This window comes from Streptomyces sp. NRRL S-1022 (assembly GCF_000720135.1).
GTDB lineage: Bacteria > Actinomycetota > Actinomycetes > Streptomycetales > Streptomycetaceae > Streptomyces.
This window is the reverse complement of record NZ_JOIU01000005.1, coordinates 110,475-165,924: the sequence shown is the minus strand read 5'-3', so window position 1 is coordinate 165,924 and position 55,450 is coordinate 110,475. Positions and strand designations below refer to the sequence as shown.

Sequence of the window (55,450 nt, the reverse complement as noted above, 5' to 3'; positions counted from 1 at the left end):
AGACCGGATCCCCGGACCGCACCGCCGCGATCGCCTCGCGGGCCACCTCGTCCCGGTCGAGCCAGACGAACTCCGGCAGGCGGATGCTGCGCGTCCCGCCGTGCGCCCCGCCCTCACCGCGCCGGACGAAACCGGGGCAGAGCACTGTGGCGTGGACACCGGACGTGCGTGCCTCGCAGTACAGCGTCTCCGTCATCGACGTCAGGAAGGCCTTGGTCGCGGCATAGGTCGCGCCCTGGGGCTGAGGGAGGAAGCCGGCGATGGACGAGACGTTGAGGATGCCGCCGTGCCGACGGGGAATCATCGCGGACAGCGCCGCGTGGGTCAGCCGCAGCGGTGCCAGCACGTTGAGGTCCACCTTCCCCAGCTCGTACTCCAGCGGCTGGTCCGCCAGCGGCCGGGGTGGCCGGGAGCCCGCACCGGCGTTGTTGACGAGCAGGTCGACCGGACGGTCGGGGTCGGTCAGCCGCTCGGCGACCGCGGCCAGCTCCTCCGGCACGGTGAGGTCGGCCGTCAGCACCTCGACGGACACCTGGTACCGGCCGCGGAGCTCCTCGGCCAGGCTCTCCAGGCGGTCACCGCGTCTCGCGACCACCACCACATCGGCCCCCTCCTCCGCCAGCCGCCGGGCCAGGCTCTGACCGATGCCGCTGGATGCCCCGGTCACCAGGGCGGATGTGTAGGTCACCATCCGGTGCCACCTCGTCTCTCGCCGGGCGCTCGCCAACCGGGCGGAGACGGAGCGCACGCCATTGTTTTGGCGGAGATGCTGGCCAATGGAACTAGCGCACCGCTGGACAACGGTAAGGCGGCGATACCCCCGCGAGTCCCGTCGGCCGCGGTGATCCGGCCCCGCGGGCGGGAGCTGCGTACTTCCGCCGGCCGATCATGGTTTTCGGATGGATCTGGGCCATCGTTCCCACCCGACAACAAGGCGTGAACCTTAACCCAATGGTATCGGATCAGTTCCGATCGACGTGAAACCTTCCGTTCCGTCACCGCCGCGTCCATTGAGCTGCTAGTGCGCTTACCGAGCATCTGTCGGAGCGCGTGAGAGAGAGGGAATCTCCAGTGGTGCAGCTTGTCGGAGTCGCGGTCCTGATCGGCAGCGGCCTAATATCCGGAGTCTTCTTCGCAGTGGCCGTCAGTGTTCTGCCGGCGCTGAACGCGATGACACCCGACCGCTATCTGCAGGCCCATTCTCTGCTGGGCAGGGGGTATCACCCGACCATGCCGCTCTTGGTCAATGCGACCCTGGCGGCAGACATCGTGTTGGCCGTGGTGGCACCGTCCGCGGCCATCCGTTCCCTGCTGATCACATCGATCATCGGAATCGTGGTGGTGGAGGCGGTCTCGCACCTCTGCAACGTGCCCCTGAACAAGGCGGTCAGGGGCACGGACGCCGGTGCGGTCCCGGTCGACTGGCAGGATCCCCGGCCCCGATGGCGTATGTGGCACCGGGTCAGAACCGTTGCGGCGCTCGTGGTCCTGCTGCTCAACAGCCTCGCGATCACGCTCGCCAACTGACGGCGCCCCACCGGGCCGGTGCGGGTCCGACCTCACACATGGGCAACACCCAGCCGAAGGGAACTGGCATGAGACCGTGGTTCTACACCTGGCTGTACAAGCGAGGAGCAGCGTGGGAGCGGGTCGGTGTCAGCCCCGAGCTGCGTGAGCTCGTCGCCGAGGGGCGCATCAAGGCCCCGTCACAGTCCGAACGCCGGCCGCGCGCCGTTGACCTGGGCTGCGGCACCGGATCCAACGCGGTGTTCCTCGCCCAGAACGGCTTCGACGTCGTGGGAGTCGACTTCACCGAGTTCGCCCTGTCACGGGCCCGGGCGCGGGCCCGTGAGGCGGGCGTCGGACAGCACTGCCGGTTCGTCAACGCGGACCTCTCGGCGGCGGAGATCCCGGGTGTCGACGGGCCGTTCGACCTGCTGGTCGACTACGGGACGCTGGACGACACCACCGGTCCCGTGAAGCGCGGCATGGTGAACACCGTGCTGCGGCTCGCGCGCCCCGGGTCGCAGTTCTTCCACTGGTGCTTCGAGGCGGACAAGAAGGATCTGCCCTGGGTGGCTCGCAAGAGGATGTCCAGGCTTCTCCACACGGTCATGACGCCGGGAGAATCGCAGCGCCTTTTCGGCCACGCCTTCGAGATCGAACGGCTCCCCGCTCCGCCCAGGCCCGCGCATGCCGCCTGCTTTCTCATGGTGCGTCGCTGAGAAAACCAGCGGGATCAGGCCAGCGCGCGGTTTGGCGGGCGCCTGCACGAGCTCACGAGTCCGCACCACAACCACACAATCGGAGCCGTCACCAAAAGGCAAAAACCGAAGGTGAAACTGTCTGGAGTCAGCGACTGACAGCTATGCTGTGCCGCACGATCGTGCCAGCATCCACGAGATATCTGACGCCCGAGCTCCATGGACGTGACCGGTCCGGCCGGCGTCATCGGCTGGAACCATGCGTATGCGAGCATTCGAGGCTCAACGGACGGGGGTCTGCATGCGATTCAGCATTCTTGGAAGTATGGAAGTGTACGACGGGGAACAACTGGTCACTCCGACATCGCCGAAATTACGGCATGTTCTGGCGGCCCTGCTTCTCCATGCAAATCGGCCGGTACGGCCCGAGTCGCTGATCGAGGAACTGTGGCTGCACGAACCGCCGGCTACCGCCGCCACCACGCTCCAGACCTACATCTACCGGCTCCGGAAGAAACTCGGCCTGTACGAGGGGATCGGTGAACAGGAGATCCTGGCCACGGTCAACTCCAGCTATCTCATGCGGGCCAAGGCGGAGCAGCTCGACATGACGCTGTTCGAGCAGCTCTCCCGGCTCGGGCAGGACGCGCTCCAGGACGGCAGGCCCGAGCAGGCGTCCTCACTGCTCGACGAGGCGTTGTCCCTGTGGCGCGGGAACATGCTGGAAGGCGTGCCGGTCGGCCCGCTGCTGGAGGCGCACGTGGTGCGCTTCGAGGAGGCCCGGCTGCGCGCACACGAGATGCGGATCGAGGCGGGCCTGCAGCTCGGCCGGCACCATGAACTCATAGCCGAACTCAGGTCCCTGATCTCCAGTCATCCCCTGCACGAGGGGTTCCCCGCCCAGTTGATGCTGGCCCTGTACCGTTCGGACCGCCGGCTGGAGGCGCTGGAGGTCTACCGTTCGCTGCGCCGCCGGCTGGTGACCGAACTGGGACTGGACCCGTCGGGCGAGTTGGTGGCGCTGCACCGGGCCATCCTCAGCGCCGATCCGTCCCTGAACCTCCCCGGCGGGGAGCGGAAGGCCGTCCGGCTGAACAGCGGACCGGCTCAGCTCCCGGTCCGGGAGTTCGACCTGGCCGTGCACAAGGGGCTGGCCGCGCAGCTGGAAGCGGTGCTGCGCACCGCTGCCGACCGGCCCCGGTACTGGGACGTCACACCGCCCGTGGTCTCCCTCCACGGCATGCCCGGCGTGGGCAAGAGCACCTTGGCGCTGCACACGGCGCACGAGTTGCGTCCGCTGTTCCCGGACGGCCAGCTCTACGTCGACCTCCGCGACCGGCACGGCCGGCCGCTGCCTTCCGCCGGGGCCGTCGACGGATTCCTGCACAGGATCGGACTGCAGCCGGATCCGAAGGGCCGGCTGGAGGACCGCGCGGAGCACTTCCGCGCCTGGAGTGCGGACCGCAAGGTGCTGGTCGTCCTGGACAACGCGGTCTGCGCCGAGCAGGTGCTGCCGCTGCTGCCCAGCGGACCGGGGTGCGCGACCATCCTGACCAGCCGGTCGCCCCTGGACGGGCTGGGCGAGGAGATAGCGCTCGAACTCTCGCTGCCGTCCGTCGAGGAGGGCGTCCAGCTGCTCGACTCGCTGCTTCCGGCCGGACAGGTGGCGCAGGACCGGCAGCATGCCGAGGAGGTCGTCCGGCTGTGCGGCCGGCTGCCGGCCGCCATCTGCGCGGCCGCGAGCCAGCTCGGGGCCAAACCCCAGTGGGGGCTGCATGAACTGGCCGGCTGGCTGGCCGATTCGACGGGCCGGCTGAGCACCCTCATGTCCCCGGACGCGAGCCTGCGCAACACCCTGGAGCTCATCTGCCGGACGTTCGGGCAGAGTGGTCAGCGGATCTTCGAGCGGCTGGGGATGCTTCCCGAGACGTTCACCCGCGAGGAGCTCCTGGGCGGTGGCGACGACGTGGACGGCGCGCTGAAGCATCTGGTGGAATCCCGGCTGGTGGAGCGGGTCCTCCGGATGGAGGAGGGCAGTTACCGACCGGCTTACGGCTGTCATGAACTGGTGCGGCTGTATGCGCAGGAACGTCGGCGCGCGGCCGAGCCGCGGCTGGAGGACACCCTGCCGTCCGGGGCGTACCCCGGGCCGGCCGCCAGATCCCCGAAGTGCTTCCCGGCCGCGCAGTGCCGGGTGCCGGCCTGCAGGTGAGGGAGCGATGATGGACCGACACAGTGCCCTGCCTTTCCCGTTCCGGGGCCCGGGCGTGCTGGAGATGGCCGAGGAGTGGGAGCGGCTGCGAAGCTCCTGCCCGGTCGCCCGCGTGGGTTTCGCGACCGGGGACAGCGGCTGGCTGGTCAGCCGGTACGAGGACGTGCGCACGGTGCTGACCGACGCACGCTTCAGCCGTGCGGCCGCCGCGCTCCCCGACGCGCCGCGGATGCGGCCGCTGGCCGCCGACGCGGCGACCATCCTGTCGATGGACCCGCCCGAGCACACCCGGCTGCACAAGCTCGTGGCACGGGCCTTCGGGAAGAAGCAGATCGAGCGGTTACGCCCGTTCGTCGAACGGACCACCCGGGAGCTGCTGGACGCGATGGAGCAGGCCGGGCCGCCGGCCGACCTGGTGGCCGGTCTCGGGCTGCCCCTGCCGGTCGCCGTCATCTGCCAGTTGCTCGGCGTGCCCTTCGCCGACCGCGACCGGTTCTGCCGGTGGGCGGACGTGATGCTCAGCCTCGGCACCCACACCCCGGACCAGGTCCGGGCCGCGCGCTCGGAGCTGGCCGGCTATCTGGGCCGGCTCATCGAGGTCAAGCGCCGGACGGAGGGCGAGGACGATCTGCTGAGCACGCTGATCGGCGCCAGCGAGGCCGGCGACCGGCTGAGCGAGCACGAACTCGTGCTCTTCGGTGTGACCCTGCTGATCGCCGGCTATCACACGACGTCGAGCACCTTCGCCAACGGAGCTCTGCAACTCCTGCGCCGCCCGGACCTGACCGCGAGCATCGCGGGCGACACCGGGCGGGTCCGGGCCACGGTCGAGGAGATCCTGCGGTACAGCACCGCCGGCGTCAACGGCGGCACCATCAGGGTCGCCACCGAGGACGTGGAACTGGGCGGGGTGCTGGTGCGGGCGGGTGAGGCGGTGCTGCCCGCGATCACCTCGGCGAACCGGGACGAGTCGGTTTTCGCGAACGCCGCCGAGTTCGATCCCGGCCGTGACCACAACCCCCACCTGGCCTTCGGGCTCGGGGCGCACTACTGCCTCGGTTCCCAGCTGGCCCGGCTGGAGCTGACGGTGGCCGTCGACGCGCTGCTGCGCCGGTTCCCCGCGATGCGCCTCGCCGTGCCGGAGGAGGAGCTGAGCTCCACCGCGGGTGTCATCCGGAGTCTGACCGCGCTGCCGGTCCTCTGGTGACCGCGCTGCCCTGCGCGGCACCACCAGGAGACGGCCATGGCGACATGACGAGTAAGAGAGGTGCGGATCGTGGCTGACGATCTGGAACGTCGGCGTCCGCCGAAGCCGTTGCGGGTGTCCGACGCGGAACGCGAGCGGGTGGTCGAGCAGTTGAAGGCCGCGGTCGGTGAGGGGCGCATCTCACTGGCCGAGCTCGACCAGCGGCTCTCCCTGGTCTACTCGGCCGACACCCGGCCGGAGGTCGACGCCGTCCTGGCCGACCTGCCGTCCGTGCGTCCGCCGCAGGCGCTGGAGGTCCGCCGGGTCAAGTCGTTCGCGCGGATCGACGGCCGCTGGGAGGTGCCGGAGTTCCTGACCGTCGGCTGCTACGACGCGGTGGTCCGGCTCGACTTCCGCCAGGCGTCCATCGGGCACCCGGCGGTCCGTATCGACCTGTCCGCCGCCAAGAGCATCGTCCGCCTCCAGCTGCCCGCCGGGGCGTCGGTCTCGGTCCACGGACTCGTGGTGCACAAGGGTCTCGTCCGCAACCGGGTGGCCGACCCGGGCGGCTACGCGAGCGGGACCGGGTTCACGATCACCGGTCAGCTGACGAAGGCGCTGCTGTTCCTGCGGTGAGATCCCGGCCGGCGTCCGCCCGGCGGACGGCCCGGGCCACGCACCTGATCGGTGCGCGGCCCGGGCCACGTCTCACCACTCCACGGGGATCTCCACGAAGTTCTGGATCAGCGCGCCCTCGTTCCGCGGCAGCTCGTCCGCGGGAGCGGTGAGCCGCAGCCCGGGAAAGCGGCGCACCACGCCCGCCACGGCCACCTGCAGCTCCATCCTGGCCAGGGCGGCCCCGGCGCAGTAGTGGATGCCGGTGCTGAAGGTCACGTGGTGGTTGTCCCGCCGGGTGATGTCGAAGGTCTCCGGATCGGGGAAGGCGTCGGGGTCCGTGTTGGCCGACTCTATCGAGGGGATGATGCTCGAACCGGCGGGGATGAGGACGCCGCCGACCTCGATGTCCTCCTTGACGTAGCGCAGCATGGACAGCGAGGAGCCCATCACCTGGAGGCGCAGGAGTTCCTCGACGGCCGACGGCACGAGCGAGGGATCGGCCTGCAGCCGGGCCAGGTCCCCGGGCCGGCTGAGCAGGACGACGAGGCTGGAGCCGAGCTGGCCGGCGGTGGTCTCGTACCCGGCGATCAGCAGCAGCATCACCCAGTAGACCAGCTCGTACTCGCTCAGGCCCGACTCGTCGTCGTCCTGGACCGCGATCATCGCGCTGATCAGGTCGTTCCCGGGTGTCTCCCGCTTGGCGGCGACGAGCTGCTGGACGTAGGCGATGAGCTCGCCGCGGGCCCGGCCGATCTCCTCACCGGTGAACCGGCTCACCGACAGGAAGTGGTCCGTCCAGCTGCGGAACCTGTGCTGGTCCTCCAGCGGGACCCCGAGCAGCTCGCAGGTCATCCGGATCGTCAGCGGGAACGCCAGCGCCTCGTTCAGGTCGGCCGGGCGGGGGCCCTGCTCCATCGCGTCGAGGAGTTCGGCCACCACCTTCTCGGTACGCGGCCGCAGTTCCTCCACCCGCCTGGGGGTGAAGGCCTTGGTGATCAGGCGGCGCATCCGGGTGTGTTCCGGGGGGTCCGGGCTGATGTGCGGGTCCTGGAACATGACGTTGTCCTTCGTCATGCGGGCGGTACCCGGCCGGGTCAGGTCGCGGCTGACGCGTTCGTCGGACAGGACCGCCCGCAGGTCCGCGTACCGGGTGATCAACAGGGCCTGGTCGCCGCTCGGGAGCTCCACCGGGACGACCGGCTCCTGCTGGATGCCGCGCAGCTCGGTGGGCTGCTCCAGCGCGGACGGCCGCTTGAACGGGTACGGACACACACCGGTTGTCCGGGGGCTCGTAGTCATGCGTCTCCCTCAGAGATGAGTTCCAACCTGTCCGACCGGCTCGGTGGTGACGCAAGCGGGGAACTCCGCTCCCCACGCGGCCGGTTGTGCCGGTGAGACTCTGGCAGCCGGTGATGGACGATCACTGGACGCCCAGCCGGTGCCCTTCCGACCGGATGCGCCGCACGGCGGCCGGGAGCGCGCCGCGCACGAGGTCGGCGGTGGCGCGGGCGGGCGGGAGCACGGCGACGACGTCGCTGCGTCCGGAGGTGATGGCCGGGTGCCGGCGGGCCAGGCTCAGCAGGCTCTCGCCGGGACCGGCGTCGACCAGCAGGAAGTCGCCGTCGGCGAGGAGCCGGTCGAGCGCGGGGCCGAAGAGCACGGGCTCGGCGATCTGGCGGGCCCAGAAGCCGGGGTCGACGGCCTCCGCCGGTCCCAGCGGGTGCCCCGTCCGCGTCACCAGCAGCCGGACGGCATCCGGCAGGGACATCACACCGGCGACGACGGCCGCGACGGCCTCACCGACGCTGTGGCCCAGCAGGGCTGCGGGCCGGACGCCCCAGCCGCGGACCAGACGTGCGGTCGCGTAACCGAGGGCGAACAGCAGCGGCTGTGCCTGCCCGGCGTCGTCGAGACCGTCCTCGCGCCCGGCCAGGAAGACGGACCGCAGCCGCTGCGCCCGCGGCCCGAGCAGGCCGAAGACCTCCTCCATGGCGGCGGTGAACACCGGCTCGGCGCCGTACAGGTGCCGTCCCATGCCCGGGTGCTGAGCACCCTGGCCCGCGAACAGCAGCGCCACCGGACGCGGGCCGGACCTGGCAGTGGTCTCCATGGACGCCTCCCGTGGCAAGGTCGGGCGCCCTGGGGGCGGACGCCGCACCGAACCATGGGGCGGCCGGGTCTCGGTCCGCTAGCGGGCGGCTGGACAGCCGCTCCCACAGGGGTGCCAGCCGCTCGCCAGCCCGCGTCCAGCGAAGTCGCCGAGTCTGGTGCACCGAGGGCCTGCCCCGTGATCGAACCGGCCGTGACACAACGGCGTGGCGCGGCCGGCCGGATCCCCGGCACGCCCCGCCACCGCACACCGTCCGACTCGGGGAGGACCCGTGTACCAGAACCTGATCGTCGCCCGGATGGATCCGTCGCAGGCGGATTCCGTCGCGGAGATCTTCGCGGAGTCGGACGCTTCCGAACTGCCGCACCTGATCGGGGTGTCCCGGCGTTCGCTGTGGCGCTTCCACGACCTGTACTTCCACCTCGTGGAGGGGGACCAGGACGTCACCCCCAACCTCTACCGGGCCCGCAGCCACCCGCTCTACGAGGACATCCACCTCAGGCTCGCGCGGCACATCCGGCCGTACGACCCGGCGTGGAAGGAGCCGAAGGACGCCATGGCCAGCCCGTTCTACACCTGGGAGAACAAGCGGTGAGTGCTGAAGTGAAGAAGGTCGCCGTCACCGACGTGACACCGAACCTGCGCCGGGGAGGGGACGTCCGCGTCCTGCTCAGCCCGCTGACGGTCGGCGCCACCTCGGGATTCATGGGGACGGTCACCCTGGAGGCGGGCGAGTACGTGTGCGAGCACTACCACCCGTACTCCGAGGAGTTCGTGCACCTGGTCCGCGGGATAGTGAGCCTCACCATCGACGGCACGACGCTGGAGCTGCACCCGGGCGACTCGGCCCTGGTGCCGGTCGGCCTGCGGCACCGTCTGGTGAACACCGGCACCGTCCAGGCGCAGGCCGTCTTCCACCTGGGCCCCCTGGCGCCCAAGCCCGAACTGGGCCATGTGGACACCGAGTTCCTGCCCGGCCACGAGGACGCCGCGGCGCCCCAGGTCGGCGGCCCCGTCGGGGCGGACGCATGAGGGCGATGGATGTCGCGATCACCGGGATCGGCGTCATGGCCCCCGGAGGGCCGGGCCGTGACCCGTTCTGGGACCGCATCGTCTCCGGCGGGACGGCCACCCGCCGGGTCACCCTGTTCGACCCGGCCGGGTTCCGCTGCCAGGTGGCGGCCGAGATCGACTTCGACCCGGCCGCCCACGGGCTGACGCCGCAGGACGGGCGCCGCATGGACCGGGCCGCGCAGTTCGCGGCCGTGGCGATGGACGAGGCGATGGCCGACAGCGGGCTCGACCTCGCCGGCCTGGATCCCGGGCGGGTCGCCGTGACCGTGGGCAACGCGGTCGGCTGCACCACCGGGCTGGAGGAGGAGTACCGGGTCCTCAGCGACGACGGCCGGCAGTGGACCGTGGACCACACCTTCGCCGTCCCCCAGCTCTACAACTACCTGGTGCCCAGCTCGATCGCCGCCGAGGTGGCGTGGCGGGCCGGCGCCGAGGGCCCGGCCTCGGTGGTCTCCTCCGGCTGCACCTCGGGCATCGACGCCCTGGGGTACGCCGCCGGGCTGCTGGCCGAGGGCAGCGCGGACGTCGTGCTGGCCGGATCCGCCGACGCGCCGATCTCACCGATCACCATGGCGTGCTTCGACGCGATCAAGGCCACCTCCACCTACAACGACGACCCCGAAGGCGCCTGCCGGCCCTTCGACCGGGACCGCCGGGGCCTCGTCCTGGGCGAGGGCGCCGCGATGTTCGTGCTGGAGAACGCCGACGACGCCAGGCGCCGGGGTGCCCACGTCTACGCACGCATCCTCGGTTACGCCACCCGCGCCAACGGCTTCCACATGACCGGCCTGCGCGCGGACGGCCGCGAGATGGCGGAGGCGATCACCGTCGCCCTGAACCAGGCCCGGCTGGACCCGGAGGACATCGACTACGTCAACGCCCACGGGTCCGGCACCCGGCAGAACGACCGGCACGAGACGGCGGCGGTCAAGACGAGCCTGGGAAACCGGGCCTTCGAGGTTCCGATGAGCTCCATCAAGTCGATGATCGGCCACTCCCTGGGCGCCATCGGATCCATCGAGGTGGCGGCCTGCGCGCTGGCGATCGAGCACGACGTGGTTCCCCCGACGGCCAATCTCCACGAGCGCGACCCCGAGTGCGACCTGGACTACGTACCCCTGACCGCGCGTGAGCAGAAGATCTCCACGGCGCTCTCGGTGGGCAGCGGGTTCGGCGGGTTCCAGAGCGCGATCGTGATGGCCGCACCCGGCAAGGCGGCGGCATGAACGCGTCGCAGGCACGGCGGAGCGGCGACGGCCGCGCCAAAGCGGTCTTCACCGGGATCGGTGTCGTGGCGCCGAACGGGAACGGCACCGAGGACTGGTGGGCCGCCACCCTGGCCGGCAAGAGCGGCATCGACACGGTCCGCAGCTTCGACGCCCGCTCCTACCCGTCCCAACTCGCCGGTGAGGTCGAAGACTTCGACCCGGGTGAGCGCTTGTCGGCCCGGATCGTCGTGGAGACGTCCCGGATGAGTCACTTCGCCCTGGCCGCCACCGGCATGGCCCTGGACGACGCGGCCGTGGACCTGTCGCAGCTCCCGGAGTACGAGCTCGGGGTGATCACCGCGAACGCCGCCGGCGGCGCCGAGTTCGGCCAGCGCGAGCTGCAGAAGCTGTGGCGCGGCGGCCCCAAGGACGTCAGCCCGTACATGTCCATCGCCTGGTTCTACGCCGCGACCACCGGACAGATCTCCATCGGCCACGGGATGCGCGGGCCGTGCGGTGTGGTGGTCAGCGAGCAGGCGGGCGGCCTGGACGCACTGGGGCAGGCCCGCCGGGTGGTCCGCGACGGCACCCGTCTGGTGGTGACGGGCGGGAGCGACTCGTCCCTGTCGCCGGCCGGGTTCGTCTCGCAGCTGCCCACCGGGAACCTCAGCACGGTGAACGATCCGGCCCGCGCCTACCTGCCGTTCGACACCGGTGCCTCAGGCTTCGTGCCCGGCGAGGGCGGCGCGATCCTGGTACTGGAGAACGCGGACACCGCACGGGCCCGCGGTGTCGACCGTCCCTACGGTGAACTCGCCGGTTACGCGGCCTCGTTCGACCCGCGCCCCGGCTCGGGACGTCCGCCCACGCTGGCCCGCTGCGCGCGTGCCGCCCTCGCCGACGCGCGGATGCGGCCCGAGGACGTCGACGTCGTCTTCGCGGACGGGCACGGCACCGCGGAGAGGGACCGCCAGGAGTCGCGGGCGCTGGCCGAGCTCTTCGGCCCGCGGGGGGTTCCGGTGACGGTGCCCAAGACCATGACCGGCCGGCTCTACGCGGGGGCCGGCGCGCTCGACACCGCGGGTGCCCTGCTGGCGCTGCGCGACCAGGTCGTGCCGCCCACCGTCCACGTCAAGCACCCGGCCGACGCGCACGAGCTGGACCTGGTCACCGATCAGCCGCGCGAGACCGCGCTGCGGAGCGCCATGGTCATCGCACGCGGGCACGGCGGGTTCAACGCCGTCGCCGTCGTGCGCCTGGCCGGCTGAGCGGCCGGCACAGCAGCACCACCACTGTGAAAACGGAGGCATGACACATGAGTGCTCTCACTCTCGACGAACTCAAGACCATGCTCCAGGAGGCGGCGGGCGTCGACGAGTCGGCCGACCTCGACGGCGCCGTGCTGGACACGCAGTTCAGCAGCCTCGGCTACGACTCGCTCGCGATGCTGGAGCTCGCGACCCGGATCCAGAACCAGCTGGGCGTGCCGATCCCGGACGACCACATCGAGTTCATGACCACCCCGCGGGCCGTCCTGGAGTACATCGACAGCCACCTGCCGACGGGAGCGTGACCATGACCGCGCGGACCGAGAACACCGTGGTCATCGACGCCCCCCTGGATCTGGTGTGGGAGATGACCAACGACATCGAGTCCTGGCCGCAGCTGTTCGACGAGTACGCGGCGGCCGAGATCCTGGAGCGCTCGCCGGACGGGACCGTCCGTTTCCGGCTGACCATGCTCCCGGACGAGGACGGCAAGGTCTGGAGCTGGGTCTCGCTGCGCAAGCCGGACCCCGGTACCCGCACCGTCCGGGCCCACCGCGTGGAGACCGGACCGTTCGAGTTCATGAACATCTCCTGGGACTACCAGGAGGCCGAAGGCGGCGTCCGGATGCGCTGGGTGCAGGAGTTCCACGTACGGCCCGAGATGCCGTTCGACGACGCGGCGATGGCAGAACACCTGAACGCGAACACCAAGGTGCAGATGGCCAGGATCAAGAAGCTCGTCGAGGAGGCGGCACTCGGCCGCTCCGGTGAGCCGGGCCGATGAACCAGATCCTGCTGCCCCTGGCCCTGATCGGCAGTGGGATGGGGGCCGGCGGGCTGATGATCGCCTCGCTGGGAGGCGCGCCGCTGTTGCTCAGCCTCCCGGTCGACCGCTACATCCCCGTCCACCAGTTCCTGGTCACCAGGTTCGACCCGTTCATGCCGATCTGCATGATCACGGCGATGCTCGCGGACACCGCCGCGGCGGCGCTGTCCGACGGCCCGGCCCGCGGGCCCGAGGGCGTCGCGGCCGTGCTGCTCCTCGCCGCGATCGTGGTGTCGCTCGTCAAGAACGTCCCGATCAACAAGTGGGTCGGAACGCTGGAGCCGGGTGTCGTACCGCCCGACTGGGAGCGGATCGACCCCCGGGTCCGATGGCGCAACTGGAACGTCGTCCGGACCGCCCTCGTGGTCGCCGCGCTGCTGGCCAACGCCCTCGCAGCGGCACTCGCCCTGTAACCCCACACCTCACGGAGACACCATGAATCCGTCTCTCGACGGGCAGAACGTGCTCGTCACCGGCGGCACCCGCGGCATCGGCCGGGCCATCGTGCTGGCCATGGCCGCTGCCGGCGCCAACGTCCTCACCTGCCACCGCAACGACACCGAGGACGCCCAGAGCCTCGCCCGGGAGCTGAAGGCGCTGCCCGGCGACCACCACCTGGTCAAGGCCGACGTCGGCCGGCCCGAGGACGTCGACCGGCTGCTGGACGAGTGCCGGACCCGCTACGGCACGCTCCACACCATCGTCAACAACGCGGGCGTCATCTCCCACATACCCTTCGCCGAGCTGACGCTGGACGAGTGGCAGCGCGTCATCGGCGCCAACCTCACCGCCCCGTTCCTGATCACCCAGAAGGCGCTCCCGCTGCTCGCGGAGAAGCCCTCGGTCATCAACGTCGGTTCCCGGGTGGCCACCGTCGGACTCGCCCTGCGCGCCCACTACACCGCCGCCAAGGCGGGCCTGATCGGGCTCAGCCGGTCCATGGCGAAGGAGCTCGGTCCCCGGGGCATCCGGGTCAACGTCGTCGCGCCCGGAGTCATCGACACCGAGGAGGCGGCGAGGCTCACGCCGGAGGAGTACGAGGCGCTCCAGCAGCGGTACCGCCACATGACCGCCCTCGGCCGGCTCGGCCTGCCCGCCGAGGTCGCCTCGGTGGTCGTCTTCCTCGCCGACTCCGGGTCGAGCTACCTGACCGGCGAGATCATCCACGTCGACGGAGGAATCTGACATGGCGCACCCCGAGAAGCCCTTCCGGGTCCTGCTGCGGGTGGAGACCCGCCCCGGCATGGCGGCGGACTTCGAACGGACCTGGCGGGAGGTCGGCACCGCGGTGACCTCCGACCCGGCCAACCTCGGCCAGTGGCTGATGCGCTCCACCGAGGAGGAGCACGTCTACTACATCATCAGCGACTGGACCGACGAGCCCGGCTTCCGCGCCTTCGAGCACAGCGAGCAGCACGTCAAGCACCGTGAGCGGCTGCACCCCTTCCGCTCGGGCGGCTCGATGGCCACCATGCGGGCCGTCTACCACCTGCCCAAGGCCGAGACGGCGCAGGCATGAGCGGCGAGGTCCGGGTGATCGTCTACTGCCGGGCGCCCGAAGAGGGGGACGCCCCGCTGGAGGCGGCCTTCCACCACATCAACGAGGACCTGGGCAAGGTGCCCGGTCTGCTGCGCAGCGAGCTGCTGCAGTCGGCCCTCGACGGCGAGAGCGGCTCCTTCGCCGTCCTGAGCTACTGGAAGGACGCCCAGTCGTTCCAGGCCTGGGAGCAGGGGGCGGCGCACCGCAAGCAGACCTCGCCGCTGCGTCGGTACCAGGACCGGGGCGGCAGCCGGCACTACGGGATCTACCAGGTGCGCGCGGCCTTCGCGGCTCCCGGACAGGCCTGACGCCGCTTCGCGACGAGAAAGGAGTCCGGCGATGCCCAGCCTGGTGCGTGCGCTGCTGCTGACCGTGTACGAGGGACTCAAGGCACTGGGCGCGATATACGTCCCCGTCCCTCCGCAGAACCCCGGCGAGCCCGTCCTGACGGAACCCCCGTCGGGCTCACCGGAGCGACTGGTCCCCGGCGGTTCGGTGACCGCGGCCGAGCGCTGGCTGTTCGACGAACTGCGCCGGGAGATGCAGTGGCCGACCTGACGACCCGAGGAGAGAGAAGCTCTGTGATGCACCGTGCCCTCCCGGCCCGGACTGTGCTCGTCACCGGCGCGGCGGGCTTCATCGGCGCCAACTTCGTCCACTACTGGCGCCGGACACATGCCGGCGACACCGTCGTCGCCCTCGACGCGCTGACCTACGCCGGCAACCAGGAGAACCTGGCGGCGGTGCGCGACGACGTGGTGTTCGTCCGGGCGGACATCGCCGACGGCGCCCGGATGACCGAGATCCTGCGCGAGTACCGGGTGCAGGTGGTGGTGAACTTCGCCGCCGAGTCGCACAACAGCCTCGCCGTCCTCGACCCCGGCAGGTTCTTCCGGACCAACGTGCTCGGCACGCAGGCGCTGCTCCACGCGTGCCTGGACGCCGGGGTCGACCGGTTCCACCACGTCTCCACCTGCGAGGTGTACGGGGACCTGGCCCTCGACAGCACGGAGGCCTTCCACGAGGAGACCCCGTACCGGCCCCGCACCCCGTACAACGCCAGCAAGGCCGGGGCCGATCACGCGGTGCGCGCCTACCACGAGACCTTCGGCCTGCCGGTCACCATCACCAACTGCGCCAACAACTACGGGCCTTACCAGTTCCCGGAGAAGGTCGTCCCGCTGTTCGTGACCAACGCGCTGCGCGGCCTGAGCCTGCCGGTCTACGCCTCCCGGCACAACCGGCGGGAGTGGATCCACGTCGAGGACCACTGCCGTGCGATCGACGCGGTGCTCACCGACGGCGAGCCCGGACTGACCTACCACGTCGGCACCGGGGTGGAGGCGAGCGTTCAGCAGATCGCCGACCTGGTCCTCGACGAGCTCGGGCTGCCCGAATCGCTGCAGACCACGGTGGCGGACCGGCCGGGCCACGACCGGCGGTACCTGCTGGACTCCGGCCGGATCAGGCAGACCCTGGGCTGGCAGCCGGCCGTCGCATTCGAGGAGGGGCTGCGGGAGACCATCCGCTGGTACCGCGACAACCCCGGCTGGTGGGCGCCGCTGCTGGAGCGCCGCCCGGTGGCGGAGGAGCGCGCCTGGTCGCCGTCCGGGGCCGGTGCCCGGTGAAGGCCCTGGTCCTGGCCGGTGGTACCGGCTCGCGGCTGCGGCCCATCACCCACACCTCCGCCAAGCAACTCGTACCGATCGGCAACAAGCCGGTGCTGTTCTACGGCCTGGAGGCGATCCGGGACAGCGGCATCCGCGAGGTCGGGATCATCGTCGGCGAGACGGGCGCGGAGGTGCGGCGCGCGGTGGGTGACGGGTCGCGGTTCGGTCTGTCGGTCACCTACATCCCGCAGGAAGCCCCGCTGGGCCTGGCGCACTGCGTGCTGATCGCCCGTGAGTTCCTCGGGGACGACGACTTCCTCATGTACCTCGGCGACAACTTCGTCATCGACGGCATCCGCGGCTTCGTCGCCGAGTTCCTCGCCCGGCGCCCGGACGCGCAGCTGCTGCTGACCAAGGTCGCCAACCCCTCGGAGTTCGGCGTCGCCGAACTGGACGAGGGCGGCCGGGTGGTCAGGGTGGAGGAGAAGCCGAGGGAGCCCAGGAGCGATCTCGCCCTGGTCGGGATCTACATGTTCACCCCGCTCGTCCACCGGATCGTGGCACGACTGCGGCCCAGCGAGCGGGGCGAGCTGGAGATCACGGAAGCGATCCAGAACCTGATCCTCCAGCAGGCGGATGTCAGCTCGCACACCATCTCCGGTTACTGGAAGGACACCGGGCGGGTCGAGGACATGCTGGAGTGCAACCGCATGGTCCTGGAGAACATCGTCCCCCGGATGGACGGCAGCGTGGACGACGAGAGCGAGGTCGTCGGCCGGCTGGACATCGCCGAGGACGCGGTCGTCATCCGGTCCCGGGTGGTGGGCCCGGTGTCCATCGGCCCGGGCACGGTCGTCGCGGACAGCTACGTCGGACCGTTCACCTCGGTCGGGGCCGGCTGCCGGCTGGACCACACCGAGATCGAGTACTCGATCGTGATGGAACGCTCCTCCATCAGCGGGGTGAGCCGGATCCAGAACTCGCTCATCGGCAAGGACGTGGAGGTCTCCCCGGCCGGCCCCGCGCCGCGCGGCCACCAGCTGGTCGTCGGCGATCACAGCCGGGTCCGCCTGAACTATTGAAGGGAGAGAACATGTCGCACCGAGCCGACGCTCTCGCCGGCCGGGCCGGGCGGCCCGACGACACCGAGTTCCTGGCCGACCGGCTGAGCCTTTCCGCCACGGCCTTCGACAACCCCCGTTTCCCGACCGAGGACGTCGTGCCCTGGCTGGAGCGGGCCCGGAAGGAGGGCGGCTTCGCCGTCGACCGGATCCCGTTCGCCGCGCTGGACCAGTGGAGCTTCGACCGTGAGACCGGCAACCTCGGCCACAGCTCCGGGCGGTTCTTCACCGTCGAGGGGCTGCGGGTGACCGGTGGCGGCTGGGCCGCCGGCGGGCTCACCCAACCGATCATCAACCAGCGGGAGAGCGGGATCCTGGGGATCCTGGTCCGCGAGATCGACGGCGTCCTGCACCTGCTCATGCAGGCCAAGATGGAACCCGGCAACACCGGACTGGTCCAGCTGGGCCCGACCGTCCAGGCCACGCGGAGCAACTACACCCGCGTCCACCGCGGCGGGCACACGCGTTACCTGGAGTACTTCGTCGGACCGGACCGCGGCCGGGTACTGGTGGACGCGCTCCAGTCCGAACAGGGCGACAGCTTCCTGTACAAGCGCAACCGCAACATGGTCGTGGAGGTGTTCGAGGACGTCCCGGCGCACGACGGGCACCGCTGGATGACCCTGGGGCAGGTCCACTCCCTGATGGGGATCGACCACCTCGTCAACATGGACGCACGGACCGTGCTGAGCTGCATGCCTCTGGGCGGCCGGCGCGGGGCGCACGAGGAAGCCGCGGCCGGGGAGCGGACCGACTCCTTCCAGAGCGCGCTGACCCGGTCCCTGGACCGCGGCGAGCAGGCCGTCCACAGCGACCTGGAGCTGCTGACCTGGCTCCAGGACCTGCGGACGGAGAGCTCCCAGTCGGCCCGGCTGGTACCGCTGCGCGAGCTGGCCGGGTGGAGCACGGGCGAGGACGCCATCAGCGAGGCGTCGAACAGCTGCGCCCAGGTGATCGCCGTCTCGGTCAGGGCCGGCACCCGGGAGGTGACCCGGTGGACCCAGCCGATGCTGCAGTTCCCGGGGCAGGGCGTGGCGGCCTTCCTGGCCAAGCGGATCGACGGCGTCCTGCACGTCCTCGTGCAGGGCAAGGCGCAGCCGGGGACCCGGGACGCCATCGAGTTCGGGCCGACCGTGCAGTGCGTGTCGCGGGACTGGCGCGCCCTGCCGCCGGGCGAGCGGCCCCCGCTGCTCGACCTGGTTCTCGGCGCCGACGCCGGGCACATCCGGTTCGGCGCGGTGCTCCCGGAGGAGGGCGGCCGCTTCTACCAGCGGGACAACCTGTACACCGTCATCGAGGTCGGCGACGAGTTCCCGGACGCCGAACCCGACACCATGCGGTGGGCGACCCTCGCCCAGCTCAAGGACCTGTTGCGGTGCGGCAACCACGTCAACGTCGAGGCCCGGACCCTGATGACCTGCCTGCAGTCCCTGTGGCAGGGACCGCGGTGACGGCGGGCCGGCCGGCGCCCCGACCGGGGTGCCCGGCCGCACGGCCCCGGTGCGGCGGCCGGGCGACCAGCCGTCCCGGCACGCGGGCCACCGAGCCGATCGACCGACCAGCTTCCGAGGAGAGACGATGGACGATGTGAGCGTTCCCGTGCTCATCGTGGGGGGAGGGCTCGTCGGTCTTTCGGCGGCGGTCTTCCTCACCTGGCAGGGAGAGCGGCCGCTCCTCGTCGAGCGCCACCCCGGTACCTCGCTCCACCCCCGGGCACGCGGGGTGAACGTCCGGGCGATGGAGCTGTTCCGGCAGGTCGGCCTGGAGGACGGGATCCGGGCCACCGAGTCGGCCGTTGCGCTCGCCGGCAACAGCGGCATCGTCCGCATGGAGTCCCTGGCCGGCTTCCAGGCCCCCGGTTTCGACCGCCCGTACCTGGACGAGGACGCGCGGGACGTCAGCCCCACCGGCTGGACCCTGTGCGAGCAGGACGAGCTGGAGCCGGTGCTCCGGGCGCGTGCGCAGGAGAGCGGAGCCGACCTGCGCTTCGGGCACGAGCTGGTCGGGCACGCCCAGGACGCCGAGGGCGTGACCGCCACCGTGCGCCACCGCGCCACCGGCGAGGAGTACGCGGTGCGGGCGCGCTACCTCGTGGTGGCCGACGGCGCCGGAAGCCCGGTCCGCGAGCGGCTCGGCATCGCACGGCAGGGGCACGGCGTCCTCGCGCGGTACCTGAACATCCACTTCCGCGCCGACCTCACCGCAGTGCTCGGGGAGCGGCGCTTCGTCATGGCGTACGTCCGCAACGCGGAGGTGACCGCGGGGCTGCTGCCCGTCAACAACACCGACCGGTGGCTGCTGCACGTCCGCCTGGACCCGCGGGCGGAGCCCGGCCAGGACGGCTGGGACGAGGCGCGCTGCGAAGCGGCCGTGCGGGCCGCGGCGGGTGTGCCGGACCTGCCGGTGAAGATCCTGGGGGCCCAGCCCTGGCAGGCGGCCGGACTGGTGGCCGAGACCTTCCGGGCGGGGCGGCTGTTCCTCGTCGGGGACAGCGCCCATGTGATGCCGCCGACGGGGGCGTTCGGTTCGGCCACGGGCGTCCAGGACGCCCACAACCTCGCGTGGAAGCTGGCCATGGTGCTGCGCGGTGAGGCGTCCGAGGCGCTGCTCGACACCTACGCGGCCGAGCGCGAACCGGTGGCCCGGGCCACGGTGCGGCAGACCGTGCTGCGCTCGCTGGACCGGCCCGGCCACGCCGAGCAGGTCCCGGAAGGGGCGATCCTGCCCGACCACGTGGTCGCGCTCGGGTACCGCTACCCGGTGCGCGGCGCCGCCCCCGGGGACGTACTGGCGCCGGGCGGCGGTTCCGGCGCTCCGGGCACGCGGGCCCCGCACCTGTGGCTGGAGCGGGACGGTGTGCGGATCTCCTCACTGGACCTGTACGACGGCCGCGGGATGACCCTGGTCGCCGGTCCCGAGGCGCCGGACTGGCGCGCTGCCGCGTCTGGTGCGCCGCTGCCGACCACCGTCCACCGGATCGGCGCCGACCGGCTCACCGACCCGTCGCGGCGCTGGGCCGGCACCCATGGTGTGGCGCGGGACGGCGCCGTGCTCGTCCGGCCGGACGGATTCGTCCTGGACCGCTTCACCGCCGAGCACGACCCCCGGACCGCCCTCACCGAGGCGCTGAGCGCGCTGTCGGGGCGCCGGCCCGGTACCGGTCCGGCGGCCACCGCCGCGAACGACGTCAGGAGTCACGGATGAGACTGCACCTGTTCAACCTCGGCACCACTCCGGTCGGCGCGCCCGTGCCGGGTTACCTCGTCCAGACCGCTGACGGCACCAACGTGCTGGTGGACACCGGGTTCTCGCGCGCCGCGGCGGGCCCCAAAGCCATGATCAAGGTCGGGCCCGACGAGGGGGTGGAGGCCAGGCTCGCCGTCCTCGGGCTGCGGCCGCGGGACATCCACCTGGTGGTGTGCACCCACCTGGACCCGGACCACGCCGGCAACCACGACCTCTTCACCGACGCCGAGTTCGTCGTCCAGCGCAGCCACTACCGGCTGGCGACGTCGGGCGAGCTCGGCCGGCTGGAGATCGCCAGGGCGAGCTGGGACCAGCCCCACCTGAAGTACCGGCTGGTCGAGGGCGACACCGAACTGCTCCCCGGCGTCCAGCTGGTGGAGAGCTCCGGACACGTCCAGGGGCACCAGTCGGTGCTCGTCCGGCTGCCCCGGACCGGCGCGGTGCTGCTGGCGGCCGACGCCGTCCCCGCGGCGGAGTACCTCGACCCCGAGCGGCGGGCGATGACGCCGTTCGACGTGGACGAGGCCGCGGTCCGGGCGAGCACCCGCAGGCTGGTCGAACTGGCGGAGGCCACCGGCGCGCTGCTGGTCCACGGCCATGACGCGCAGCAGTGGCGGACCCTGCGGACCGCGCCGTTCCGTCGGAAGGGACCGGCGGTCACCACCGGACGGGCAGCGCCCGCGGACCGCGCTGCATCGTGCGCAGCTCCCACTCCAGGTCCTCCACCGCCACGTCCAGGCGCAGCCCGGGGAAGCGGGCGACCAGCGAGCCCACCGCGACGGCGAGTTCCGCGCGGGCCAGCTGGGCGCCCAGGCAGCGGTGCGGGCCGTGGCCGAAGCCGATGTGCGGATTGGGGCTGCGGGTCACGTCCAGCCGGTCGGGATCGGTGAAGACGGTGGCGTCCCGGTCCGCGGAGATCACGGCCGGCAGCACGGCCTCCCCCGCGCGCACCAGGGTGCCGCCCAGTGCCACGTCCTCCAGTGCGACACGTACCGTGCCGCCGCTGACGGCGGCCGGGGTGTACCGGACCAGCTCGTCCACCGCGGCCTCGATCAGCTCGGGCCGCTCGCGGAGCAGCTCCCACTGTTCCGGGTGCCGCAGCAGTGCCAGCACGCCTCCGCTGATCGAGTGGGCCACCGTCTCCACCCCGGCGACCAGCAGGGTGATGCCGAAAGTCACCAGTTCGTCCTCGTCCAGGCGTTCCTCGCGGGGGGCGTTGGCGAGGTCGCTCAGCAGGCCGTCGTCGGGCTCCCGGCGCTTCTCCCGGACCAGCTGCGCGAGGTAGCCCTTGAGCGAGGCCGCGGCGCCCTCGATCTCCTCGGCGGAGTGCGCGGTGACGCTGAGGTAGACCCGGGACCAGGCGCCGAACTGCTCCTGGTCCGCGACCGGCACGCCGAGCAGCTCGCAGATCACCGTGCTCGGCAGCGGCCTGGCGACCGTGGAGACCAGGTCGGCGCCCGGCCCGGCCGCCGTCAGGGCGTCCAGCAATCGGTCGGCGGTCCGCTGGATGCGCGGTCGCAGCCCGTTGATCCGGCCGGTGGAGAACGCCCTCATGGCGATCCGGCGCAGCCGGGTGTGCTCGGGCGGGTCCATGGTGGTGAGGGACCGGGCCTCCAGCGCCGCGCGCCGGGCCCGTGGAGCGCCGGCGCGGGCGGCGGCGGCCCGGCTGAAGCGGGGGTCCGAGAGCAGCCGGCGGTTGTCCTCGTACCGGGCGGCGATCCAGGCCGGGTCCCCGGTCGGCAGCGTCACCCGCCGCAGGCCGTCCGCGGCGCGCAGGTCGTCGAACTCCGCGGCGGGACGCCAGGGTTCGGACGTCGGAAAGGGAAAGGGGGCTGCGGGATGCTCGGTGGTCACGTCTGTTTCCTCACGTGTGGCGGTGTCCTGAGGGGATGCGGGCTCCCCCACCGGGACGGGGGCGGGGACCGGGGCAGAGACGGGAGGCGCGGGGCGGGAGCTGTGCCGCCCCGCGGATCAGCGGCGGGTCGCGAGGACCGGCCGCCGGGTCGCGATGAGCTCTTCGAGGAGCACGGCCAGCTCCTGCGGCGCCCGGCGCCCGGCGAAGGCGGTGCGCAACGCGGACGCCTTCCGCCGGTAGCCGGGCTCGGTCAGGACGGTGCGCACGGCCTCGGCGAGGACGTGCCCGGGCGGACGCTTCGACCGCAGGTCGATGCCCGCGCCGCTCCAGGCGAGCCGGGCGCAGACCTCGGGCTTGTCCTCCGTCACCCCGGCGGCCACGACCGGGACGCCGTGGGCGAGGGCGAGCTGGACCGTGCCGTAGCCGCCGTTGGTGACCAGGGCGCCGAGGTGGGGCATCAGCTCCGCATAGGGCAGGAACGGTTCGACGTGGACGTTCGCCGGCAACGCGGCGGGATCCAGGTCGGGGTGGGACGTGCCCGCGGTGGTCACGACGACGGTGATGTCCTGACCGGCCAGCGCCCGGACGGTCGGTACGACCAGCTCGCCCAGGTCGCGGGCGCCGGTGCCCTGGGTGACGAGCACGACGGGCCGGTCCTTCTCCAGCTCGGGCCACCAGCCGGGCAGCGGACCCGGCGGTGGGGCGGCCGGGAACAGCGGTCCTATGAAGTGCACCTGCTCGGGCAGGCGCCGGCGCGGGTACTCGAACTCGGCCACGGTCGCCTGCGCGTACAGGTACGGGGTGAGGTTGGCGTCGAACGGGCTGGAGCGGACCGGTGACAGGCCGAACTCCCGCCGGATGGCGTTCATCCGGTCGAGCGGCTCCGGGAACCGGCGCCGCTCCGACGCCTCGGTGTACCGGTTGCGGATCCGCTGCCAGGGCCGCCCCCCGGGCGGCCAGCCCTTCCCGAAGGGCGGCACCCACGGGTCCGGGATGGCCAGGGGTGCCACGCTGAGCGTCGCCCACAACTCTCCGTGCAGCTCGTGCATGAGCGAGGCGGCGGCCAGGGTGGAGTCGGCGAGCACGACGTCCGCCCCGTGCCGGGCCATCAGCGCCTTGATGTCGCGGTACTGCCCCGGCACGGGGCGGACGAAGACGTGTTCCAGGAACCACGGCCCGCGGGCCTCCGGCGGCAGGGACAGGAACTCGGGGTACTCGTCGGTCAGTCGGTCGAGGTCGACGAACGCGCCGTCCGCCGGCGGTGCGAATTCGGCACCGGAGCGCGCGACCCGGTCGGCGTAGGCGGTGCCCGTGTACCAGACCACCCGGTGCCCGCGTCCGACGAGTTCGGTCGCTACGGGGCCGAACGGATTGACGTGACCGCTTGCGGCGAGGGTGGCCAGGAGGATGGTGGACATCATCCGCTCCGTTCGGGGAAGCGTGCCCGCCGCAGCGGTCGGCGAAGGCACTGAGGTCGGCGGGCTGCCAAGGATCGCCCACCCCGCTGGACCCCGGCTGGACGCTCCCGCGAACCGGCCGGACGCGCTCCCGCAGCCCGACCGGACGCGTTCGTGCGGCCCCGCCGGACGCGTTCGTGCGGCGGCCCGCCGGGTCCCGGTCTTGCGGAGCGGGGTCCGCTCAGGGCTGCCGGGTGACCTGGGCCCCGCGCTTCCAGACCCCCCGGACGGCCCGGGTGGCACGGATGTCCACGGTCGGGTCGCCCGCCACCAGGAGGAGGTCCGCGCGCAGCCCGGGAGCGATCCGGCCCCGGTCGGACAGCGAGAAGACGCGGGCGGGGGCCGCGGTGGCCGCGGTGAGCGCCTCCGGCGGGGTCAGCCCGGCACGGACCAGCAGTTCCAGCTCCCGGTGCAGGCCGATGCCGTGCAGCCACATCACCGCGTCGGTCCCGGCCAGCAGCGGCACCCCGGCGTGGTGTGCCGACCGGACGGCGGCCTCGGCGGCCGCCGGGTCCACCGGCAGCCGTCGCGCGGTGCCCGCGCGGTGGCGCTCCAGCAGTGCCAGGTCCTCGGGCGCGAGGTGGCCGGCCACGGCCGGTTCGTCGGCGAGGGTGCCGAGCTCGGTGCTGCCGGAGAACAGCTCGACCATGCTGAGCGTGGGGATCGCGAAGACCCCGTGCCGTGCGAGGGTCTCGCCGAACTCGGGCCCGGGCGCGCGCTCGACGAGCAGGTGGGCCAGACCGTGCGCGCCGGCCTCCACGGCGTCGAGCGCGGCCCGCACGGTACCGGTGTGCACGAGGGTGAGCATGCCGCGCTCACGGGCCGCGGCGATGACCGCCGCCATGGTCTCTTTCCGGATCACCGGAAGCGTGCTGCCGTCCATGTGGCCCGAGACCTGGCCGTCGTCGTAGTGGATCTTGATGTAGTCCGATCCTTCGGTGATCCGGGCGTCGACGAAGCCTGCGGCCTCTTCGGGTTCGGTGAGAGTCGGGATCTCCGGGAAACGCGCCGAGCCGTGCCCGCCGGGGACGGTGGCGGCGCAGCAGGCCGAGCGGAGGTCGGCGAGGGACGAACCGAGCGGGCCGTCCTGCTCCTTCTTCGCGGCGGCCATCCTGTCCGGGAAGTTCGCCATGTCCAGCTCGGTGGTGACCCCCCAGACCAGGGCCTGGCGGAGCGCGGCGCCGACGATGTGGGTGTGGGCGTCGATGAGGCCGGGGAGCAGGGTGCACCCCTTGCCCTCCACCACCTCGGCGCCGGCCGGCACGGTGAGTCGGCGGCCGGTCGTCTCGATGCGCCCGTCCGCGACGACCACGGTGTCGTCGGGGTGGACGCGGTGTCCGTCGAAGATCCTTACCTCGCGGAAGACCGTCCGGGCCATGGGGCTCCTCCTGGGTGTCCGGTGCTGCCATCGGGCGTCCACCGTGCGTCCAGCGCACACGGTGAAGCTGGGGGCGGTTCCGGGGTTCTGCGCCCGTGGAGGGGCTGATCAGGAGGGACTCGACGGGGCCGTGGGAAGCCGGTCGGGGCCCACCGTAGGTGAAGTCGAGGACGACTGTCCACAGCGTGCGAAGCAACCCCTGGGACGCCAACACCGTGCGCGTGGCGCTGATGTGACGGCCATTCGAACGAGCGGAAAGCAGAGGTCATGGCATCGGAAACCGAGGTCGTGGTGGTGGGCGCGGGGCCCGTGGGCTTGGCCTTGGCGGTCGAACTCGCCCGCCGCCGGGTGGACTTCCGTCTCGTGGACCGCCGGGAACAGCCGCGCCCGGGCACGCGTGGCTGCACCGTCTGGCAGCGCACACTGGAGACCTTCGACCTGATGGGTCTGCCGGTGGCGGAGTTCCGGGCGCGTGCGGTGGAGTACCGGCGCCGGGTCTACCACCCCTTCGGCGGGCCGGAGTTGGCCGTCGACCTGCGCGAGGAGGAGGGGCCGTACCCGCTGCCGCTGCTCATCGGCCAGCAGGAGACCGAGCGTGCGCTGACCGAGCGGCTGCGGGAACTGGGCGGCGGGATCGAGCGGGGGGTGCGCGCCGTCGCCGTGGCGCAGGACGCCGACGGCGTCTCGCTCACCCTGGAGCGCGGTGACGCGGCCCGGGAGACGGTCCGGGCGGGCTGGGTGATCTCGGCGGAAGGCTCGCACGGCGTGGTGCGCGACGCGCTCGGCATCCCGTGGCAGTCGACCCGCTTCGACGGGACGCAGCTCGTCCAGGTGGACGCCTTCGCGCACGGGTTGCCGTCCGGCGGCCCGGGCGAGGCGCACCTGTACCTGACGGGGGACGGTTTCCTGGGGAACCTGCCGCTGCCCGACGGGCGGCGCCGGCTGTTCGCCGCGGTCGCCGACCCGGATCCGGACAACCGGCTCGCCCCCTCCGTGGAGGAGGTGGAGGCGTACGTCCGCAAGCTTTCCGGCGCGGCGGACGTACGGCTGGAGTCGCCTCTGTACAACTGGCGGGTCCGGCTGCACAACAGTGTCGCCGCCCGGTTCCGCGAGGGCCGCTGCTTCCTGGTGGGCGACGCCGCGCGCACCGTCATGCCGGTCACCGCCCAGGGCATGAACACCGGTATCCAGGACGCCTTCAACCTCGGCTGGAAGCTGGCGGCCGTCCTCGCGGGCGCCCCCGACCGGCTGCTGGACACCTACGAGGCGGAGCGCATGCCGGTCGCCCATGACCTGTTGGCGCGCACCCGGCGGTCGTTCTGGGGCGGTGTCGGCACACCCCCGACGGCCGAGGCCGTCGCCGCCGGGGTCGGCAAGCAGCAGCGGGCCCGCGGCGAGAAGGCCGTGGACTACCGGAGCAGTCCGCTCAGCCGGCAGTCCGCGCAGCACCCGGGCCCGGCGGCCGGTGACCGCGCCCCGCAGGTCGCGCTGCTCGGCGCGGACGGGACCGCGACCACCCTCTACGACGAGCTGCGCCACGGACAGTGGGTGCTCGTCGGGACGGCCGCCACGCCCGGTGCCCTCCCCGGCGTCCGTGCCACGCGGCTTGCCGCGGGCGCCCACGAGACGGCCGGCTACCACACGCCGCCCCCGGGCGAGGTGCTGCTGATCCGGCCGGACGGCTACGTCGGGTACCGCGGCGCATCCGGCCGGGACGAGGACGCGCTCGGCCACCTGGCCCGGGTCCTCGGCGGCTGAACGGCGTTCCGGCAGCCCGCCGGCGACGTGCTCGCAGCTCATCGACGGCGTGCTCCCGGCCCGTCGTCGCCGGGGCGCACGGTCCCCGGGACTCACCGAGAGAAAGCAGGAGGGACAGGGCATGACTGGACCAGGGGAAGCGCCGGCCCACGAGACCTACGAGATCACGCTTCCCGGCGGCCGGAAGGTCCTGAGCCCGGAAGCCAACCAGGGACTCGCGCTGTGGCAGGACGTCGTGGGGAACGACGTCTACGCCCGGGCGGTGGACGGCCTGTCGGCCGGTGACGTCGTCTTCGACGTGGGGGCGAACATCGGGTTCGCCGCCTGCTTGTTCACCGACCTCGTACCCGGCCTGCGGGTGTACTCCTTCGAACCCGCCGAGGCCTGCTACGCCTGCCTCCAGGTGAACGCGGCCCGTCTGCGGGCCGACATCACCGCGGTCCGGGCCGCCGTCGGAGCGGAGCCGGGGACGGCGGAACTGACCTACTACCCCAAGTCGCCCGCGCAGAGCAGCCTTTACCCGGACAGCGACGAGGACCGCCGCAACAGCACGGTCTACCTGGTCAACAGCGGCATCGGAGCGGAGGCCGCCGACGTGTTCCTGGCGGACATGCACCGGGGCCACAGCTACCCGGTCGCGGTCACCACGGTGGCGGCGGCCCTCGACGAGTACGGCGTGGACGAGCTCGCCCTGCTGAAGATCGACGTGGAGCGGGCCGAACAGGACGTCCTGGACGGCGTGGGCGAGGCAGGCTGGTCCCGGGTCCGCCGGGTGGTGGCCGAGGTCCACGACACGGACGGCCGGCTGGATTCCGTCACCCGGCACCTGTCCGAGCGCGGATTCGAGGTGGAGGTCGGCCAGGAACGGCTGCTCGCGGGAACCAACGTCCATATGCTGCTCGCCGCCAGGGACCGCTGAACAGCCGGGGGAGGCCTGCGGGTTCGCCGGCCGAGGAATGGGGAGGTCCCATGAGAGTCCTGATGACGTCGATATCGGCCCCCGGGCACGTCACCCCCATGGTGCCGCTCGCCTGGGCGCTCCGTGGCGCCGGGCACGAGGTCGTGGTCGGCGGCCAGCCCAATCTGATGCCGGCAGTCCGCGGAGCGGGACTGTGCGGGCAGCCGATCGGGGAAGCCTTCGAACAGCTGCTCCTGCTGCGGAACATGCTGCCGGACGGCGCGACCCCGATCGAGGCGTGGGGACGTGTGGTCGACCCGTTGTACGCGAGTGCGGCGCGGACCTGGGCCCACCAGGCTCACCGCACGGTGGACGAGTACCTGGACTTCTGCCGGGCCTGGGCTCCCGACCTGATCGTGTCCGAGCCGTTCGAGTTCTGCGGGCGCCTGCTGGGCGGAGTGCTGGACATCCCGTGGGTCCGCCACGGGATCGGCCTGACCGGGCGGGCGGCGCGGTTCGAGCGGAGCGCGGCCGAGGCGCTGATCCCGGTCGTGGAGCGGCTGGGGCTGAAGGAGGGCGCGCCGGAGCCCGTGCTGACCCTCGACACCTGCCCGCCCTCGTTCGGGCAGCCGGACGCCGCGGCGCGGCGGCCCATGCGGTACGTCCCCTACAACGGTACGGGGGCCGTACCGGACTGGGCCCTGGAACGCACCGGTGTGCGGCGGGTCTGCGTCTCGCTGGGCACCCAGACGCTCGTACTCAACGGTGTTCCGCTGCTGCGCCGGATCATCGAGGCCGTGTCCGGGATCGACGGCCTGGAGGTGGTCGTGGCGCTGGCCGCCGCGGACCGCGCGTCGCTGGGCACGGTTCCGCGGGGGGTGCGGGTCGTGGAGTCCCTGCCGCTGAACGTGTTCCTGGACCGGTGTGACGTGGTGGTCCACCACGGCGGGGCCGGCAGCTCCCTGACGGCGACCGCGTTCGGCCTGCCGCAGCTGGTCGTTCCCCAGTTCCTCGACCAGTTCGAGTACGGCGACCGGCTGGCCGCCGCGGGTGCGGGGATCACCATGGACAGCGCGGAGAAGCAGAACGGCGTCCACGAGATCCGCAAGGCGGTGCTCGGACTCCTCGACGACCCCGCCCACGCGCGGAGCGCGCGGGCGCTGCGCGACGAGGTGCGGGCGATGCCGTCGCCCGGTGACACCGTCGCCGTTCTGGAGCGCGTGGCCGCCACTGCCTGAAGGCCGGGCGGCGCCGCGCCGCGGACGGGACGAGAGGCTGTGCGGGCCTCTCGTCCCGGTCGCGGTCTCAGCCGAGCTTGAACCAGTCCTTGAAACCTATCGCCGCGCCCAGGTTCCCCTCGGTGACGAGGCGTTTCTCGGCGCTGAGGTGGAAGCCGGTGGTCTCGCCGACGGACAGCAGCAGCAGATCCCCGAGCCCGACGGTCGTCACGGCCGTGGCGGACCCGGCCGCCCCCCGGCGGGCCCGGCAGGTGCCGTCGCCCACGGCGACGGTGTACTCCAGCGTCCCCGCGGCCGTCGTGACGTCGAACTGGAACTCACCCTGGGCGCCGGACGCGTTCTCCGGTACGAAGGCCCCCTCGTACAGGGCGAAGAGCGTGTCCAGGGCCTCCGCGGGGCCCCCGCAGAACGCCACCGCCTTCGCCTCCGCCTCCTCGGCCGTGCCGCCTCCGACCAGCCCACGGAGTTCGGCGATGTTCTTCACGCGTGCTTCCATCATTGCTCCGATCTCACGATGCCCCGGACGTCCCCGGTTCGAGCCGTACCCTCGCACCTCCCGCTGGACGTCCTATGGACGCGGTGTCCGCGCACGGAGCGGGCCGGGGTGCCGGGGTGACGGCGGCGGTGCCAGCCGGGGTCCAGCGACCTGCCAGAGCGCTGCACCAGGCTCAAGGAGGCAGGGCCGGCAGTCTCTAGAAAGGACCGCAACCGCATGGAGATCGTCGGAGACGGCTTCATCGCACGCCACCTGCGCCCGTTGGCCCACCGGCATCCCGGCACCGTGGTCTTCGCCGCCGGCGTGTCGAGTGCCGGGTCGGTGGCCGAGGAGCAGTTCGCCCGGGAGGCGGAACTGCTCTACACGGTGATCCGGCGCTGCACGGCCGACGGGCGGCGACTGGTGTACCTCTCGACGTGTTCGGCGGGGATGTACGGCGCGCCGGACGGCAGGGGCCGGGAGGACGAACCGGTCTTCCCCAGCTCGGCGTACGCGCGTCACAAACTGGCCCTGGAAGCGGTGCTGGCGGCCTCCCGGGCCGACCACCTCGTCTTCCGGGTGACCCACCTGGCCGGCCCGGGGCAACGGGCACACCAGTTGCTCCCGGGGCTGACCGAACAGATCCGCGGCGGCTGCCTCCAGGTGCACCGCGGCGCCTACCGCGACCTGCTCGACATCGACGACGCCGTGTCGGTCTTCGACGCGCTGATGACGGTCCCCGAACCGCCGCGGGTGGTCAACGTGGCCTCCGGTACGGCGGTACCGGTCGAGGACATCGTCGGGCACATCGAACGGTCGCTGGGCACCGTGGCGCGCAAGACCTACCGCCAGGTCGCCGGCGCGTACACCGTCTCGGTCGACCGGCTCGCACACCTGGTGCCGGAGGTGGCCGAGCGCATCGGCCGGGCGGACTACTACCGCACGGTCATCGACCGCTATCTGAGCGCGACGCAGCCGGCGGCTCCGGCCGCCGCCGAAGGGACCCGATGATGACCGCACGCCTGCTCACGACCGAACGCCGGCACAGCCGCATCCTCGGCCTGGGCACCTACCGGCCCCGCCGGGTGGTGACCAACGCGGAGATCTGCGAGCGCATCGACTCCACCGAGGAGTGGATCGAGACGCGCTCCGGCATCGTGACCCGGCACTTCGCGTCGCCCGACGAGACGCTGCCGGTGATGGCCGCGGCGGCCGGTGCCAAGGCCCTGGCCCACGCGGGCCTGGAACCGGGGCGGATCGACTGCGTGATCGTGGCGAGCATGTCGAACCTGGTGCAGACCCCGGCACTCGCGGTGGCCGTGGCCGACGCGCTGGGCGCACGGAACGCGGCCGCCTTCGACCTCGCTTCGGCCTGCGCGGGCTTCTGCCAGGCGCTGGCGGTCGCCGGTGACCTGGTGTCGTCGGGGGGAGCCGGGCACGTCCTGGTGATCGGCGCGGAGCGGATGACCGACATCGTCGACCCGACCGACCGTGCCATCGCGTTCCTCTTCGCGGACGGGGCCGGCGCGGTGGTGGTCGGCCCGTCCGCCGAGCCCGGGATCGGACCGGCGGTGCGCGGGGCCGACGGCTCCTACGCGAACGCCCTGCGGATGGACAGCGACTGGGGCTCGGTCAGGGACGACCCGAACCTGCCGCGGCCGTACCTGAGGATGGACGGCCGCAGCGTCTTCCGCTGGGCGGTCGGCCGGATCGTGCCCGCGGCACGGCGCGCCATGGCCGCAGCGGGGGTGCGTCCCGAGGAGCTGGCCGCCTTCGTCCCGCACCAGGCGAACCTGCGGATGACCGAGGTCATGGCCGACCGCCTGGGCCTGGCGGACTCGGTGCGGGTGGCGACGGACGTGTCGGCCAGCGGCAACACGTCGGCGGCCTCGATCCCGCTCGCGATGGAACGGCTGCTGGCCGAGGGCACGGTGCACAGCGGACAGCCGGCGCTGCTCATCGGGTTCGGCGCGGGCCTGAACTACGCGGGACAGGTCGTCCTGATGCCGTGACCTCGGCAACTGCCGTACGCCCCACCGGCGTACACGGCGGGAACCGGGACGCGCCTCACAAAGTAGCGCGAATCACGAGAATCACGCGAATGACGAGAATGAGGAGAGACCATGCGGACATACACTGCGGCGGACTTCCAGAAGAACGTCGACGCCTGCGTGGGCGTCGACGACGCCGTCGTCTTCGACGAGTCCAATCTGGAGGTCGAGTTCACCGACCTCGGGCTGGACTCGCTGGCCGTCTACGAGCTGTTCACGCGGCTGGAGGAGGACCTGGGATTCCCCATCCCGGACGAGGACATCGACAACCTCAAGACCCTGGGCGCGGTCCTGAAGTACGTGGAGGGCCGGCTCGCCGAGGCCCGGTAGAGGGGGCTGAACGACCGACTCGCCGGGCCCGGGATCGCAATCCCGGGCCCGGCGAGTCCTTGGTGGGCGTCGAGCCCGTGTCGCGGCCGTCCGCGCGTGGGCGGGACCGGGCACGGGCCCCGGCCGCCGGGTCAGGCCGGCGCCTCCCCGACGACCGCGGCGTCGAAGTCGCCCTTCCCTTCGGCGACAGCCCGCTCGAAGTAGCCCGCCGCGGTCTCGGTCACGGTCAGCTCCAGGCCCAGGTCCCGGGCCTCCTCGACCACCAGACGCAGATCCTTGTGCATCAGGCCGGCCTTGAAGGCCGCCGGCTGGAACCGGCCACTGCGCATCAGGTCGGCACGGAACGACATGACCTTGGAACTGAACCCGCTCGCCCCGATCGCGGCCAGCAGCAGGTCACGGTCCAGGCCGGCCCGCTCGCCGTACCGCACGGCATCGGCCAGCGAGGCGACCTGGGCCCCGAGCAGGAGGTTGAAGGCCAGTTTCATGGCGGGCGCCTGACCGACCGGTCCCAGCGGGACGACGGTGCTGCCCAGGGCCCTGAGCACGGGGTCGGCCGCCTCGACGTCCTCCGGGGCGCCGGAGGCGAGCACACGCATCGAGCCCTCGCGTGCCTGCGCCGGGTTGCCGATGACGCAGGCGTCGATCCAGCGTGCGCCCGCCTTCTCCACCCGCGCACCCGCGTCGCGGGCGTACTTCGGTGAAACGGTCGAGGTGTTGACGACCAGAACGCCCGGCCGCAACGCGATCCGGTGGAAGAGGAGCTCCTCGACCGCGTCCTCGTCGGCGACGCTGAGCAGGAGGACCTCGGCGGCGGCCGCGGCCCGGGCCGCCGAGTCGGCCAACTCGGCGCCGGCCTCCGCGACGGGCAGCGCCCGTTCCCTGGTCCGGTTGTACACGGTGACCCGGAACCCGGAGTCGAGCAGGCGGAGCGCCATTCCGCTGCCCATGCTGCCGAGCCCGATGAAGGCGATGTGTCGGCCGGTCATCTACGACCCTTCCGGTGACGTGTCCGCGGCGGTCCGGCCGCGGACGGGACGGTTCGGACGTGCGGCGGGACGGACTCAGAGCTTGGCGAGGATCTCCGGCGGCAGGCTGTCCACCGAGAGCTGGGACAGGACCCGCATCGAGCTGTTCCGGAAGTAGGTGAGGAACCCCTCCACGGTGGAGGTGTCGCGCGGCTCGGCCAGGTACGGGGCGAGCTTGCGCTCGGCCTCCTGGACGCCCTCCTGGCCGGCCATGTGGCGGCCCACGTCCTCCAGGGTTCCCTCGAAGGTGATGAACCGCACCATCCGGTCGTCCTTGATGAACAGCGAGGTGGCCGTGATGCGCCCGATCTCCTTGCCGCTCTCGTCCCGGATGACCGGGGAGCCCGCCCGTTTGAAGTTGGCGGCGGAGAAGATCTCGGCGATCTCCTCCTCGAATCCGGGCTTGATCTTGTAGGTGATGGCAGCGGTGGGCATGGGACGTCCTTCCGGGTCGGTGGAATCCATCGGGTCGACGGCCGAACGGGGGCTCACAGCCCGCCGTCGACGTTCAGCGTGATGCCGGTGACGTAACGGGCGGCGTCACCGGCGAGGAAGAGCACGGCGTGAGCGACCTCGTCGGCCGTCACCAGACGTCCGAGGGCGGACATCCGGGACATGCGGGTGCGGACCTCGGCCGGGAGGCCGAGGTCCGCACCCACGTCGACGATGCCCGGGGCGACGGAGTTGACCCGTACGCCCTTCGGGCCGAGTTCCTTGCTCAGAGCCCGGGTCAGCCCGGTGATGCCGGCCTTCGCGGCGCCGTAGTGGGCCCGCCCCGGCACGCCTCGCGCCGCGGCGGAGGAGCCGATCGAGATCACCGACGCGTCCCGGGCGAGCAGGCCGAGAGCGGCTCGGGTCACCCGGTACGCGGACGTCAGGTTCGTCTCCAGCACCCGCTGCCACTCCCCCTCGCTCAGTTCGGCCAGGGGGGACGCGGCGTCGATGCCCACGTTGTTGACGAGCACGCCGATCTCGCGGCCGGTGTCGCGGCAGGCCTCCACCAGACGGCCCACGTCCGCCGGATCGGTCAGGTCGGCCCGGACCATCCGGTGCTTGCCGCCGGTCTCGGCAAGTGCTGCCAGCACTGGTTCGGCTGATGATTCGTCACTGTGGTGGCAGCCGATGATGTCGGCGCCGGCGTTCGCGAGGGCCCGGGCCGTCGCGAAGCCGATCCCGCGCGTCGCACCCGTGACAAGAGCCAGCCTGCCGTCCAACCGCAGATCCACTGCGCCTCCAAAACGGTGAACCGTTCGCTTCCACGGAGACTGTCGCGGGACAGGCTGGACGCTTGCTGGACCGCCCGTGTCACCCGGGGCGCCGGGGGAACTGCCGGGGCACGGGTCAGCAGTCGCGCACGTACCGGACCCGGCTCCGGTCGGCGTCCTCGTCCTGGAGCAGGCCGCGGGGACCGGTCCCGGCACGCGGGGTCTCACACCTTCTCGACCACGGAGGGTGACCGTGGGTCAGCCGTCGGACTCCGGTGACGGGAGGTAGGCGCCGGGCACGTCGTTCGGTGCGTAGATCCTCTTCTCACCGGGGTACGGACGCGTCCAGTTGTGCGTCTGGTACCACGTCAGGTGGTTCAGCTGCGCGGGGTTGGCGAAGTCGGGGACGGCGTGCGGTCCGGTCAGGTGCTGCCCCGACTTCCAGGTGTCCCACCGGGCCGCGAGGGACTCCTTGTCGGCCGGCACCCGGGCCGCGGGCACGGCCGCCGCCTTCGGGTCCTGTGCGGCGGGGGTGTCGAGGCCGCAGGAGGGCGGGGTCTTCAGGCCGTCGGTCAGCGGGGTCCGGTTGGGCAGCGCGGTGAACGGCGTGTAGTCGGCGTGCCGGGTGAACACGCCCCGCATCGGGGTGGCCGCGCTGTCCTTCTGGTTCATCGGGTGGATCCCGAGGATCTGCTCGATGGTGCGGATCAGCGTGATCTGCGTGTAGTAGTGGTCGTCCACGACACCGTGCCGGGCCCAGGGGCTGATGATCTGGATCGGGGCACGGTGGCCGTCGACGTGGTCCAGGCCCGCCTGGGAGTCGTCCTCCACGACGAAGACCGCCGAGTCCTTCCAGTACCGGCTGTGCGAGATCTCGTCGACGATCCTGCCGGTCGCGAGGTCGTTGTCGGCGACCTGGGCGGCCGGGCTCGCCGGGCCACCGGTGTGGTCGCTGGAGAGCCAGAACATGTTCAGGTTCGCCGGACCGTTCTTCTCGAAGTCCTGCTTCCAGATCTGGTGGCGGTAGACGTCGGGGACGCTGGTGTCGAACTTCGGGAAGCCGGGCACCGACACGCTGTTGAGCGACGGGATCGGTGACGACGAGTTCAGGGGGTAGGCGGTGCCCTGCCCGGTGGCGTCCATGTGCTTGGCGTCGCAGTACAGGTTCTGCCAGCTCGCGCCGGAGGGCTTGGTCAGGAACTGCTGGAACTCGCCGAAGTCCCGTACGGTCCGGCCGGCCGCCTGCGCGCCCGTCCACAGGAAACCGGTCCTCTGGTGGCCGAGGGCGTCGTCCTCGGTGTCGTAGCTGCGCGCGTACTCGCCGGCCGAGGACTCCGTGTACTCGGGATTGTCGGCCTGCATCAGCCAGTTGTGACCCTCGGCGGAGTTGGTGCCGATGTCGTACGTGTTGTCGTACAGCCCGAACTGCCGCGCCAGCGCGTGCTGGTTGGGTGTGACGTTCTCGCCGAACTGCGTCAGCGAGGGGTCGCCGTCGCCCTCGGCGACATCGCCGAAGACCTGGTCGTAGGTGCGGTTCTCCTTGACGATAAGGAACACGTGCTTGATGGTCGACGGGTCGCCGATCCGCGCCGGGACCGGCTGCGGCTTCGGGTGGCTGCCGCGCCTGGCGGACGAGGCCGCGCCGGCGCTCCAGCCGTTCTGGCGGAAGACCTTGGCGGTCTGGGCGCGGATGACACGGTCGTCGGGCAGGGTGAACTGCGTCAGGCTGGAGGTCGTGTCGTGGGTGCCGTGGCCCGCGCTGTCGGGGCGGCGCGCGTCGATGCCGCGGGTGTGGGAGACGACGACCTTCTCCCCCACGGTGGCGATCTCGGCGGGGAAGTAGTCCGTGGGGAGCAGGCCGACGTAACCGACGGGCTCCTGCGGGGAGGTGTAGCGGTAGACGGCGACGGCGTCGGCACGGCCGAGCGTCACCAGCAGGTGGCCGTCGTCGGTGAGGGTCACGGCGTCCGGCTCGTAGCCGACCGACGCCTCGGGCCAGGGCTGTGTGGAGATGGTCTGGACGACCTTGCCCTTGGCGGTGTCGATGACCGACACGTCGTTGTCGGCGGTGTTGGTGACGAACACCGCGCCGTGCCGCGCGTACACCGCGGTCGGGTGCAGTCCGACGTCGATGGTCCCGACGGCGGCGGACGGGTCGGCCAGGTCGATGACGCTGACCGTGCCGGTGGTGGTGGCGCCGGTCTGCGGGTCGGCCGGGACCTGGGTGCCGTAGGAGTTGAGGGTGGAGTCGCCGGCCTTCGCGGGCCGGCCGCCCTCGTTGCCGACGTAGAGCGTGTCGCCGACCCGGGCCATGCCGCGCGGGGCGTTGCCCACCGGCCAGCTGCGCTCGACGGCCCCGGTCGCCACGTCGAGGGCCACCACCCGGTTCTGGCCGTTGACCGCGGCGTACACGGTGGCGCCGTCGGCCGAGAACACCGCCGCGCCGACCAGGGCGTGCTTGCTCCCGTCGGCCGGGATCCGGACGGTGACCGGGTCGGAGAGGGTGCCGTCGGGCCGCACCGTGAACCTCGTGTAGCCGTCGGTCTGGCCCAGCCACAGCTGTGTGCCGTCGGGTGAGTAGGCGGGGCCTTCCTGGCCGACGGCGCCGCTGCCGATGCGCAGGTCGTCCGCGGCGGAGGTGCCGATCCGCTGCTTCACCTGCCCGGTCGCGAGGTCCACCACGACCAGCGCGGCGTCGCCGTCGGCGAGCGAGGCGGCGAGGTGGGTGCCGTCCGGGCTGACCGTCGACGACATGATCTTGCCGTCGTCGATGACGAGGCGGTCGCCGTACGGGTCGAGGTACTGGTCGGCGGAGACGACCCGTCCCTTGGCGGTGACCTGGCCGACCTGGTCGGTGCCGAAGTGACGCGTGTCGGCGAGGGCGGTGCCGGTGGCCAGGGCCGCCGTGGCGATGCATGCCGTGACCAGGGCCGCCCGGCGGCTGACCGGTCTGCCCAGCAGGACGTGGTACCGCTTCCCGGCCGGCCGGCGGCGGCGCGTTATCTGCATGGCGTCATCCCTTCGCGGAGGTGGAGAGCAGCTCGACATCGCCGTCGAACTGCCACAGCGGGTTCGGTGCGTCGCCTGCCGGCGTCCGCACCAGGAAGTAGCCGTTCACTTCCTTCGGTCCGTCGCCGTCCGCGACGAACCGCCCGTCTGCCGTGATGTCGAGCTGGTACACGGCCGACCCGGTGGCCGCGACGCCCGGCAGGTGCCAGGAGACAACGCACCGCCAGTCGTTGCCCGGGCCCCGGGCGCCGTCCTGGACGCCTGCCTTGGAGCACGCCGCGGCGGTCCTCAACCGGGCCTCGGTGACCGCGGGCCGGTGCAGCTGCCGGGTCTGCATGCGGTACAGGTGGGCGAACTCCGTGGCGAGCGCGCGCTCCACCTTCGTCTGCTCGATCCCGGAGCCCGTGGCCGTGGTCGTCGCCGCCACGACGGCCACCGTCACCCCCAGCAGCCCCGCCAGCGGCAGGGCACCCGTGGTGAGCGCGCGGCGCGCCGAGCCGTCGTCGGTGGGGTTGGTGAAGTCGCGGCGCAGGAACAGGACATGGGCCAGCGCTGTCGCGGTCACGGCCCACAGCAGGCTGACGGCGATGCCGATCAGGAGCGGGGTGAGCTGCGCCGGGCTGGTGAACAGGCCCTTCCAGCCGGTGAAGGCGTCGCCGGGCAGGGCGAGGCGTACGGCGACGGGGAGCGGCAGCGTCTGGGCGAGCTGCATCGCCAGCGCGACGAGCGCGGGCAGCAGCAGTCCCACCGGGGAACGCCCCAGCGCGACCGACCCGAGGAACCCGATGCCGGCGAGGGCCAGGGTCGGGGCGAGCACGCAGGCCCAGGCCAGCAGGACACCGGTCGCTGCGTCCCCCGGGGTGAGCAGGCGGCCGTCGAGGCCGACCAGCGGCTGGTTGCCCACGGCCAGCAGTCCGCCGAGGGTGCCGGAGACGGCCAGTCCGGTCACCAGCAGCAGGATGACGGTGAGTCCGGCCAGTACCTTCGCCGCGAAGATCCGCCGGGGCGAGCGCACGACGACGAGCAGATGGCGCCAGGTGCCGAGCCGGTCCTCGGAGGCGAACACGTCACCGGCGACGACGGAGGTCAGCAGCGGCAGCGCCCAGGTGCCGGCGAAACCGAGCGTCACCAGCGGACCGGCCCACCCGGTGGCGTGCATCCAGCGGCCGAAGAGGGTGTCCGTGGGCAGCGTGCTCTGCACGCTCACGCCGGCCACGAACAGCGCCGGCGCGAGCCAGCAGGCGAGGACCAGCAGGCGGATCCGCCACTGCGAGAGGAGTTTGACGACTTCGAAGCGGTAGCCCCGGGCGATGGAGACACGGCCTGGAGCGGCCGGCTGCCCAGGGGCGGCTACGGCGGGCGCGGTCACCGGGCGGCCTCCTGACGGCGAGCGCCGGTCTGCCGCGCGCCGGCGGGGCCGGCCGTCCGGGGTTCGGTCAGGGCCAGGAACGCCGCCTCCAACGGGGAGACGACGGGGCCGAGTTCGCGCAGTGCGATGCCCGCGTGGACGAGCCGTACCACCAGGTCGTCGAGGGCGGGGACCAGCGCGCGCACCACGAGCGCCTCGCCGCCCCCGCGTCCCGCGGTGTCACCGGCCAGGTGGATGCCGGGTGCGTCGGCGGCCAGCCGGCGTGCCCGGGCCGGGTCCGACGTGACGAGCCGGTAGTCGAGTTCGCGGTTGCCGGCGGCCAGCTCGCCCAGCGGCCCGGAGAAGACGACCCGCCCCGCCGCGAGGATGGTGACCTCGGAACACAGGGCCTCCAGGTCGTCCATGCGGTGGCTGGACAGCACGACGGTGGTGCCTTCCCGTGCGAGCCGGGTGAGCACACCGTGGACGTGCTTCTTGCCGGCCGGGTCCAGGCCGTTGGACGGTTCGTCCAGGACCAGCAGCCGCGGCCGGGCGAGCAGGGCCGCGGCGAGGCCGAGCCGTTGCCGCATGCCCAGGGAGAATCCGCGGGTGCGGTCGTCGGCGACGTCGGTGAGCCCGACCTGCGCGAGCGCGTCGTCGATCCGCGCCGGCCGCGAGCCGTCGCCGCGCAGGGCGGCGAGCGCGGCGAGGTTCTGCCGCGCGGTGAGCGAGGGGTACAGCCCCGGCCCGTCCACGAATCCGGAGACACCACTCGGGCCTTCGAACGCCCGGCCCACCGGCGTACCGAGGATCTCCAGGCGGCCGCCGTCGGCCACGGCCAGGCCCAGCAGCAGGCCGAGCAGTGTCGTCTTGCCGGCGCCGTTCGGCCCGGCCAGGCCGTGGATCCTCCCCTGCGCCACCTCCAGGTCGACACCGTCGAGTGCCACGACATCGCCGAAACACTTGGTGATCCCGCGAGCCCGGACCGCGAGCTGTGAGTCCATGAGCCCCTTCTTCCGTAGGCCTCATGGACCCTAGGAAGCGCACACGACACCGACAGGACGCGCAGGCTGAACGCTCAGGGAACGACAGCCCAAACGGAGGTCAACAGGCGCACCCGCCCTGCCCGGCCGCACTCCTGACGGCACGCCGAGAGGGAATGGGCCTGCAACGACCGCCGGACGAGGCTGCCCTGCCGGCCGAGCCGACTCGTGCCGGGTCGCGGGAGTTCCTGCTCACGGTCGGCTTCCCCGCCGTTCACCTCGGCGTCGTGGGGACCGGCACGAGGCACCTGCGGGACGAGGACGGGCTGGAACCGTTCGACGCCGACGAGATCCACGGGGAGCGCTGCCCGGACGACGACTCCCTGCCCGTGACTCCTCCTTCACCGTGGCCACCTGGTACGACCAGCACTTGACGCCCGACGCGTCCGACGGCGGCATCACGCACTACGACCCCAACGGCGGGGACCGCGGGGCCGGCTGCTGCCCGACCGACCCGTTGTTGAAGCGCATCGACACTGCCCTCGTCACGATGCGGTGCCGATCTCGCAGGCAGGCGAAAGTTTCTCGGGAACCACGGCTCTTGTCTCAGAAGAACCGGGCCATTACCTTGCCCTGTCTAGTGAAGCGCTTCGACAGCGAGCGAAAGGACCCCAGGGGTGTCCCTCCCTCAGCAGACCGCCCGCGCGGCCAACCCCGTGATCCCGGGCTTCCACCCCGATCCCAGCATCTGCCGGGTGGGCGAGGACTACTACCTCGCGTGCTCCAGTTTCGAGTACTTCCCGGGCGTACCCCTCTTCCACAGCCGCGACCTGGTGCACTGGACGCAGATCGGCAACGCCCTCGACCGGCCGAGCCAGTTGAGCCTGCCCGTGGACACGCCGTCCTCCGCCGGGATCTACGCCCCGACCCTGCGCCACCACGACGGACGTTTCTGGCTGATCGTCACCGATGTGCACGAGGGCGGCGGCAACCTGGTCGTCACCGCCACCGACCCCGCCGGGCCGTGGTCGGATCCGGTCCGGCTGCCCGGCGTGCCCGGCATCGACCCGGACCTCGCCTGGGACGAGGACGGCACCTGCTGGTGCACGGTCGCCGGAGTGGCACAGGTGCGCATCGACCCGTCCACCGGGCAGACGTACGGGCCGCCGCACGAGGTCTGGTCCGGCACGCCGGGCGCCAAGGCCCCGGAGGCGCCGCACCTGTACCGGATCGGCGGCTACTGGTACCTGCTCATCGCCGAGGGCGGCACCGAGCGCGGCCACGGTGTGTCGGTCGCCCGCGGCCGCACCCCGAGCGGCCCGTTCGAGCCGTGTCCGGCCAACCCGGTCCTCACCCACCGCGGCACCGACCGTCCCGTGCAGAACACCGGTCACGCGGACCTGGTCCAGGCTCCCGACGGCTCCTGGTGGATGGTGCTGCTCGGGGTACGGCCGCGCGGCGGCACCCCCGGCTGGCACGTGCTCGGCCGGGAGACCTTCCTCGCCCCGGTGACCTGGGCGGACGGCTGGCCGGTGATCGGCGAGCCGGCCCTGGACCTGACCGCGCCGCCGTGGCCCCTCGTCCCCGGCCCGGCCGCGGAGCCGCGCGACGACTTCGACCTCGGCGAGCTGCGGCCGTACTGGATCTCGCTGCGGGACCGCCCCGCCGAACTCTGCACCACCAAGGAGCGCCCCGGCTGGCTGACGCTCCGCGCGCGCGGCGGTTCCCTGGACGAGCCCGACGCCGTCTTCACCGGCCGGCGCCAGCAGCACCCGTCCTGCCGGGCGCGCACCCTGGTGGATGCCGCTCAGGGCCGCGGCGGCCTCGCCGTACGGCTGGACGAGCGGCACCACTACGCGATCGAGGCGTCGGGTACGCAGGTGCGGGTCATCGCGCGCGTCGGCGATCTGCGCACGGTCGTGGCCACCCGGCACGTGGCAGCCGGGCCGCTGGTCCTGGCCGTCACGGTCACGGACCCGCCGCTCCCGCACGAGCCGCGCACCGGACCCGATGTGGTCTCCCTCGGCGTCGAGGAGCCGGACGGCACGTTCACCGCGCTCGGCGGGCTCGACGGCCGCTACCTGTCGACGGAGGTCGCCGGCGGCTTCACCGGCCGCGTCCTCGGCATGTACGCCGCGGCAGGCACCGTCCACTTCGACTGGTTCGACTACGCGCCCCTCCCCGGCTGAGCCGGGCGGCCCCGGATCCGATCCCTCCGCACGACCGACCGAAAGGGACGACACGTGAAGGACACAGCGCACTCCGCGCACCGCCGCAGCCGCGGCCCCGGCCGTCCGGCGGCCCTCCTGCTGGCGCTGCTCGTCACGCTCGGGCTGTCCGCCGGCAGCACGTTCGCCGCGGCCGGCGGCCACGGGAAGGCGGCGCGGCCGACGGTGCGGGTGCCGGCCGCCGCGGCGGACGCCGTCGCGGCCATGCAGCCCGGCTGGAACCTGGGCAACACCCTCGACGCCATCCCCGACGAGACCTCCTGGGGCAACCCGCCGGTCACGAAGGCCCTGTTCGACACCGTCCGCGCACAGGGTTTCCGCAGCGTCCGCATCCCGGTGACGTGGACCGGCCACCAGTCCGCCACCGCGCCGTACACGATCGACACCGCGTTCCTGGCCCGCGTCAGGCAGGTGGTCGACTGGGCACTCGCCGACGGCCTGTACGTCGTGCTCGACGTGCACCACGACTCCTGGCAGTGGATCGCGGACATGGCCGGCGACCACGACAAGGTGCTCGCCCGCTTCGACGCCATCTGGACCCAGGTCTCCGCCGCGTTCCGGGACGAGCCGCGCACGCTGCTCTTCGAGAGCATCAACGAACCGCAGTTCAACAACGCCACGGACGACCGGAAGACCGGGTTGCTGAACGAGCTGAACACGTCGTTCCACACCATCGTCCGCTCCTCGGGCGGCGGCAACGCCGGCCGGCTGCTGGTGCTGCCCACGCTGGGCTGCACGCCCTCCCAGGACCTGATGGACAACCTGTCCGGCACGATGAGCGCGCTGCACGACGCGAACCTGGTCGCCACCGTGCACTACTACGGCTGGTACCCGTTCAGCGTGAACATCGCCGGCGGCACCCGGTTCGACGCCGCCTCCCAGCAGGACATGACCGACGCCTTCACCCGCATGCACGACACGTTCGTCGCCAAGGGCATCCCCGTCTACCTCGGCGAGTACGGCCTGCTCAGCTGGCCCGACCACACCCACCCCGACGCCGTCGAACGCGGTGAGGGGCTGAAGTACTTCGAGCAGCTCGGCCACCGGGCGCGCACCGCCGGGGTCACCACCGCCCTGTGGGACCCCTTCTCCCTGCTGAACCGCGCGACGCTCCAGTGGCGCGACCCCGCCCTGTTCGCCTGGATCAGGTCGGGCTGGACCACCCGCTCGGGCACCGCCTCCTCCGACCGGGTCTTCGTGCGCAAATCGGCCCCGATCACGGCCCGGACGCTCACGCTGAACCCGAACGGCACGGCGTTCCGGGGCCTGTGGCAGGGCGGCACCCCGCTCGTCGCGGGCCGGGACTACACCCTCTCCGGCGACCAGCTCACCCTCACGGCAAGCGCGCTCACCCGGCTGGCCGGCGACCGCGCCGAGGGGGTCGACGCGACCGTCCAGGCACGCTTCTCACGCGGGCTGCCCTGGCAGATCGACGTGCTCGGCTACGACACCCCGGTGCTGTCGGACGCCTCCGGTACGACGGGTTCCTTCACCATCCCCACGCGGTTCCGGGGTGACGTGCTGGCCACGATGGAGGCCAGGTACGCCGACGGCGGCAACGCCGGGCAGGCCGACTGGACGCCGTACCAGGAGTTCAACCGGGCCTTCTCCCCCGACTACCCCGGCGGCAGGACCGTCCTCACGCCGGACTTCCTGGGCGCGCTGCGCGACGGCGCGCCGGTGACGCTCACCTTCCACTACTGGAGCGGCGCCGCCGTCACGTACCACGTGACCAGGTCCGGAAGCTCGGTGACCGGCACGGCGTCCTGACCGGACGGCTCCCCGCCCCGGCCGCCCGCCCGGGCGGCCGGGGTTTCCCGTCCCAGGTCGACCGGGACGGCTGTGCGGGGACGCGTGGCTTCCGGCGCGCGTCCCCCGCGACCGGCGCGCGCCGGTGTGCCGGGCGCGCGATGCTGGGGAACGGACGTCCCCGAGGAGGCCAGGAGGCTCGGCCGGTGATCGCCGTCAACCCGATGGACAGCGCCTCGGTGCTGGCCGCCTTCGGCGCACTGGGTGTGCTGGCGGTGATCTTCGCCGAGTCGGGTCTGCTGGTCGTCGGCTTCTTCCTGCCCGGTGACACGCTGCTGTTCCCGGCCGGGGTGCTGTGTGCGGGCGGCGCCGACCAGCCCCCACGGCTGGCGCTGTGGCAGGTGCTGGTGTGCGCGGCGGTCGGGGCGGTGGCGGGCGGGCAGGCGGGCTATCTGATCGGCCGGCACGGCGGCCGCGCGCTGCTCGCGCGCACCTCCAGCGGCCGGCTGAGGGCCGCGGCGACCCGGGCGGAGCGGCTGCTGGCGCGCTACGGCCACGGAAAGGCGCTGGTGATCGGCCGGTTCGTACCGCTGCTGCGCTCGGTGCTGCACCCGGTGGCCGGCGCCCTGGGCGTGCCGGGCGGCGCCTTCACCCTCTGGCAGACGGTGGGCGGGCTGCTGTGGACGCAGACGCTGGTGCTCGCCGGATACACCCTGGGCGCCTCGGTCCCCCACATCGACGACTACCTGCTGCCGCTGGTCGCCCTGGTGGTCGTGGTGTCGCTGCTGCCCCTGCTCGCGGGGGCCCTCCGCACCCGCCGTGAGCGCCGCGGCTCCCCCCACTGAACCGGCCGGTCCCGCCGCCGGCCGGGCCGTGGCACCGCGGTCCCGGATCCGGGGCGGCCACCCCGGCCCACCCCGTCGCGCACCGGGCGGGGCCGGGCCGGTCAGGCCGGTTCGGCGGTCCACGGCCAGGCGGCCTCGCGGCCGGCCTCGACGAGACCGACCATCCGGAACGCGGCGTCCGTGAGGCCGCCGAAGGTGTGCCGGTGGGGGCCCGTGGGCCCGTGGGCGGGCCGGTACCCCGCCAGGTTCCACGTGTAGACGGGGACGTCGGCCGGGACCGGGTCGGCGGGGCCGCCCGGGTCGTAGGGGGCGGCCTGTTCGTCGGTGACGATCAGGACCCGGTCGTGCCGCCGGTAATGCGTCCGTACCGCCTTCGCGGTGTAGGTGCCGCCGAGCCCGCGGAACCGTTGCAGCACCTCAAGTACCGGCTCGCCCGGCTCGAACGGCACCCGCGCGCTGTTCCAGCCGAACTCCACCAGGTCCGCCTGCTCGGCCCGCAGGGCCAGCGCGGTGCCGAACACGGCCGCCGCGTCCGCCCGGGTCAGCCGGGACCGCTCGGAGACGGTGTCCCAGAACATGGAGTCGGACCGGTCGACCAGGATCAGGGTCCGGCCGGGCAGGGACGGCACGTTGGCCAGGGAGTGGCCCAGGGCCCGTTCCAGTGCGGCCGCCCAGCGCTGCGACGGCGCGTGCCGGTGGGCGGCCAGGTAGCGGAACGGGAACTGCCGGGACCGGGCGACCTCCGAGGCGTCCGAGAGCCGGGCGGCGACCCGGGCCGCGACCTCGTCCGAGACCCCCGCCGCGTCGAAGTTCCGCAGGTTCCGCAGGAGCGCCATCGGCCCCATCGAGGGGATCACCGCTTCCCAGACGGCGGCGTCCACCGGCCCGTGGAGCCAGCCCGCCAGCGCCTCCCAGGTCATGCCCGCGGCGGCCAGCCGCTCGGCGCCGCCGGGACCGGTCACCACCGCCCGCCGCTCCTGCGCGGCCGACTCCATCAGCTCCCGGTGGGCGGCCAGCAGGCGGTCGGAGGCCGGCGGGACCGCCTGCTCCGGGTGGTGGCGGCGGTCCAGCGCGTACCGGAAGAGCGGGCCCTGCCAGGGCTTGTCCGGGTCGGGCGAGGCGTGCACCAGGTTGAGCACGTCACCGAAGCGGAAGCCCCTGGACGCGGTGTCGTACTTGAGCAGGGACCGGGACGTGTACAGCCGGCGGACGCCGTCGGCGACGCCCCGCTTCACGGGCTGCGGCACCTTCCGCCCGTACGCCGAGATCCAGTGGGCGAGCAGCTCGCCGGGCTCGTCGGCGCGCTGGAGCACCGAGTCGATCACGGACCGGTTGGACGGGCCCGCGGACGTCCCGGCCCGGAGCCGGGCCCGCACGTACGCGGCGGCGCCCACCAGGGACGCCGTGCGCATGTTGCCCTCTGCGCGCAGCCAGCGCAGCAGGCCGGCCGTCCACACCGGGTCCTGGACGGCGAGTTCGCCGACGAGCCGGGTGTACCGGTCGTCCCGGTCCCCGGCGCTCTCGTAGAAGGTCGGCTGGGAGACGAAGTTGCCGACCGCGAGGAGGAACAGCTCCTCGCGGGGCTCCCGGACGAACGCCGGGCCGCCCTCGTAGGTGCGGACGTCCGGGACGGCCGGTCCGTGCGGGAGCCGTGGCGGGTGCGGCGCGCGGGCGCCCGCCGAGACGTGCGGGGCCACGAGCATCTCGGGCCAGATCTTGGAGACGCGTGGAGTGTGACGAGGCAGTGAATCCCCCCGGATTAAAGGAGGCCGGCCCCGGCCGAACGGACCGACGGGCGGAGACGAACGCGCCTGCCGAGATCAAGGGGGCGGCGGCGTCACTTGGTCGTCGGAAGGAAGTAGCCGCAGCCGAGCGCATCGACAGGCGCGGTCGCGACGCCAACCTACAAGGGCCCCGGGCCGCGCACCAGCGATTAACACGGGCCCCCTCCGCCCCGGGCAACGACGCGTGCTGGACGGGTTGGTGACCGTCCATGAGACTGGAACGGCCCCGAGCCCCCGGTTGTCCAGGAGGGTGACCATGGAAGAGGAGACCCCGCGCGTCGAACTCACCCCGCGGGCCGCGCAGCTGGTGCGCCGCCTGCGCGCGGAGCACGGCCCGCTGATGTTCCACCAGTCGGGCGGTTGCTGCGACGGCAGCGCCCCGATGTGCTACCCGGACGGTGAGTTCCGCACCGGCGGCTCGGACGTGCTGCTGGCCGAGCTGGACGTCGCGGGCGTGCCCGAGCCCGTCACGTTCTGGATGTCGCGCAGCCAGTACCAGGCGTGGAGCCACACCCGGCTGATCGTGGACGTCGTACCGGGACGCGGCAGCGGTTTCTCGCTGGAAGCACCCGAGGGGGTGCGTTTTCTCACCCGATCCCGCGTCGTCGGCGCCTAGTCGGCCACCCGGCCGCCCGACTCTGGTGCACTGCCCCTGCGAACAGATCGGCTGACGAGACATCAGGGGACAGCGTGACGAGACGTCGCAGGGGTCGGGCAGCGGGCGGAGCGGTTCTCACGACGGTCACGGCGTTCGGTGTGCTGGCCGGTGTGTCACTGGCGGGTGCGGGTCCCGCCGGTGCCGCACCGGCGGGCAGCCGGCTCGCCCCGGGCGTCACCTACCGGCACTTCGACGTCCCCGCGGCGGCGGGGACGGCCCGCGCCCACCTGGTCACGGTGGACCTGGCCGATCCGCACGTCCACGTCGGCCTGCTGTACCCGGGCACGGTGGCGGCCCGGGCCACGGTCTCCCGGCTGGCCGGCTCGGCCGGGGCGGTCGCCGGGGTGAACGGGGACTTCTTCGACATCACCGAGACGCAGCACCCGGGCGTGGAGGCCACCGGTGCCCCCGTGGGACCGGCGGTGGCGGGCGGAGCGGTGCTCAAGGCGGCCGTGCCGAAGGGCCAGCGGTTCGGGCCCGCGCTGCCCGCTGGCGGCAGCACCCGGGACGTGTTCGGCGTGGGCACGGACGGGCGGGCCCGGCTGGACCGGCTCTCCCTCTCCGGCTCGGTCGGCACGCCGGAGGGCAAGCTGCCGCTCAAGGGCCTCAACCAGTACGCGCTCCCGGTGGACTCCGTCGGCGCCTTCACCGCCCGCTGGGGCAGCGCCTCCCGGGTGCGCGCCGTGTGCGGCACCGACAGCCGGCGTTCGGCGCCGTGCAGCGGCGACACCTACGAGGTGAAGGTGCGCGGCGGCCGGGTGGTCTCCGTCTCCGACGCCCCGGGCACCGGCACGATCCCGGCGGGCACCACGGTCCTGGTGGGCCGCGAGGCGGGCGCGCGGCGGCTGCGCGAACTGTCGGTCGGTGACCCGGTGGACGTCACGCACACCCTGGTGGCGTCCTCGTCCGGAGTGCCGTACGCGTTCGCGATCGGCGGCTTCCCGGTGCTGCGGGACGGCACCCCGCTGTCCGGCCTGGACAGCACGACCTCGGCGGTGCGCACGGCCGTCGGCTTCAAGGACGGCGGCCGGCAGCTGCTGCTCCTGGCACTGGACGGCGCCGCCGCCTACCGCAGGGGCCTGACCGTCGCGGAGGAGGCACGGACCATGCGGTCCCTGGGGGCCACCGACGCCTTCAACCTCGACGGCGGCGGCTCGACGGAGCTGGTCACCCGCGACACCGGCGCGTCCTCCGTGTCGGTGCGCAACCACCCGAGCGGCGGCTCCGAGCGACCGGTGCCCAACGGCATCGGGGTCTTCTCGTCCCCGTGAGACCGGTGTTCAGGGCCGCAGGCTGCTCACCAGTTCGGCGGTCGCGTGGAGCCCGCCGTGGATGGTGGGTGCCATGCTCGTGCTGGCCAGGTAGAAGCCGAGCAGCAGGCAGACCAGGGCGTGGGAGATCTTCAGCGAGCAGTTGCGAATGAAGATCACGGCCAGGATCAGAAGCAGCAGCACCACAGAGATGGAAACGACCATCGGGAACCCTCCTCCGCCACGCCCCATGTGCGGCGTTCGGCCGCAAGTGTGGCGTAGCGGGAGGTTCGTCCGGGCTGCTGACATGTCCTCCGTTCGTGTGGTCTCGGGCGAAATCGTGTGGTCTCACACGCGGGGGCGGGCGTCGAGGAAGGCCTCAAGGCCGGCGAGGTCGTCGGTGTTGAGGTAGTCCACGCCGGCGGCGAGCAGCTCCGCCCACAGCGCGTCCCGGGCCGGGCCGGCGGTGTCCGGGGTGGCCCAGAACCGGACCCGCTGCCCGCGCGCGTGGGCGGCCCCGGTGATGCTCCGCAGCCTGCGCCGCTCGGCGTCGGGGAACGTGCCGGCACCGGTCCAGGTGAAGTTCTGCGTCCAGTTGTCGCTGATCAGCGAGATGAGGGAGGCCGGGGCGGCGCCGCCGAGGTCGGTCAGCCTGCCGTCGTAGAAGGCGCGGCGCTCGGCCTGTGCCTCCATCGGGGTACGGGCCGCCCGGTCGCCGGAGACGACCACGGTGACCGGGCCGGGGTGGACGCGGCCGTGCGCGTACCGGGTGAACAGGTGCGGGTGGCGGCGCAGCCGGCGGTCGAGTTCGAGGTAGGTCGAGGAGCCCTCGGTCTTGATGTCGACGAGCAGCTGCAGCGGCCGGCGCCGGCCGCGGTAGACGGAGCCGTGGTGGGCCCTGACGCGGGCGGCGAGCGGTTCGAGGTAGAGGGATTCCAGGGTGCGGGAGGGGTCCAGGTCGGACGCCTCGTGGCCGACGAGGAGCCGGCCGTCGACGAGGAAGATGTCGGCTTCGACGCTGCCGAAGCGGTGGTCGAGGGCGTCGTACAGGGGCCGCGGGTGCGCGTAGTCGTTGTGGGCGTGGGCGTGCCACAGCGGGCGGGGCCCGCGCTCGCCGGCCGACGAGCGGCCCGCGGGCAGGACGAGCGTTCCGCCGAGGGTGGCGCCGAGGGTGGTGAGGGCTCGGCGACGGGTGGTGAGGGCCATGCACTGCCTCCCTGGGGGTGAGGGGAACCGGGGAGAGTATGCGTGCACTTGCGCCCGAAAGGGCCCGTCGTGCGGGGAGTTGGTGTGCTGTTCACGTCGCCCGCGGGAACGCGGAGAAGCCCGCCCCGGGTGGGGCGGGCTTCTCCGTCGGCGGATCAGGGTGCCTGGAGGTCTGCCAGCCCGGCCAGCGCCTCGCGGTGGGCGCCCGCCGTACCGTAGGCGATCGAGTCCGCCTTGGCCCGCTTCAGGTACAGGTGGGCCGGGTGTTCCCAGGTCATGCCGATCCCGCCGTGCAGCTGCACCGCCTCCTCGGTGGCGCGTACGGCGACGGGGGTGGCGTAGGCCTGGGCGACGGCCACCGTGAGGTCGGTGTCCTCGCCGGAGGCGAGTGCGTCGGCGGCGGCGCGGGCGGCGGCCCGGAGGTTGACGACCTCCAGCCACAGCTGGGCGAGCCGGTGCTTGAGCGCCTGGAAGCCGCCGACCGGCCGGTTGAACTGCTTGCGCTCCTTCAGGTACCGGACGGTCTCCGTCAACGCCCATTCCGCGACGCCGAGTTGCTCGGAGGCGAGCAGTCCGGCGGCGGCGCGCAGAGCACGTCGTACGGCGGGCCCGGCGTCGCCGACCCGGCGGCCGGCCGCGCCGGCGAGGGTGACGGTGGCGAGCGGGCGGGTCAGGTCCAGGGAGACCTGCGGGGTGACGGTGACGGTGACGGCGTCGGCGGTGACGGCGTACAGGCCGCCGTCGTCGGCCGGGACGAGCAGTACGTCGGCGACGGCGGCGTCCGCGACGGCGGTCAACTCGCCGTGCAGGGTGCCGTTCTCCAGCCGGACGGTCCGCGGCGCGGCGCCGGGGGCCGTGTGCAGGCCGACGGCGAGCGCGCCGATGGTGCGCCCGGAGGCCAGCTGCCCCAGCAGCTCCGCGTCATCGCAGGCCAGCAGGGCCTCGGTGGCCACGACCGCGCTGGTGAGGTACGGCACCGGGGCGACGGCCCGGCCCAGCTCCTCCAGGACCACGGCGGCCTCGCGGTGCGAGGCGCCCTGGCCGCCGTGCTCCTCGGGCACCAGCAGGCCCGCGAGGCCCATGCCGTCGGCGAGCGCCTTCCAGGCCGCGCGGTCGTGCGGGGTGCCGGACTCGGTGCGCGCGATGACGCCGGGCGCGTCGCAGTGGTCCGTGAGCAGGTCGCGGACGGCGGCCCGCAGCGCCTCTTCCTCCTCGGAGTACAGCAGATCCGTCATCGGGCGAGGTCCTTCCAGGCGACGTCCTTGTCGGTGCGCGGCTCGGCGGGCAGGCCCAGGACGCGCTCGGCGACGATGTTCAGCAGGACCTCGCTGGTCCCGCCCTCGATGCTGTTGCCCTTGGAGCGCAGATAGCGGTAGCCGGCGTCCCGGCCGGTGAAGTCCACGAGCTCCGGGCGGCGCATGGTCCAGTCGTCGTACAACAGCCCTTCTTCGCCGAGGAGTTCGACCTCCAGGCCGCTGATCTCCTGGTTGAGGCGGGCGAAGGCGAGCTTCATGCCGGCGCCCTCGGGGCCGGGCTGGCCGACGGTGAGCTGCTGGCGCAGGCGTTCGGCGGTGAGCCGGGACACCTCGGCCTCCACCCACAGCTTCAGCAGCCGCTGGTGCAGGTCGTGGGTGCGCAGGTCCGGGCGTTCGCGCCAGGTCCGCGCGACCGGTCCGATCATGCCGCCCTCGCGGGGCAGGGCCATGCCGCCGATGGCGACGCGTTCGTTGTTCAGCGTGGTCTGCGCGACCCGCCAGCCGTCACCGACCTCGCCGAGGCGGCGGTCGTCGGGGATGCGGACGTCGGTGAGGAAGACCTCGTTGAACTCGGCCTCGCCGGTGATCTGGCGCAGCGGCCGGACCTCGACGCCCGGGTCGGTCATGTCGCAGACGAAGTAGGTGATGCCCTGGTGCTTGGGCACGTCCGGGTCGGTGCGGGCGATGAGGATGGCCCAGCGGGCGGCATGGGCGCTGGAGGTCCACACCTTCTGCCCGTTGACCACCCACTCCTCGCCCGCACGGACCGCCCGGGTGCCGAGCGCGGCCAGGTCGGAGCCGGCGCCGGGCTCGCTGAACAGCTGGCACCAGACCTCCTCGCCGGTCCACAGGGGCCGCAGATAGCGCCGCTTCTGCTCCTCGGTGCCGTACTTGAGGATCGTCGGCGCGGCCATGCCGAGGCCGATGCCGATGCGCCGGGGGTCGTTGTCGGGGGCGCCGGCGGCCTCCAGTTCGGCGTCCACGACGCCCTGGAGGGAGCGCGGGGCGCCGAGGCCGCCGAGGCCCTCGGGGTAGTGCACCCAGGCGAGGCCGGCGTCGAAGCGGGCCCTGAGGAAGTCCAGGCGGCCGGTGCTCGCGGGGGGATGCTGCGCGAGCAGCTCCCGGGTGCGGCGGCGCAGGTCTTCGGCGTCGGTCATGCGGCGGCTCCGTTCTCCAGTAGGACGGCGACCCGGCCGGTGGTCAGGCCGTCGGCGACCCGCTGCACGGCACCGGCCGCGCCGGCGAGCGGCACCCGCTCGCTGACGAGCGGCTTGACGGCGCCCCGCGCGGCCAGCTCGGTGAGCTGTTCGTGACAGTGCTGGACCAGCTTCGGGTTCTTGGTGTTGTACAGGCCCCAGTGCAGGCCGAGGATCGAGTAGTTCTTCACCAGGGCGTGGTTGAGGGCGGGGCTCGGGATGGTGCCGCTGGCGAAGCCGACGACCACGATCCGGCCCTCGAAGGCGACCAGCTTCGCGGACTGGGCGTAGGCCGTGCCGCCGACGGGGTCGTAGATCACGTCGGCGCCGCGGCCGCCGGTGGCCTCCTTGACGGCGGCGACGACGTCCTCGGCGCGCCGGTCGACCACCACGTCACAGCCCAGCTCCCGGGCGACGGCGGCCTTGTCCGCGCCGCCCACGACGCCGATCACCGTGGCGCCGGCGGCCTTGCCGAGCTGGACGGCCGCGCTGCCCACGCCGCCGGCGGCGGCGTGCACCAGCAGGGTCTCGCCGGCCGCCAGGCGGGCGCGGCGGTGCAGGCCGAACCAGCCGGTCTGGTAGCCGATGTGCAGGGCGGCCGCCTCGGCGTCGTCCAGCGACTCGGGTGCGGGGAGCAGGGCGCGGGCGTCGGCGAGGGCGTACTCGGCGAAACCGCCGTGCGGCAGCACGGGGTTGGCGATCACCCGGCGGCCGTCCTCGGTCTCGCCGCAGATCTCCACGCCCGGCGTGAAGGGCAGCGGCGGGCGCACCTGGTACTCGCCCCGGCACAGCAGCGCGTCCGGGAAGTTGACATTGGCGGCGCGTACCCGCAGCAGCACCTGGCCGTCGGCGGGCGTGGGCCGCTCCACCTCCGCCAGGCGCATCACCTCGCTCGGCTCGCCGTTCTCGTGCACTTGCCATGCCTGCATGCGGGGCCTCCACGGGACTGCTTCGTCTGACCGGGCTCGACGGCATACTAAGCGGTCGCTTGCCAATCAGGGAACAGTAGCGTGGGTCACTTGCGCGCGGGCCGCGCCCGGACGTGCATCCGCTCCCCCTGGGGCCCGAACAGACTCAGGAACTCCACCGGCCCCTCCCCCGTCGACCCGAACCAGTGCGGCACCCGGGTGTCGAACTCGGCCGCCTCGCCCGCGGTCAGCACGACGTCGTGCTCGCCGAGGACCAGGCGGAGCCGGCCGGAGAGGACGTAGAGCCACTCGTAGCCCTCGTGGGTCCGCGGCTCGGGCTCCTGCCCGCGCCGGGGTTCGAGGACCTTGTAGGCCTGGAGGCCGCCGGGCTGGCGGGTCAGCGGCCAGTGGGTGCGCCCGCCGCGGACGATCGGCTTGGACCGCACCCGCGGGTCGCCGACCGGCGGCGCCCCGACCAGCTCGTCCAGCGGCACCTGGTGGGCCTGGGCGATCGGCAGCAGCAGTTCGAGGCTGGGCCTGCGCAGGCCGGACTCCAGCCGGGAGAGCGTGCTCACCGAGATGCCGGTGGCCTCGGACAGCGCGGCCAGGGTCACCTCCCGCTCCTTGCGGATGCGGCGCAGCCTGGGACCCACGTCCGCCAGTACGTCGTCTGTACTCATGGCCCCCATTGCGGGAACGGCAAGCACGTTTGTCAATCCCGCAGCGCCGGACATCGCCCCGCGCCCCCGGGGAGCGCTGTCGTCAGGCCGCCGTCAGGAGTTCCCCGCTGATTCCCCGGGGGACGGAACCGCGCACCCGGCAACGCGCTGGGGCACGATGGCTGCATGCTGCTGACCCGGTTGGCCCAGGTGTCCCGGGAGGTCGCCGCGACGGCGGCGCGGTCCCGGAAGATCGCGCTGCTCGCGGAGCTGTTCCGGGACGCGGAGGCGGACGACGTGCCGGTCGTCATCCCGTACCTGGCGGGACGCCTGCCGCAGGGGCGCCTCGGGGTCGGCTGGAAGGTGCTGGGCCGCCCGGTCCCGCCGGCCGCCGGGCCCTCCCTCACCGTGCGCGAGGTCGACGCCCGGCTGAGCGAGCTGGGCAAGGTGACCGGGCCCGGTTCGCAGGCGGAGCGGACCCGGCTCGTCGGCGAGCTGATGGGCGCGGCCACCGAGGAGGAACAGCGCTTCCTGCTCGGTCTGCTCACCGGCGAGGTCCGGCAGGGCGCCCTGGACGCGGTCGCGGTGGAAGGCCTCGCCCGGGCGACCGGCGCGGATCCGGCGGACGTACGGCGGGCCGTGATGCTCGCGGGCTCGCTGCAGACGGTGGCCCGGGCCCTGCTCGGCGAGGGGCCCGCAGCGCTGGAGCGGTTCCGGCTCACGGTCGGCCGGCCCGTGCTGCCGATGCTGGCGCACAGCGCCACCTCGGTCGCCGAGGCGGTGGAGAAGCTGGGCGCCTGCGCGGTGGAGGAGAAGCTGGACGGCATCCGGGTCCAGGTGCACCGGGACGGCGGCACGGTGCGGATCCACACCCGCACCCTGGACGACATCACCGGCCGGCTGCCGGAGGTGACGGCCGCCGCGCTCCGGTTGCGCGGCGATCGGTTCATCCTGGACGGGGAGGTGATCTCCTTCGACGCCGCGGGCCGGCCCCGGTCCTTCCAGGAGACGGCGGGCCGGGTCGGCTCGCGCACCGACGTGGCGAGGGCCGCCGAGGAGACCCCGGTCTCCCCCGTCTTCTTCGACGCCCTCGCGGTCGACGGCCGTGACCTGCTCGACCTGCCGTTCACCGAGCGGCACGCGGAACTGGCCCGGCTGGTGCCCGAGCCGATGCGGGTGCGGCGCACGCTGGTCGCCGGCCCGCAGGACGCCCCGGAGGCGGAGCGGTTCCTCGCCGGCACCCTGGCCCGCGGTCACGAGGGCGTGGTGGTCAAGGCGCTCGACGCGCCGTACAGCGCGGGCCGGCGCGGCGCCGCCTGGCTCAAGGTCAAGCCCGTGCACACCCTCGACCTGGTGGTGCTGGCCGCCGAGTGGGGCCACGGCCGCCGCACCGGCAAGCTGTCCAACCTGCACCTCGGCGCCCGCACCCCGGACGGCGGCTTCGCGATGCTGGGCAAGACCTTCAAGGGCATGACCGACGCGATGCTCGCCTGGCAGACCGACAGGCTGCGGGAACTGGCGGTCGAGGACGACGGCCGGGTGGCCCGGGTCCGCCCCGAACTCGTCGTGGAGATCGCCTACGACGGCCTCCAGCGCTCCTCCCGCTACCCGGCCGGCGTCACCCTCCGCTTCGCCCGCGTGGTCCGCTACCGCGAGGACAAGCGCCCCGAGGAGGCCGATACCGTGGAGGCCCTGCTGGCAGCCCACCCGGAGGTCACGCCGTGACGGTGCGGACGACGAAGCGCAGCGCGGGACTGCTGTTGTTCCGGCATACCGATCAGCGGCTGGAGGTGTTGCTCGGCCATATGGGCGGCCCGCTGTGGGCGAAGAAGGAGGCGGGCGCCTGGACGGTGCCGAAGGGCGAGTACGACCCGCAGGAGCCGGCCTGGGAGGCGGCCCGGCGCGAGTTCCGGGAGGAACTGGGGGTGGCGCCGCCCGACGGGGAGGCCGTACCGCTGGGCGAGGTCGTGCAGCGCAACGGCAAGATCGTCACGGCGTGGGCGGTGGCGGCGGACCTCGACCCGCAGACGATCACCCCGGGGACCTTCACGATGGAGTGGCCGCCGCGGTCCGGCCGGAGGCAGGAGTTCCCGGAACTGGACCGGGTGGCGTGGTTCGGTCTGGACCGGGCCCGTGAGGTGATCGTCACGGCGCAGGCCGCGTTTCTCGACCGGCTGGCGGAGCACTCGGGCTGAGGGCGACGCTCCGGCGGAACGCCGGGGGAAACGCCCGAGGGCCTGTCGCGTTGCGTCCTGAGGGGCGGCGCGCGAAGGTCGAGACAAGCCCGCTCCCAGGGAGGTCAGCCATGCCCATCGCGACGGTGAACCCGGCGAACGGCGAGACGCTCAAGACGTACGAGCCCATGGACGAGGACGAGCTGGAGCGCCGGCTCGAACTCGCCGAGGCCACCTTCCGCACGTACCGGGCGACCTCGTTCGCCGACCGCGCCCGACTGCTGAACAAGGCCGCCGGCCT

General features: G+C 72.8%; 55 protein-coding genes and 1 pseudogene (2 of these 56 only partly in view). 36 read left to right on the top strand and 20 right to left on the bottom strand.

From position 1 onward, the window contains the following. Positions 1-691: the 5' portion of an SDR family NAD(P)-dependent oxidoreductase gene (locus tag IG05_RS0106840; RefSeq protein WP_037813157.1), read on the bottom strand. 98 nt of this gene lie to the left of the window's left edge; the window shows 691 of its 789 coding nt (coding positions 1-691); it begins with the start codon at positions 689-691; its stop codon lies beyond the left edge, outside the window. Positions 692-1,071: 380 nt separating this feature from the next. Between IG05_RS0106840 and IG05_RS0106835 the strand changes: the two genes are divergently transcribed. The 5 genes from IG05_RS0106835 to IG05_RS0106815 all read left to right on the top strand — a co-directional run bounded on the left by IG05_RS0106835 (position 1,072) and on the right by IG05_RS0106815 (position 6,238). Beyond that, positions 1,072-1,527, top strand: a complete 456-nt coding sequence (locus IG05_RS0106835) for a DUF1772 domain-containing protein (RefSeq protein WP_030340097.1) — start codon at positions 1,072-1,074, stop codon at positions 1,525-1,527. A gap of 68 nt (positions 1,528-1,595) precedes the next feature. After that, positions 1,596-2,225 (top strand): class I SAM-dependent methyltransferase, encoded by a 630-nt coding sequence (locus IG05_RS0106830; protein ID WP_051789569.1) that lies wholly within the window; start codon positions 1,596-1,598, stop codon positions 2,223-2,225. A 304-nt stretch (positions 2,226-2,529) separates the two neighbouring features. Further along, positions 2,530-4,416: an AfsR/SARP family transcriptional regulator gene (locus IG05_RS0106825; protein WP_051789567.1), complete on the top strand. Its 1,887-nt coding sequence runs from the start codon at positions 2,530-2,532 to the stop codon at positions 4,414-4,416. 10 nt (positions 4,417-4,426) lie between these two features. Next, a complete protein-coding gene (locus IG05_RS0106820) occupies positions 4,427-5,623 on the top strand; it encodes a cytochrome P450 (RefSeq protein WP_037813153.1) in 1,197 nt (398 codons plus the stop codon). A 69-nt stretch (positions 5,624-5,692) separates the two neighbouring features. After that, a complete protein-coding gene (locus IG05_RS0106815; protein WP_158838800.1) occupies positions 5,693-6,238 on the top strand; it encodes a DUF1707 SHOCT-like domain-containing protein in 546 nt (181 codons plus the stop codon). A gap of 72 nt (positions 6,239-6,310) precedes the next feature. Here the strand turns inward: IG05_RS0106815 and IG05_RS0106810 are convergent, their stop codons facing one another. Next, entirely contained in the window at positions 6,311-7,519 is a 1,209-nt protein-coding gene (locus IG05_RS0106810; protein ID WP_030340089.1) for a cytochrome P450, read from the bottom strand. A gap of 121 nt (positions 7,520-7,640) precedes the next feature. Next, on the bottom strand, positions 7,641-8,330 hold the full coding sequence (locus tag IG05_RS0106805; RefSeq protein ID WP_078893931.1) for an acyltransferase domain-containing protein: 690 nt from the start codon (positions 8,328-8,330) through the stop codon (positions 7,641-7,643). A gap of 271 nt (positions 8,331-8,601) precedes the next feature. Between IG05_RS0106805 and IG05_RS48290 the strand changes: the two genes are divergently transcribed. From IG05_RS48290 to IG05_RS50500, 16 genes and pseudogenes are all read left to right on the top strand, one after another. After that, positions 8,602-8,925 (top strand): TcmI family type II polyketide cyclase, encoded by a 324-nt coding sequence (locus IG05_RS48290; RefSeq protein ID WP_030340086.1) that lies wholly within the window; start codon positions 8,602-8,604, stop codon positions 8,923-8,925. Next, the gene (locus tag IG05_RS48285; protein WP_030340084.1) at positions 8,922-9,362 is read left to right on the top strand and encodes a cupin domain-containing protein; all 441 of its coding nucleotides are present in this window, start codon (positions 8,922-8,924) and stop codon (positions 9,360-9,362) included. Before IG05_RS48290 ends, IG05_RS48285 begins: the two co-directional genes overlap by 4 nt. Further along, positions 9,359-10,630 carry a beta-ketoacyl-[acyl-carrier-protein] synthase family protein gene (locus IG05_RS0106790; RefSeq protein WP_030340082.1) on the top strand — a complete coding sequence of 424 codons (1,272 nt, stop codon included), beginning with the start codon at positions 9,359-9,361 and terminating at the stop codon, positions 10,628-10,630. Before IG05_RS48285 ends, IG05_RS0106790 begins: the two co-directional genes overlap by 4 nt. Beyond that, the gene (locus tag IG05_RS0106785) at positions 10,627-11,880 is read left to right on the top strand and encodes a ketosynthase chain-length factor (protein WP_030340080.1); all 1,254 of its coding nucleotides are present in this window, start codon (positions 10,627-10,629) and stop codon (positions 11,878-11,880) included. The genes IG05_RS0106790 and IG05_RS0106785 overlap by 4 nt, the downstream gene beginning before the upstream one ends. Positions 11,881-11,927: 47 nt before the next feature. Further along, positions 11,928-12,185 carry an acyl carrier protein gene (locus IG05_RS0106780; protein WP_030340079.1) on the top strand — a complete coding sequence of 86 codons (258 nt, stop codon included), beginning with the start codon at positions 11,928-11,930 and terminating at the stop codon, positions 12,183-12,185. Between the two features lie 2 nt (positions 12,186-12,187). Beyond that, on the top strand, positions 12,188-12,664 hold the full coding sequence (locus IG05_RS0106775; protein WP_030340077.1) for an SRPBCC family protein: 477 nt from the start codon (positions 12,188-12,190) through the stop codon (positions 12,662-12,664). Further along, positions 12,661-13,119 (top strand): DUF1772 domain-containing protein, encoded by a 459-nt coding sequence (locus IG05_RS0106770; protein WP_030340075.1) that lies wholly within the window; start codon positions 12,661-12,663, stop codon positions 13,117-13,119. The genes IG05_RS0106775 and IG05_RS0106770 overlap by 4 nt, the downstream gene beginning before the upstream one ends. A gap of 22 nt (positions 13,120-13,141) precedes the next feature. Then, entirely contained in the window at positions 13,142-13,891 is a 750-nt protein-coding gene (locus IG05_RS0106765) for an SDR family NAD(P)-dependent oxidoreductase (RefSeq protein WP_030340073.1), read from the top strand. 1 nt (position 13,892) lies between these two features. Continuing rightward, positions 13,893-14,225 carry an antibiotic biosynthesis monooxygenase family protein gene (locus tag IG05_RS0106760; protein ID WP_030340072.1) on the top strand — a complete coding sequence of 111 codons (333 nt, stop codon included), beginning with the start codon at positions 13,893-13,895 and terminating at the stop codon, positions 14,223-14,225. Further along, positions 14,222-14,554 carry an antibiotic biosynthesis monooxygenase family protein gene (locus IG05_RS0106755; protein ID WP_030340071.1) on the top strand — a complete coding sequence of 111 codons (333 nt, stop codon included), beginning with the start codon at positions 14,222-14,224 and terminating at the stop codon, positions 14,552-14,554. The genes IG05_RS0106760 and IG05_RS0106755 overlap by 4 nt, the downstream gene beginning before the upstream one ends. 31 nt (positions 14,555-14,585) lie before the next feature. Continuing rightward, positions 14,586-14,804 (top strand): DUF6059 family protein, encoded by a 219-nt coding sequence (locus tag IG05_RS0106750; protein WP_030340070.1) that lies wholly within the window; start codon positions 14,586-14,588, stop codon positions 14,802-14,804. A gap of 26 nt (positions 14,805-14,830) precedes the next feature. Further along, positions 14,831-15,874: a dTDP-glucose 4,6-dehydratase gene (gene rfbB / locus IG05_RS0106745; protein ID WP_030340069.1), complete on the top strand. Its 1,044-nt coding sequence runs from the start codon at positions 14,831-14,833 to the stop codon at positions 15,872-15,874. Then, on the top strand, positions 15,871-16,938 hold the full coding sequence (locus tag IG05_RS0106740) for a glucose-1-phosphate thymidylyltransferase (RefSeq protein ID WP_030340068.1): 1,068 nt from the start codon (positions 15,871-15,873) through the stop codon (positions 16,936-16,938). The genes rfbB and IG05_RS0106740 overlap by 4 nt, the downstream gene beginning before the upstream one ends. An 11-nt stretch (positions 16,939-16,949) precedes the next feature. After that, the gene (locus IG05_RS0106735; RefSeq protein WP_078893930.1) at positions 16,950-18,428 is read left to right on the top strand and encodes an NDP-hexose 2,3-dehydratase family protein; all 1,479 of its coding nucleotides are present in this window, start codon (positions 16,950-16,952) and stop codon (positions 18,426-18,428) included. A gap of 127 nt (positions 18,429-18,555) precedes the next feature. Continuing rightward, positions 18,556-20,181, top strand: coding sequence for an FAD-dependent monooxygenase (locus tag IG05_RS0106730; protein ID WP_051789561.1), 1,626 nt, complete (start codon positions 18,556-18,558; stop codon positions 20,179-20,181). Beyond that, positions 20,178-20,762: pseudogene (locus tag IG05_RS50500) on the top strand (N-acyl homoserine lactonase family protein); the annotation flags it as partial. The gene IG05_RS0106730 and the pseudogene IG05_RS50500, both read left to right, overlap by 4 nt. Positions 20,763-20,880: 118 nt before the next feature. Here IG05_RS50500 and IG05_RS0106720 read toward each other — a convergent pair. The 3 genes from IG05_RS0106720 to IG05_RS0106710 all read right to left on the bottom strand — a co-directional run bounded on the left by IG05_RS0106720 (position 20,881) and on the right by IG05_RS0106710 (position 24,913). Further along, positions 20,881-22,077, bottom strand: a complete 1,197-nt coding sequence (locus tag IG05_RS0106720) for a cytochrome P450 (RefSeq protein WP_030340064.1) — start codon at positions 22,075-22,077, stop codon at positions 20,881-20,883. A 117-nt stretch (positions 22,078-22,194) separates the two neighbouring features. Next, the gene (locus IG05_RS0106715; protein ID WP_037813242.1) at positions 22,195-23,496 is read right to left on the bottom strand and encodes a glycosyltransferase; all 1,302 of its coding nucleotides are present in this window, start codon (positions 23,494-23,496) and stop codon (positions 22,195-22,197) included. A 220-nt stretch (positions 23,497-23,716) separates the two neighbouring features. Beyond that, positions 23,717-24,913: an amidohydrolase family protein gene (locus IG05_RS0106710; RefSeq protein WP_030340062.1), complete on the bottom strand. Its 1,197-nt coding sequence runs from the start codon at positions 24,911-24,913 to the stop codon at positions 23,717-23,719. A 267-nt stretch (positions 24,914-25,180) separates the two neighbouring features. Here IG05_RS0106710 and IG05_RS43590 point away from each other — a divergent pair, with 267 nt between their 5' ends. The 3 genes from IG05_RS43590 to IG05_RS0106695 all read left to right on the top strand — a co-directional run bounded on the left by IG05_RS43590 (position 25,181) and on the right by IG05_RS0106695 (position 28,807). Further along, positions 25,181-26,671, top strand: coding sequence for an FAD-dependent monooxygenase (locus IG05_RS43590; RefSeq protein ID WP_030340061.1), 1,491 nt, complete (start codon positions 25,181-25,183; stop codon positions 26,669-26,671). Positions 26,672-26,792: 121 nt separating this feature from the next. After that, positions 26,793-27,590 carry an FkbM family methyltransferase gene (locus IG05_RS0106700; RefSeq protein WP_051789558.1) on the top strand — a complete coding sequence of 266 codons (798 nt, stop codon included), beginning with the start codon at positions 26,793-26,795 and terminating at the stop codon, positions 27,588-27,590. Positions 27,591-27,652: 62 nt separating this feature from the next. Then, positions 27,653-28,807, top strand: a complete 1,155-nt coding sequence (locus IG05_RS0106695) for a nucleotide disphospho-sugar-binding domain-containing protein (RefSeq protein WP_078893929.1) — start codon at positions 27,653-27,655, stop codon at positions 28,805-28,807. A gap of 67 nt (positions 28,808-28,874) precedes the next feature. On the opposite strand, the gene IG05_RS41945 is transcribed toward IG05_RS0106695, so the two are convergent. After that, positions 28,875-29,306, bottom strand: a complete 432-nt coding sequence (locus IG05_RS41945) for an SCP2 sterol-binding domain-containing protein (protein ID WP_037813148.1) — start codon at positions 29,304-29,306, stop codon at positions 28,875-28,877. A gap of 213 nt (positions 29,307-29,519) precedes the next feature. Between IG05_RS41945 and IG05_RS0106685 the strand changes: the two genes are divergently transcribed. The 3 genes from IG05_RS0106685 (at position 29,520) to IG05_RS0106675 (ending at position 31,663) form a co-directional block, all read left to right on the top strand. After that, positions 29,520-30,293 carry an NAD-dependent epimerase/dehydratase family protein gene (locus tag IG05_RS0106685; protein ID WP_030340058.1) on the top strand — a complete coding sequence of 258 codons (774 nt, stop codon included), beginning with the start codon at positions 29,520-29,522 and terminating at the stop codon, positions 30,291-30,293. Then, complete coding sequence (locus IG05_RS0106680) at positions 30,293-31,294, top strand: beta-ketoacyl-ACP synthase 3 (RefSeq protein WP_030340057.1); 1,002 nt, start codon at positions 30,293-30,295, stop codon at positions 31,292-31,294. The genes IG05_RS0106685 and IG05_RS0106680 overlap by 1 nt, the downstream gene beginning before the upstream one ends. A 111-nt stretch (positions 31,295-31,405) precedes the next feature. Continuing rightward, complete coding sequence (locus IG05_RS0106675) at positions 31,406-31,663, top strand: acyl carrier protein (RefSeq protein ID WP_030340056.1); 258 nt, start codon at positions 31,406-31,408, stop codon at positions 31,661-31,663. A 131-nt stretch (positions 31,664-31,794) separates the two neighbouring features. On the opposite strand, the gene IG05_RS0106670 is transcribed toward IG05_RS0106675, so the two are convergent. The 6 genes from IG05_RS0106670 to IG05_RS0106645 all read right to left on the bottom strand — a co-directional run bounded on the left by IG05_RS0106670 (position 31,795) and on the right by IG05_RS0106645 (position 39,257). Beyond that, positions 31,795-32,652 (bottom strand): NAD(P)-dependent oxidoreductase, encoded by an 858-nt coding sequence (locus IG05_RS0106670; RefSeq protein ID WP_030340055.1) that lies wholly within the window; start codon positions 32,650-32,652, stop codon positions 31,795-31,797. A gap of 75 nt (positions 32,653-32,727) precedes the next feature. After that, a complete protein-coding gene (locus IG05_RS0106665) occupies positions 32,728-33,126 on the bottom strand; it encodes a SchA/CurD-like domain-containing protein (protein ID WP_030340054.1) in 399 nt (132 codons plus the stop codon). Positions 33,127-33,179: 53 nt separating this feature from the next. Further along, the gene (locus tag IG05_RS0106660; protein ID WP_030340053.1) at positions 33,180-33,917 is read right to left on the bottom strand and encodes an SDR family NAD(P)-dependent oxidoreductase; all 738 of its coding nucleotides are present in this window, start codon (positions 33,915-33,917) and stop codon (positions 33,180-33,182) included. 237 nt (positions 33,918-34,154) lie between these two features. Then, complete coding sequence (locus tag IG05_RS0106655; protein ID WP_030340052.1) at positions 34,155-36,905, bottom strand: bifunctional YncE family protein/alkaline phosphatase family protein; 2,751 nt, start codon at positions 36,903-36,905, stop codon at positions 34,155-34,157. 4 nt (positions 36,906-36,909) lie between these two features. Further along, entirely contained in the window at positions 36,910-38,274 is a 1,365-nt protein-coding gene (locus IG05_RS0106650; protein WP_030340051.1) for an ABC transporter permease, read from the bottom strand. Further along, positions 38,271-39,257 carry an ABC transporter ATP-binding protein gene (locus IG05_RS0106645; RefSeq protein ID WP_051789555.1) on the bottom strand — a complete coding sequence of 329 codons (987 nt, stop codon included), beginning with the start codon at positions 39,255-39,257 and terminating at the stop codon, positions 38,271-38,273. Before IG05_RS0106645 ends, IG05_RS0106650 begins: the two co-directional genes overlap by 4 nt. A 155-nt stretch (positions 39,258-39,412) precedes the next feature. On the opposite strand from IG05_RS0106645, the gene IG05_RS41940 reads away from it, so the two are divergent. The 4 genes from IG05_RS41940 (at position 39,413) to IG05_RS0106625 (ending at position 44,058) form a co-directional block, all read left to right on the top strand. Beyond that, positions 39,413-39,670 carry a hypothetical protein gene (locus IG05_RS41940; RefSeq protein ID WP_051789552.1) on the top strand — a complete coding sequence of 86 codons (258 nt, stop codon included), beginning with the start codon at positions 39,413-39,415 and terminating at the stop codon, positions 39,668-39,670. 243 nt (positions 39,671-39,913) lie between these two features. Then, positions 39,914-41,425 (top strand): glycoside hydrolase family 43 protein, encoded by a 1,512-nt coding sequence (locus IG05_RS0106635; RefSeq protein ID WP_030340049.1) that lies wholly within the window; start codon positions 39,914-39,916, stop codon positions 41,423-41,425. Positions 41,426-41,479: 54 nt separating this feature from the next. Continuing rightward, the gene (locus IG05_RS0106630) at positions 41,480-43,234 is read left to right on the top strand and encodes a cellulase family glycosylhydrolase (protein WP_030340048.1); all 1,755 of its coding nucleotides are present in this window, start codon (positions 41,480-41,482) and stop codon (positions 43,232-43,234) included. 185 nt (positions 43,235-43,419) lie between these two features. Then, positions 43,420-44,058, top strand: coding sequence for a DedA family protein (locus IG05_RS0106625; RefSeq protein ID WP_030340047.1), 639 nt, complete (start codon positions 43,420-43,422; stop codon positions 44,056-44,058). A 101-nt stretch (positions 44,059-44,159) separates the two neighbouring features. On the opposite strand, the gene IG05_RS0106620 is transcribed toward IG05_RS0106625, so the two are convergent. Then, on the bottom strand, positions 44,160-45,761 hold the full coding sequence (locus IG05_RS0106620) for a TROVE domain-containing protein (protein WP_030340046.1): 1,602 nt from the start codon (positions 45,759-45,761) through the stop codon (positions 44,160-44,162). Between the two features lie 337 nt (positions 45,762-46,098). Here IG05_RS0106620 and IG05_RS0106615 point away from each other — a divergent pair, with 337 nt between their 5' ends. After that, positions 46,099-46,458 (top strand): DUF779 domain-containing protein, encoded by a 360-nt coding sequence (locus IG05_RS0106615; RefSeq protein ID WP_030340045.1) that lies wholly within the window; start codon positions 46,099-46,101, stop codon positions 46,456-46,458. Between the two features lie 140 nt (positions 46,459-46,598). Then, positions 46,599-47,771, top strand: a complete 1,173-nt coding sequence (locus IG05_RS0106610) for a phosphodiester glycosidase family protein (RefSeq protein ID WP_030340044.1) — start codon at positions 46,599-46,601, stop codon at positions 47,769-47,771. 9 nt (positions 47,772-47,780) lie between these two features. Here the strand turns inward: IG05_RS0106610 and IG05_RS0106605 are convergent, their stop codons facing one another. The 6 genes from IG05_RS0106605 to IG05_RS0106580 all read right to left on the bottom strand — a co-directional run bounded on the left by IG05_RS0106605 (position 47,781) and on the right by IG05_RS0106580 (position 52,996). Continuing rightward, on the bottom strand, positions 47,781-47,975 hold the full coding sequence (locus IG05_RS0106605; protein WP_030340043.1) for a hypothetical protein: 195 nt from the start codon (positions 47,973-47,975) through the stop codon (positions 47,781-47,783). A gap of 123 nt (positions 47,976-48,098) precedes the next feature. Beyond that, the gene (locus tag IG05_RS0106600) at positions 48,099-48,956 is read right to left on the bottom strand and encodes a phosphatidylinositol-specific phospholipase C/glycerophosphodiester phosphodiesterase family protein (RefSeq protein ID WP_030340042.1); all 858 of its coding nucleotides are present in this window, start codon (positions 48,954-48,956) and stop codon (positions 48,099-48,101) included. 155 nt (positions 48,957-49,111) lie between these two features. Beyond that, positions 49,112-50,191 carry an acyl-CoA dehydrogenase family protein gene (locus tag IG05_RS0106595; protein ID WP_030340041.1) on the bottom strand — a complete coding sequence of 360 codons (1,080 nt, stop codon included), beginning with the start codon at positions 50,189-50,191 and terminating at the stop codon, positions 49,112-49,114. Next, positions 50,188-51,369, bottom strand: coding sequence for an acyl-CoA dehydrogenase family protein (locus tag IG05_RS0106590; protein ID WP_030340040.1), 1,182 nt, complete (start codon positions 51,367-51,369; stop codon positions 50,188-50,190). The genes IG05_RS0106595 and IG05_RS0106590 overlap by 4 nt, the downstream gene beginning before the upstream one ends. After that, positions 51,366-52,337: an NADPH:quinone oxidoreductase family protein gene (locus IG05_RS0106585; protein ID WP_030340039.1), complete on the bottom strand. Its 972-nt coding sequence runs from the start codon at positions 52,335-52,337 to the stop codon at positions 51,366-51,368. The genes IG05_RS0106590 and IG05_RS0106585 overlap by 4 nt, the downstream gene beginning before the upstream one ends. Before the next feature lie 86 nt (positions 52,338-52,423). Further along, on the bottom strand, positions 52,424-52,996 hold the full coding sequence (locus IG05_RS0106580; RefSeq protein WP_030340038.1) for a helix-turn-helix domain-containing protein: 573 nt from the start codon (positions 52,994-52,996) through the stop codon (positions 52,424-52,426). Between the two features lie 165 nt (positions 52,997-53,161). Between IG05_RS0106580 and IG05_RS0106575 the strand changes: the two genes are divergently transcribed. The 3 genes from IG05_RS0106575 to IG05_RS0106565 form a co-directional block, all read left to right on the top strand. Beyond that, on the top strand, positions 53,162-54,700 hold the full coding sequence (locus IG05_RS0106575) for an ATP-dependent DNA ligase (protein ID WP_030340037.1): 1,539 nt from the start codon (positions 53,162-53,164) through the stop codon (positions 54,698-54,700). Beyond that, a complete protein-coding gene (locus tag IG05_RS0106570) occupies positions 54,697-55,170 on the top strand; it encodes an NUDIX domain-containing protein (RefSeq protein ID WP_030340036.1) in 474 nt (157 codons plus the stop codon). The genes IG05_RS0106575 and IG05_RS0106570 overlap by 4 nt, the downstream gene beginning before the upstream one ends. 110 nt (positions 55,171-55,280) lie before the next feature. Next, positions 55,281-55,450: the 5' end (the start) of an NADP-dependent succinic semialdehyde dehydrogenase gene (locus tag IG05_RS0106565; protein ID WP_030340035.1), read on the top strand. It continues 1,216 nt past the right edge of the window; 170 of the gene's 1,386 nt are visible here — the first part of the coding sequence; it begins with the start codon at positions 55,281-55,283; its stop codon lies off the right edge, out of view.

Coding starts and splice junctions, on each gene's coding strand:
- IG05_RS0106675 (WP_030340056.1), top strand. CDS start 31,406: ATGCGGACATACACTGCGGCGGACTTCCAGAAGAACGTCGACGCCTGC.
- IG05_RS0106605 (WP_030340043.1), bottom strand. CDS start 47,975: ATGGTCGTTTCCATCTCTGTGGTGCTGCTGCTTCTGATCCTGGCCGTG.
- IG05_RS0106600 (WP_030340042.1), bottom strand. CDS start 48,956: ATGGCCCTCACCACCCGTCGCCGAGCCCTCACCACCCTCGGCGCCACC.
- IG05_RS0106685 (WP_030340058.1), top strand. CDS start 29,520: ATGGAGATCGTCGGAGACGGCTTCATCGCACGCCACCTGCGCCCGTTG.
- IG05_RS0106760 (WP_030340072.1), top strand. CDS start 13,893: ATGGCGCACCCCGAGAAGCCCTTCCGGGTCCTGCTGCGGGTGGAGACC.
- IG05_RS0106825 (WP_051789567.1), top strand. CDS start 2,530: ATGGAAGTGTACGACGGGGAACAACTGGTCACTCCGACATCGCCGAAA.
- IG05_RS0106595 (WP_030340041.1), bottom strand. CDS start 50,191: ATGACGGATCTGCTGTACTCCGAGGAGGAAGAGGCGCTGCGGGCCGCC.
- IG05_RS0106670 (WP_030340055.1), bottom strand. CDS start 32,652: ATGACCGGCCGACACATCGCCTTCATCGGGCTCGGCAGCATGGGCAGC.
- IG05_RS0106775 (WP_030340077.1), top strand. CDS start 12,188: ATGACCGCGCGGACCGAGAACACCGTGGTCATCGACGCCCCCCTGGAT.
- IG05_RS0106710 (WP_030340062.1), bottom strand. CDS start 24,913: ATGGCCCGGACGGTCTTCCGCGAGGTAAGGATCTTCGACGGACACCGC.
- IG05_RS0106750 (WP_030340070.1), top strand. CDS start 14,586: ATGCCCAGCCTGGTGCGTGCGCTGCTGCTGACCGTGTACGAGGGACTC.
- IG05_RS41945 (WP_037813148.1), bottom strand. CDS start 29,306: ATGATGGAAGCACGCGTGAAGAACATCGCCGAACTCCGTGGGCTGGTC.
- IG05_RS0106735 (WP_078893930.1), top strand. CDS start 16,950: ATGTCGCACCGAGCCGACGCTCTCGCCGGCCGGGCCGGGCGGCCCGAC.
- IG05_RS0106620 (WP_030340046.1), bottom strand. CDS start 45,761: ATGCTCGTGGCCCCGCACGTCTCGGCGGGCGCCCGCGCGCCGCACCCG.
- IG05_RS41940 (WP_051789552.1), top strand. CDS start 39,413: ATGGGCCTGCAACGACCGCCGGACGAGGCTGCCCTGCCGGCCGAGCCG.
- IG05_RS0106810 (WP_030340089.1), bottom strand. CDS start 7,519: ATGACTACGAGCCCCCGGACAACCGGTGTGTGTCCGTACCCGTTCAAG.
- IG05_RS0106680 (WP_030340057.1), top strand. CDS start 30,293: ATGACCGCACGCCTGCTCACGACCGAACGCCGGCACAGCCGCATCCTC.
- IG05_RS0106715 (WP_037813242.1), bottom strand. CDS start 23,496: ATGTCCACCATCCTCCTGGCCACCCTCGCCGCAAGCGGTCACGTCAAT.
- IG05_RS0106590 (WP_030340040.1), bottom strand. CDS start 51,369: ATGACCGACGCCGAAGACCTGCGCCGCCGCACCCGGGAGCTGCTCGCG.
- IG05_RS0106770 (WP_030340075.1), top strand. CDS start 12,661: ATGAACCAGATCCTGCTGCCCCTGGCCCTGATCGGCAGTGGGATGGGG.
- IG05_RS0106695 (WP_078893929.1), top strand. CDS start 27,653: ATGACGTCGATATCGGCCCCCGGGCACGTCACCCCCATGGTGCCGCTC.
- IG05_RS43590 (WP_030340061.1), top strand. CDS start 25,181: ATGGCATCGGAAACCGAGGTCGTGGTGGTGGGCGCGGGGCCCGTGGGC.
- IG05_RS0106785 (WP_030340080.1), top strand. CDS start 10,627: ATGAACGCGTCGCAGGCACGGCGGAGCGGCGACGGCCGCGCCAAAGCG.
- IG05_RS0106585 (WP_030340039.1), bottom strand. CDS start 52,337: ATGCAGGCATGGCAAGTGCACGAGAACGGCGAGCCGAGCGAGGTGATG.
- IG05_RS0106700 (WP_051789558.1), top strand. CDS start 26,793: ATGACTGGACCAGGGGAAGCGCCGGCCCACGAGACCTACGAGATCACG.
- IG05_RS0106805 (WP_078893931.1), bottom strand. CDS start 8,330: ATGGAGACCACTGCCAGGTCCGGCCCGCGTCCGGTGGCGCTGCTGTTC.
- IG05_RS0106765 (WP_030340073.1), top strand. CDS start 13,142: ATGAATCCGTCTCTCGACGGGCAGAACGTGCTCGTCACCGGCGGCACC.
- IG05_RS0106755 (WP_030340071.1), top strand. CDS start 14,222: ATGAGCGGCGAGGTCCGGGTGATCGTCTACTGCCGGGCGCCCGAAGAG.
- rfbB (WP_030340069.1), top strand. CDS start 14,831: ATGCACCGTGCCCTCCCGGCCCGGACTGTGCTCGTCACCGGCGCGGCG.
- IG05_RS0106645 (WP_051789555.1), bottom strand. CDS start 39,257: ATGGACTCACAGCTCGCGGTCCGGGCTCGCGGGATCACCAAGTGTTTC.
- IG05_RS0106655 (WP_030340052.1), bottom strand. CDS start 36,905: ATGCAGATAACGCGCCGCCGCCGGCCGGCCGGGAAGCGGTACCACGTC.
- IG05_RS0106575 (WP_030340037.1), top strand. CDS start 53,162: ATGCTGCTGACCCGGTTGGCCCAGGTGTCCCGGGAGGTCGCCGCGACG.
- IG05_RS0106790 (WP_030340082.1), top strand. CDS start 9,359: ATGAGGGCGATGGATGTCGCGATCACCGGGATCGGCGTCATGGCCCCC.
- IG05_RS0106615 (WP_030340045.1), top strand. CDS start 46,099: ATGGAAGAGGAGACCCCGCGCGTCGAACTCACCCCGCGGGCCGCGCAG.
- IG05_RS0106820 (WP_037813153.1), top strand. CDS start 4,427: ATGGACCGACACAGTGCCCTGCCTTTCCCGTTCCGGGGCCCGGGCGTG.
- IG05_RS0106730 (WP_051789561.1), top strand. CDS start 18,556: ATGGACGATGTGAGCGTTCCCGTGCTCATCGTGGGGGGAGGGCTCGTC.
- IG05_RS0106580 (WP_030340038.1), bottom strand. CDS start 52,996: ATGAGTACAGACGACGTACTGGCGGACGTGGGTCCCAGGCTGCGCCGC.
- IG05_RS0106780 (WP_030340079.1), top strand. CDS start 11,928: ATGAGTGCTCTCACTCTCGACGAACTCAAGACCATGCTCCAGGAGGCG.
- IG05_RS0106665 (WP_030340054.1), bottom strand. CDS start 33,126: ATGCCCACCGCTGCCATCACCTACAAGATCAAGCCCGGATTCGAGGAG.
- IG05_RS0106830 (WP_051789569.1), top strand. CDS start 1,596: ATGAGACCGTGGTTCTACACCTGGCTGTACAAGCGAGGAGCAGCGTGG.